Annotated in this window: 61 protein-coding genes, 1 riboswitch and 1 other annotated feature (2 of these 63 running past the window's edge); of the genes, 18 read left to right on the forward strand and 43 right to left on the reverse strand. The window is 36.0% G+C overall.

The genetic code is table 11. The features are described 5' to 3' along the window. From ACQKP0_RS07500 to spoIIM, 7 genes are all read right to left on the reverse strand, one after another. On the reverse strand, nt 1-1,289 hold the 5' portion of the coding sequence (locus ACQKP0_RS07500; RefSeq protein ID WP_427405201.1) for a pyrimidine-nucleoside phosphorylase. 13 nt of this gene lie to the left of the window's left edge; only the first 1,289 of its 1,302 coding nucleotides appear in the window; it begins with the start codon at nt 1,287-1,289; its stop codon lies beyond the left edge, outside the window. Beyond that, nucleotides 1,286-2,119, reverse strand: coding sequence for a purine-nucleoside phosphorylase (locus tag ACQKP0_RS07505; protein ID WP_427405202.1), 834 nt, complete (start codon nt 2,117-2,119; stop codon nt 1,286-1,288). Before ACQKP0_RS07505 ends, ACQKP0_RS07500 begins: the two co-directional genes overlap by 4 nt. A gap of 13 nt (nt 2,120-2,132) precedes the next feature. Then, entirely contained in the window at nt 2,133-3,329 is a 1,197-nt protein-coding gene (deoB, locus tag ACQKP0_RS07510; protein WP_427405203.1) for a phosphopentomutase, read from the reverse strand. A gap of 293 nt (nt 3,330-3,622) precedes the next feature. Further along, nucleotides 3,623-4,516, reverse strand: a complete 894-nt coding sequence (xerD, locus tag ACQKP0_RS07515; RefSeq protein ID WP_427405204.1) for a site-specific tyrosine recombinase XerD — start codon at nt 4,514-4,516, stop codon at nt 3,623-3,625. A gap of 4 nt (nt 4,517-4,520) precedes the next feature. After that, nucleotides 4,521-4,742 (reverse strand): YqzK family protein, encoded by a 222-nt coding sequence (locus ACQKP0_RS07520; RefSeq protein ID WP_427405205.1) that lies wholly within the window; start codon nt 4,740-4,742, stop codon nt 4,521-4,523. A 196-nt stretch (nt 4,743-4,938) separates the two neighbouring features. Then, nucleotides 4,939-5,403 (reverse strand): Fur family transcriptional regulator, encoded by a 465-nt coding sequence (locus tag ACQKP0_RS07525; protein ID WP_427405206.1) that lies wholly within the window; start codon nt 5,401-5,403, stop codon nt 4,939-4,941. 111 nt (nt 5,404-5,514) lie between these two features. After that, nucleotides 5,515-6,165, reverse strand: a complete 651-nt coding sequence (spoIIM, locus tag ACQKP0_RS07530) for a stage II sporulation protein M (protein WP_427405207.1) — start codon at nt 6,163-6,165, stop codon at nt 5,515-5,517. A 155-nt stretch (nt 6,166-6,320) separates the two neighbouring features. On the opposite strand from spoIIM, the gene ACQKP0_RS07535 reads away from it, so the two are divergent. After that, a complete protein-coding gene (locus ACQKP0_RS07535; protein WP_427405208.1) occupies nt 6,321-6,893 on the forward strand; it encodes a GNAT family N-acetyltransferase in 573 nt (190 codons plus the stop codon). A gap of 229 nt (nt 6,894-7,122) precedes the next feature. On the opposite strand, the gene ACQKP0_RS07540 is transcribed toward ACQKP0_RS07535, so the two are convergent. From ACQKP0_RS07540 to ACQKP0_RS07550, 3 genes are read right to left on the reverse strand one after another with little or no spacing between them, the layout of a single operon-like run. Further along, the gene (locus tag ACQKP0_RS07540; RefSeq protein ID WP_427405209.1) at nt 7,123-8,313 is read right to left on the reverse strand and encodes a class I SAM-dependent methyltransferase; all 1,191 of its coding nucleotides are present in this window, start codon (nt 8,311-8,313) and stop codon (nt 7,123-7,125) included. A 48-nt stretch (nt 8,314-8,361) separates the two neighbouring features. Continuing rightward, complete coding sequence (locus ACQKP0_RS07545; RefSeq protein WP_427405210.1) at nt 8,362-9,525, reverse strand: endonuclease Q family protein; 1,164 nt, start codon at nt 9,523-9,525, stop codon at nt 8,362-8,364. Between the two features lies 1 nt (nt 9,526). Beyond that, the gene (locus ACQKP0_RS07550) at nt 9,527-10,075 is read right to left on the reverse strand and encodes an NUDIX hydrolase (RefSeq protein WP_427405211.1); all 549 of its coding nucleotides are present in this window, start codon (nt 10,073-10,075) and stop codon (nt 9,527-9,529) included. Between the two features lie 157 nt (nt 10,076-10,232). On the opposite strand from ACQKP0_RS07550, the gene mciZ reads away from it, so the two are divergent. The 4 genes from mciZ to ACQKP0_RS07570 all read left to right on the forward strand — a co-directional run bounded on the left by mciZ (nt 10,233) and on the right by ACQKP0_RS07570 (nt 12,595). Then, complete coding sequence (gene mciZ, locus ACQKP0_RS07555) at nt 10,233-10,361, forward strand: Z-ring formation inhibitor MciZ (RefSeq protein WP_427405212.1); 129 nt, start codon at nt 10,233-10,235, stop codon at nt 10,359-10,361. 70 nt (nt 10,362-10,431) lie between these two features. Then, nucleotides 10,432-11,346, forward strand: coding sequence for an aldo/keto reductase (locus ACQKP0_RS07560; RefSeq protein WP_427405213.1), 915 nt, complete (start codon nt 10,432-10,434; stop codon nt 11,344-11,346). A gap of 483 nt (nt 11,347-11,829) precedes the next feature. Beyond that, a riboswitch (cyclic di-GMP riboswitch) is annotated at nt 11,830-11,913 on the forward strand. A gap of 28 nt (nt 11,914-11,941) precedes the next feature. Next, nucleotides 11,942-12,067 carry an anti-repressor SinI family protein gene (locus ACQKP0_RS07565; protein ID WP_427405214.1) on the forward strand — a complete coding sequence of 42 codons (126 nt, stop codon included), beginning with the start codon at nt 11,942-11,944 and terminating at the stop codon, nt 12,065-12,067. 198 nt (nt 12,068-12,265) lie between these two features. Next, nucleotides 12,266-12,595, forward strand: a complete 330-nt coding sequence (locus ACQKP0_RS07570) for a helix-turn-helix domain-containing protein (RefSeq protein ID WP_427405215.1) — start codon at nt 12,266-12,268, stop codon at nt 12,593-12,595. 128 nt (nt 12,596-12,723) lie between these two features. Here ACQKP0_RS07570 and ACQKP0_RS07575 read toward each other — a convergent pair whose 3' ends face one another. From ACQKP0_RS07575 to ACQKP0_RS07610, 8 genes are all read right to left on the reverse strand, one after another. Then, nucleotides 12,724-12,930 (reverse strand): DUF5658 family protein, encoded by a 207-nt coding sequence (locus tag ACQKP0_RS07575; protein ID WP_427405216.1) that lies wholly within the window; start codon nt 12,928-12,930, stop codon nt 12,724-12,726. Between the two features lie 17 nt (nt 12,931-12,947). Continuing rightward, on the reverse strand, nt 12,948-13,565 hold the full coding sequence (locus ACQKP0_RS07580) for a TVP38/TMEM64 family protein (protein ID WP_427405217.1): 618 nt from the start codon (nt 13,563-13,565) through the stop codon (nt 12,948-12,950). A 61-nt stretch (nt 13,566-13,626) separates the two neighbouring features. Further along, nucleotides 13,627-14,205 carry a signal peptidase I SipW gene (gene sipW, locus ACQKP0_RS07585; RefSeq protein WP_427405218.1) on the reverse strand — a complete coding sequence of 193 codons (579 nt, stop codon included), beginning with the start codon at nt 14,203-14,205 and terminating at the stop codon, nt 13,627-13,629. 2 nt (nt 14,206-14,207) lie between these two features. Then, nucleotides 14,208-14,750, reverse strand: coding sequence for a SipW-dependent-type signal peptide-containing protein (locus ACQKP0_RS07590; RefSeq protein WP_427405219.1), 543 nt, complete (start codon nt 14,748-14,750; stop codon nt 14,208-14,210). Between the two features lie 339 nt (nt 14,751-15,089). After that, nucleotides 15,090-15,338: a YqkE family protein gene (locus tag ACQKP0_RS07595; protein ID WP_427405220.1), complete on the reverse strand. Its 249-nt coding sequence runs from the start codon at nt 15,336-15,338 to the stop codon at nt 15,090-15,092. Nucleotides 15,339-15,423: 85 nt separating this feature from the next. Further along, nucleotides 15,424-16,092, reverse strand: a complete 669-nt coding sequence (locus ACQKP0_RS07600; protein ID WP_427405221.1) for a CoA transferase subunit B — start codon at nt 16,090-16,092, stop codon at nt 15,424-15,426. Nucleotides 16,093-16,114: 22 nt separating this feature from the next. Further along, nucleotides 16,115-16,804, reverse strand: coding sequence for a CoA transferase subunit A (locus tag ACQKP0_RS07605; RefSeq protein ID WP_427405222.1), 690 nt, complete (start codon nt 16,802-16,804; stop codon nt 16,115-16,117). 107 nt (nt 16,805-16,911) lie between these two features. Continuing rightward, nucleotides 16,912-18,099 (reverse strand): acetyl-CoA C-acetyltransferase, encoded by a 1,188-nt coding sequence (locus ACQKP0_RS07610; RefSeq protein ID WP_427405223.1) that lies wholly within the window; start codon nt 18,097-18,099, stop codon nt 16,912-16,914. Between the two features lie 378 nt (nt 18,100-18,477). On the opposite strand from ACQKP0_RS07610, the gene ACQKP0_RS07615 reads away from it, so the two are divergent. The 7 genes from ACQKP0_RS07615 (at nt 18,478) to ACQKP0_RS07645 (ending at nt 24,603) form a co-directional block, all read left to right on the forward strand. Further along, a complete protein-coding gene (locus tag ACQKP0_RS07615; protein ID WP_427405224.1) occupies nt 18,478-19,137 on the forward strand; it encodes a 5-bromo-4-chloroindolyl phosphate hydrolysis family protein in 660 nt (219 codons plus the stop codon). Beyond that, complete coding sequence (locus ACQKP0_RS07620) at nt 19,134-20,312, forward strand: toxic anion resistance protein (protein WP_427405225.1); 1,179 nt, start codon at nt 19,134-19,136, stop codon at nt 20,310-20,312. The genes ACQKP0_RS07615 and ACQKP0_RS07620 overlap by 4 nt, the downstream gene beginning before the upstream one ends. A gap of 142 nt (nt 20,313-20,454) precedes the next feature. Then, on the forward strand, nt 20,455-21,354 hold the full coding sequence (locus tag ACQKP0_RS07625) for a hydroxymethylglutaryl-CoA lyase (RefSeq protein ID WP_427405226.1): 900 nt from the start codon (nt 20,455-20,457) through the stop codon (nt 21,352-21,354). Between the two features lie 48 nt (nt 21,355-21,402). After that, a complete protein-coding gene (locus ACQKP0_RS07630; protein ID WP_427405227.1) occupies nt 21,403-21,534 on the forward strand; it encodes a hypothetical protein in 132 nt (43 codons plus the stop codon). Nucleotides 21,535-21,821: 287 nt separating this feature from the next. Further along, entirely contained in the window at nt 21,822-22,751 is a 930-nt protein-coding gene (locus tag ACQKP0_RS07635; protein WP_427405228.1) for an alpha/beta hydrolase, read from the forward strand. 101 nt (nt 22,752-22,852) lie between these two features. After that, the gene (locus ACQKP0_RS07640) at nt 22,853-24,268 is read left to right on the forward strand and encodes a LysM peptidoglycan-binding domain-containing protein (RefSeq protein ID WP_427405229.1); all 1,416 of its coding nucleotides are present in this window, start codon (nt 22,853-22,855) and stop codon (nt 24,266-24,268) included. Nucleotides 24,269-24,396: 128 nt separating this feature from the next. Further along, entirely contained in the window at nt 24,397-24,603 is a 207-nt protein-coding gene (locus tag ACQKP0_RS07645; protein WP_427405230.1) for a CDGSH iron-sulfur domain-containing protein, read from the forward strand. Nucleotides 24,604-24,667: 64 nt separating this feature from the next. Here the strand turns inward: ACQKP0_RS07645 and ACQKP0_RS07650 are convergent, their stop codons facing one another. Further along, nucleotides 24,668-25,003: a YolD-like family protein gene (locus tag ACQKP0_RS07650; protein ID WP_427405231.1), complete on the reverse strand. Its 336-nt coding sequence runs from the start codon at nt 25,001-25,003 to the stop codon at nt 24,668-24,670. Between the two features lie 23 nt (nt 25,004-25,026). Further along, on the reverse strand, nt 25,027-26,289 hold the full coding sequence (locus ACQKP0_RS07655; RefSeq protein ID WP_427405232.1) for a DNA polymerase thumb domain-containing protein: 1,263 nt from the start codon (nt 26,287-26,289) through the stop codon (nt 25,027-25,029). A gap of 208 nt (nt 26,290-26,497) precedes the next feature. Between ACQKP0_RS07655 and ACQKP0_RS07660 the strand changes: the two genes are divergently transcribed. Continuing rightward, entirely contained in the window at nt 26,498-26,695 is a 198-nt protein-coding gene (locus ACQKP0_RS07660) for a YqzH family protein (RefSeq protein ID WP_427405233.1), read from the forward strand. Nucleotides 26,696-26,728: 33 nt separating this feature from the next. Here the strand turns inward: ACQKP0_RS07660 and ACQKP0_RS07665 are convergent, their stop codons facing one another. From ACQKP0_RS07665 to ACQKP0_RS07680, 4 genes are all read right to left on the reverse strand, one after another. Next, nucleotides 26,729-28,045, reverse strand: coding sequence for a DUF4179 domain-containing protein (locus ACQKP0_RS07665; RefSeq protein WP_427405234.1), 1,317 nt, complete (start codon nt 28,043-28,045; stop codon nt 26,729-26,731). After that, a complete protein-coding gene (locus ACQKP0_RS07670; RefSeq protein ID WP_427405235.1) occupies nt 28,038-28,559 on the reverse strand; it encodes a sigma-70 family RNA polymerase sigma factor in 522 nt (173 codons plus the stop codon). Before ACQKP0_RS07670 ends, ACQKP0_RS07665 begins: the two co-directional genes overlap by 8 nt. A gap of 110 nt (nt 28,560-28,669) precedes the next feature. Continuing rightward, the gene (locus ACQKP0_RS07675) at nt 28,670-29,464 is read right to left on the reverse strand and encodes an SDR family NAD(P)-dependent oxidoreductase (protein ID WP_427405236.1); all 795 of its coding nucleotides are present in this window, start codon (nt 29,462-29,464) and stop codon (nt 28,670-28,672) included. Between the two features lie 66 nt (nt 29,465-29,530). Continuing rightward, nucleotides 29,531-30,496 carry an MBL fold metallo-hydrolase gene (locus ACQKP0_RS07680; RefSeq protein ID WP_427405237.1) on the reverse strand — a complete coding sequence of 322 codons (966 nt, stop codon included), beginning with the start codon at nt 30,494-30,496 and terminating at the stop codon, nt 29,531-29,533. Between the two features lie 172 nt (nt 30,497-30,668). Next, nucleotides 30,669-30,885, forward strand: a binding site (T-box leader). Nucleotides 30,886-30,942: 57 nt separating this feature from the next. Between ACQKP0_RS07680 and proC the strand changes: the two genes are divergently transcribed. Continuing rightward, nucleotides 30,943-31,764, forward strand: a complete 822-nt coding sequence (gene proC / locus ACQKP0_RS07685) for a pyrroline-5-carboxylate reductase (RefSeq protein WP_427405238.1) — start codon at nt 30,943-30,945, stop codon at nt 31,762-31,764. A 76-nt stretch (nt 31,765-31,840) separates the two neighbouring features. After that, nucleotides 31,841-32,857 (forward strand): NADPH dehydrogenase NamA, encoded by a 1,017-nt coding sequence (gene namA / locus ACQKP0_RS07690; RefSeq protein ID WP_427405239.1) that lies wholly within the window; start codon nt 31,841-31,843, stop codon nt 32,855-32,857. 100 nt (nt 32,858-32,957) lie between these two features. On the opposite strand, the gene rnz is transcribed toward namA, so the two are convergent. Then, entirely contained in the window at nt 32,958-33,878 is a 921-nt protein-coding gene (gene rnz, locus ACQKP0_RS07695) for a ribonuclease Z (protein ID WP_427405240.1), read from the reverse strand. 216 nt (nt 33,879-34,094) lie between these two features. Here rnz and zwf point away from each other — a divergent pair, with 216 nt between their 5' ends. Continuing rightward, entirely contained in the window at nt 34,095-35,594 is a 1,500-nt protein-coding gene (zwf, locus tag ACQKP0_RS07700; RefSeq protein WP_427405241.1) for a glucose-6-phosphate dehydrogenase, read from the forward strand. A 134-nt stretch (nt 35,595-35,728) separates the two neighbouring features. Further along, nucleotides 35,729-36,187 (forward strand): YueI family protein, encoded by a 459-nt coding sequence (locus ACQKP0_RS07705; RefSeq protein ID WP_427405242.1) that lies wholly within the window; start codon nt 35,729-35,731, stop codon nt 36,185-36,187. Here ACQKP0_RS07705 and ACQKP0_RS07710 read toward each other — a convergent pair. The 6 genes from ACQKP0_RS07710 to mce form a co-directional block, all read right to left on the reverse strand. Then, nucleotides 36,184-37,386: a DNA polymerase IV gene (locus tag ACQKP0_RS07710; protein ID WP_427405243.1), complete on the reverse strand. Its 1,203-nt coding sequence runs from the start codon at nt 37,384-37,386 to the stop codon at nt 36,184-36,186. The two genes, ACQKP0_RS07705 and ACQKP0_RS07710, sit on opposite strands and share 4 nt — an antisense overlap. Nucleotides 37,387-37,438: 52 nt before the next feature. Beyond that, complete coding sequence (locus ACQKP0_RS07715) at nt 37,439-37,915, reverse strand: chemotaxis protein CheW (protein ID WP_427405244.1); 477 nt, start codon at nt 37,913-37,915, stop codon at nt 37,439-37,441. Between the two features lie 64 nt (nt 37,916-37,979). Next, nucleotides 37,980-39,101 carry a tripeptidase T gene (locus ACQKP0_RS07720; RefSeq protein ID WP_427405245.1) on the reverse strand — a complete coding sequence of 374 codons (1,122 nt, stop codon included), beginning with the start codon at nt 39,099-39,101 and terminating at the stop codon, nt 37,980-37,982. A gap of 319 nt (nt 39,102-39,420) precedes the next feature. Beyond that, on the reverse strand, nt 39,421-39,948 hold the full coding sequence (locus ACQKP0_RS07725) for a hypothetical protein (RefSeq protein ID WP_427405246.1): 528 nt from the start codon (nt 39,946-39,948) through the stop codon (nt 39,421-39,423). 233 nt (nt 39,949-40,181) lie between these two features. Then, nucleotides 40,182-41,732: an acyl-CoA carboxylase subunit beta gene (locus ACQKP0_RS07730; RefSeq protein ID WP_427405247.1), complete on the reverse strand. Its 1,551-nt coding sequence runs from the start codon at nt 41,730-41,732 to the stop codon at nt 40,182-40,184. A 41-nt stretch (nt 41,733-41,773) separates the two neighbouring features. Continuing rightward, complete coding sequence (gene mce, locus ACQKP0_RS07735) at nt 41,774-42,178, reverse strand: methylmalonyl-CoA epimerase (RefSeq protein WP_427405248.1); 405 nt, start codon at nt 42,176-42,178, stop codon at nt 41,774-41,776. Nucleotides 42,179-42,354: 176 nt separating this feature from the next. On the opposite strand from mce, the gene prli42 reads away from it, so the two are divergent. Continuing rightward, nucleotides 42,355-42,447, forward strand: coding sequence for a stressosome-associated protein Prli42 (gene prli42, locus ACQKP0_RS07740; protein ID WP_427405249.1), 93 nt, complete (start codon nt 42,355-42,357; stop codon nt 42,445-42,447). Between the two features lie 181 nt (nt 42,448-42,628). Here the strand turns inward: prli42 and ACQKP0_RS07745 are convergent, their stop codons facing one another. From ACQKP0_RS07745 to yqiS, 12 genes are all read right to left on the reverse strand, one after another. Beyond that, nucleotides 42,629-43,612, reverse strand: a complete 984-nt coding sequence (locus ACQKP0_RS07745) for an aromatic acid exporter family protein (protein ID WP_427405250.1) — start codon at nt 43,610-43,612, stop codon at nt 42,629-42,631. A gap of 103 nt (nt 43,613-43,715) precedes the next feature. Continuing rightward, the gene (locus ACQKP0_RS07750; protein ID WP_427405251.1) at nt 43,716-44,153 is read right to left on the reverse strand and encodes a BrxA/BrxB family bacilliredoxin; all 438 of its coding nucleotides are present in this window, start codon (nt 44,151-44,153) and stop codon (nt 43,716-43,718) included. A gap of 464 nt (nt 44,154-44,617) precedes the next feature. Continuing rightward, nucleotides 44,618-45,727 (reverse strand): methylmalonyl Co-A mutase-associated GTPase MeaB, encoded by a 1,110-nt coding sequence (meaB, locus tag ACQKP0_RS07755; RefSeq protein ID WP_427405252.1) that lies wholly within the window; start codon nt 45,725-45,727, stop codon nt 44,618-44,620. Further along, nucleotides 45,728-47,905 carry a methylmalonyl-CoA mutase gene (gene scpA / locus ACQKP0_RS07760; protein ID WP_427405253.1) on the reverse strand — a complete coding sequence of 726 codons (2,178 nt, stop codon included), beginning with the start codon at nt 47,903-47,905 and terminating at the stop codon, nt 45,728-45,730. It abuts the gene before it with no gap. Further along, nucleotides 47,906-49,759 (reverse strand): methylmalonyl-CoA mutase family protein, encoded by a 1,854-nt coding sequence (locus ACQKP0_RS07765; protein ID WP_427405254.1) that lies wholly within the window; start codon nt 49,757-49,759, stop codon nt 47,906-47,908. Between the two features lie 241 nt (nt 49,760-50,000). Next, on the reverse strand, nt 50,001-51,308 hold the full coding sequence (locus tag ACQKP0_RS07770) for a dihydrolipoamide acetyltransferase family protein (protein WP_427405255.1): 1,308 nt from the start codon (nt 51,306-51,308) through the stop codon (nt 50,001-50,003). 30 nt (nt 51,309-51,338) lie between these two features. Beyond that, complete coding sequence (locus tag ACQKP0_RS07775) at nt 51,339-52,322, reverse strand: alpha-ketoacid dehydrogenase subunit beta (RefSeq protein WP_427405256.1); 984 nt, start codon at nt 52,320-52,322, stop codon at nt 51,339-51,341. A gap of 27 nt (nt 52,323-52,349) precedes the next feature. After that, entirely contained in the window at nt 52,350-53,348 is a 999-nt protein-coding gene (locus ACQKP0_RS07780) for a thiamine pyrophosphate-dependent dehydrogenase E1 component subunit alpha (protein ID WP_427405257.1), read from the reverse strand. Nucleotides 53,349-53,387: 39 nt separating this feature from the next. Then, entirely contained in the window at nt 53,388-54,812 is a 1,425-nt protein-coding gene (gene lpdA, locus ACQKP0_RS07785) for a dihydrolipoyl dehydrogenase (protein WP_427405258.1), read from the reverse strand. A gap of 212 nt (nt 54,813-55,024) precedes the next feature. After that, the gene (gene buk, locus ACQKP0_RS07790) at nt 55,025-56,128 is read right to left on the reverse strand and encodes a butyrate kinase (protein WP_427405259.1); all 1,104 of its coding nucleotides are present in this window, start codon (nt 56,126-56,128) and stop codon (nt 55,025-55,027) included. Between the two features lie 192 nt (nt 56,129-56,320). Then, on the reverse strand, nt 56,321-57,418 hold the full coding sequence (bcd, locus tag ACQKP0_RS07795; RefSeq protein ID WP_427405260.1) for a branched-chain amino acid dehydrogenase: 1,098 nt from the start codon (nt 57,416-57,418) through the stop codon (nt 56,321-56,323). A 1-nt stretch (nt 57,419) separates the two neighbouring features. After that, nucleotides 57,420-57,671 carry the 3' end of a phosphate butyryltransferase gene (gene yqiS, locus ACQKP0_RS07800; protein ID WP_427405261.1) on the reverse strand. The gene runs 672 nt beyond the window's last position, so the window shows 252 of its 924 coding nt (coding positions 673-924); its start codon lies off the right edge, out of view; its stop codon occupies nt 57,420-57,422.

Below are 57,671 nucleotides of genomic sequence, written 5' to 3' on the forward strand. Positions count from 1 at the left end.
TCATGAATCAAGATTGGAGATTTTACCTTTTGTTGTGAGATTTTAATATTATCGTAAAGCTTCTGCTTTACGTCTTCAATTTGTTCTTGATTAGAATAAATTGTTAATAGAGACTCACCTTTCTTTACTTGATCCCCTATTTTTTTCTTCAAAACTATTCCTACTGCTAGATCAATAATTGATTCTTTCGTAGCACGTCCAGCACCTAACATCATTGCAGCAGTTCCAATTTCATCTGCTACGATTTCTGAAATATACCCGTCTACTAAAGATTCCAATTCAATTTTATACTTTGCTTGTGGCAATTTAGAAGGGTCGTCAACTACTTCAGGATCCCCGCCTTGCGACTGTAAAAATATTTTAAAGGATTCCAAAGCTTTACCATTTGAAATTACTTCTGCAAGTTTCTCACGTGCCTCTTTTAATGAAGTTGCTTTTCCTGCTAAAAAGACCATATGGCTTCCTAGGGTTAAACATAATTCTGTTAAATCTTCCGGACCTTCGCCACGTAATGTATCAATAGCTTCTTTTACCTCTAGTGCATTCCCAATGGCAAACCCAAGCGGCTGACTCATATCTGATATAACAGCCATCGTTTTTCTACCGACATTATTCCCGATGTTCACCATCGCTCTCGCTAATTCACGTGAATCATCAATCGTTTTCATAAATGCTCCTGCACCTGTTTTCACATCAAGACATATCGCATCTGCACCTGCAGCAATTTTTTTACTCATGATTGAGCTTGCAATTAATGGAATACTATTAACAGTACCTGTTACATCCCTTAAAGCATATAGCTTTTTATCTGCAGGAGTTAAATTTCCACTCTGTCCAATGACAGCAATTTTATTTTCATTAACTAAACGAATAAATTCGTCATTTTCAATTTCTACATGAAAGCCGCTAACAGCTTCAAGTTTATCGATTGTTCCGCCTGTATGTCCTAGTCCACGTCCACTCATTTTTGCTACTGGTACACCTAATGCAGCTACTAATGGACCGAGAACTAATGTAGTTGTATCACCAACTCCGCCTGTGGAATGTTTATCAACTTTTATTCCTTCAATTGCAGATAGATCAATCGTGTCTCCCGAATTTACCATAGCCATTGTTAAGTCTGCTCGTTCACGCTCATTCATTCCTTGAAAATAAATAGCCATTGTTAGCGCGCTCATTTGATAATCAGGAATGGAATTATTCGTGTATCCTTCTATGATAAATTGTATCTCTTCTGTTGATAATTCGTGTCCATCACGTTTCTTCTCTATCAAGTCAACCATTCTCATATGTTTTCACCAACTTCAATTTTATTTACTATTGCTTTTATAAACTTTAAGAAATCGGCACGAACTTTTTCTGTTGTTTCAATAACTTCATCATGCGTTAATGGCTGGTCCAAAATCCCTGATGCCATATTTGAAATACAGGATATACCTAATACTTTTAATCCTGCATGTCTAGCTACAATAACTTCTGGAACAGTAGACATACCAACAGCATCCCCGCCAAATGCCCGAATCATTCGAACTTCTGCTGGTGTTTCATATGTAGGGCCACTATTGCCTACATATATACCTTCTTGAATTCGAATATTGAGATCTTCTGCTACTTTTCTTGCAAGGAATCGTAATTCTTTATTATACGGTTCTGACATATCCGGGAACCTTGCACCAAGCCTAGAATCATTTGGACCAATAAGTGGATTATTCCCCATATTATTAATATGATCCGAAATGATCATTAAATCTCCTGCAGTAAAATCTTCATTCACTCCACCTGCTGCATTTGTTACAACTAATACTTCAACACCTAGCTCTTTCATTACTCTAACAGGGAAAGTTACTTGATCGAATGGGTAACCTTCATAGTAGTGAAATCTCCCTTGCATTGCTACAACTTCTTTTCCGCTAAGCATTCCAAAAACGAGTTGTCCTGCATGGCCTTCAACGGTGGATACAGGAAAATTAGGAATATCTTCATAACGAATCTTTACCTCATTTTCAATTTCATCCGCTAGAACCCCTAAACCTGATCCTAAAATAAGACCGATTCTAGGTCTTTTTGTATATTTTTCTTTTAAAAATTCAGCTGCGTGCACAATTTCTTTATAATCCACCCTTGCTCCTCCTCTAACCTTGTAAATCCTTTAAAAAGCTAGTACCGTATTCAGGCATTTTTACATTAAAATTATCTGCCACTGTTGCACCAATATCCGCAAACGTTTTTCGAATTGGAAGTTCCTTGCCACCATTAAAACGTTTTGAATAAATTAATAGAGGTACATATTCACGTGTATGATCTGTACCATGGTGAATCGGATCATTTCCGTGATCTGCAGTAATAATTAATAGATCATCTTCTGTCATTTTTTCAAATACTTTTGGCAAGCGTAAATCGTATTCCTCTAACGCTTTCCCATAACCAATTGGATCTCTTCGATGACCATATAATGCATCAAAATCAACTAAATTAATAAAGCTTAAGCCTGTAAATTCTTTATCAAAGGTTTGAATGAATTTATCCATTCCATCCATATTAGATTTTGTACGGATCGCTTCTGTTACACCTTCGCCATCATAAATATCTGAAATCTTACCTAAAGCGATTACATCAAACCCGCTATCCTTCAATTCATTCATCACTGTACGATCAAATGGCTTTAGTGCATAATCATGTCTGTTTGGTGTTCTTGTAAAATGACCCGGTTCACCAATAAATGGACGTGCAATTACTCGTCCAACCATATATTTCTCATCTAAGGTTAACTCCCTGGCAATTTCACATATTTTATACAACTCTTCAAGCGGAACAATTTCTTCGTGGGCAGCAATTTGCAATACTGAATCGGCAGATGTATAAACAATTAATGCTCCTGTTTCCATATGTTCTTTTCCAAGTTCATCTAAAATAACTGTTCCACTTGCAGGTTTGTTTCCGATTATCTTTCGGCCCGATTTTTTTTCCAATTCAGAAATTAGTTCCTCTGGAAATCCTTCAGGAAACACTTGGAATGGTGTTTCGATATTCAAACCCATTATTTCCCAATGACCTGTCATTGTATCCTTCCCATTGGATGCTTCTTGCATTTTTGTATAATAAGCAAGAGGTGTGTCTGCTTTATCCACCCCTTTAATTTCTCGAATATTTGAAAGGCCGAGTTTCGCCATATTCGGCATACGAAGACCAACCATTTTTTCGGCAATATGTCCGAATGTATCTGCACCTTTATCATTAAACTTTTCAGCGTCTGGTGCTTCTCCAATACCAACTGAATCCATAACAATTAAATGAATTCGTTTATATGTATAATTACTCAATTTTTTCATTCCCTTCATGAAATTTACATTGTTTTTTATACTCCAAGCATATCATACCCTTTACAATTTAAGTTAAACAGATAGGTAATACCTTTTACCTTCAATTTCACATAGAATAATAGATTTTTTTATTTAATAAAGGTATGAGGTCTGACAACATTATTTTATCAAAGAATTAGCCTTAATCACAACTGAAAGTGGGTTACTATTTATTTACTTTTACACTAACATGAATATACTTTCTCCAATAATTAACACCGCTATCTCAATAAACATGAATAGCGGTGTTATCTATTAATCTATTAAGCACGCGGATGATGTTTGGAATATACATCTTTTAATCGTAGTTTCGTCACATGAGTATAAATTTGAGTAGTTGATATATCAGCGTGACCAAGCATTTCCTGTACAGCCCTCAAATCGGCTCCATTCTCCAATAAATGGGTTGCAAATGAATGGCGAAGTGTATGTGGAGTGAGTTCCTTTTCAATATTTGCCTTTTTCGCCAAACCTTTTAATATCTTCCAAAACCCTTGTCGAGTTAATCGATTACCATGATGATTCAAAAATAAGCTTTGTGTTTGATCATGATTCGAACAAAGCTTTGGTCTTCCCTCTTGTAAGTAAGTTTCTAAAACATTTGTTGCTGTTTTCCCAATTGGAATGATTCTTTCTTTGTTTCCCTTGCCGATACACCTTATAAATCCCATCGATAAGTGAAGATCCTCCAAATTCAAATTAATTAACTCACTCACCCGAATTCCAGTTGCATACAATAACTCAAGCATTGCTTTATCGCGTAATGGCAAAGGCCCTTTATCAGAAGGAGCTTCCAATAACGCTTCTACTTCAGTTAAACTAAGTACTTTCGGAAGACTTCTTTCAGTTTGTGGTGTTTCAATATGAACGGACGGATCATTTTCTGTAATTTTTTCCCTTAACAAAAATTGGTGAAATGACCTTATAGATGCAACATGTCTTGCTAAAGTTCTTGCTGATTTTCCCTGTTGCTTCAAATGATTTAAAAAATAGACGATATGCACGCGAGTGATCTCATTTAAAGATTCTATTTGTTCCACTTTTCCCATATAAGACAGATAGCTTTTTAAATCTCTTTCATAAGATACTATCGTATTTTTAGATAAGCCTTTTTCAACAATCATATAATGAATTAAGTCTCTTAAACGATCTAGCATTTTATTACTCCCCATTTAAATAGAACAACATTAGTCGATGGAACCAATCGGAATTGTTTTCTTCTACTGAATTTACTTTTATTGCTGTTCCTTTTGGCTCATCATATCGATGATAGTCCTCATATTCTTGATTTACCCACATAATACCATAATAAAAGAGTAATGTGCATCCAGTAAACAATATAAACACCTTAAGAGTGCTTAAAATCACTTTTATCCAAGACATTGCATTAGTCCTTCCCTTTCGTATAAAATTTCTTTTCTAATACAAGCTATGCCAGAGTAACGTTTTTTTATACCTTGTATTCCACTTTTTGAAAGGTTAATGAAGCCAGAACAATTAAGTAAACGGTTCATAAAAGCTTTGGTTTTTTTATACTTTCGAAAGAATAAAAACCTTTTCTAACTAGTAGAAAAGGTTTTTATGATTCTTCTATTTTATTTTTGTCCTTATCCTGGCAACGCCAACATATCCCATGGAATGTTAGGCGGTGATCCTTGATTTTAAAATTCCAGCGTTTTTCAACAATTGCTTCAACATCTTCAAGTAAATCTTCTTGTATTTCATCTACTGCTCCACATTCGATGCAAACTAAATGATGGTGGAAATGTGCAGCTCCCTCTTGTCTTAAATCATAGCGTGATACACCATCACCAAAATTAATCTTATCTACAACCTTAAGTTCAGTTAACAATTCTAATGTTCGGTATACGGTTGCTAGCCCGATTTCTGGCGATTTTTCTTTCACAAGGAGGTACACATCTTCTGCACTCAAATGATCTTCTTCATTTTCCAGCAATACTCGAACGGTTGCTTCACGTTGTGGAGTAAGCTTATAACTTGCAGAATGTAATTGTTTTTTTATTCTATCCACACGACTTTCCATTTGAAGTAATCCTCCCTCGCCACTATCCATTTTATTATAGCAGAAGGAGAAAAAGATGCAAAATAAAATTATTATCATATACAAAGTATAAATTTTATTATTTAATAATGATTATTTATTAATATATGTCATAACAGATTTCATTAATACTGGAGATAAGTAAGCTTCTATCCCTGCAGCTATTGAAACAACTCCGATAGCTATAACTAATGCTACAATATACTGCGCGAACATTGGAATAATTTGAAACCCCATATTTTGTCTTATAAAAATCTTTCGTATTAATTTTAACGATACTCCAACGGCCACTACCGCTACAAATATAAACATTGGGATGATGAACAGGTTTTGTGGGAGCACTGTTACAAATGAAAGTAAAAATCCTCCCCATCCCATCTGATTCACAAGAAACCCAACCGAAAATCCAACGACAACACCTTTAATAAATAATAATATGAGGATAATAGGCAATCCGATAATGGAGATTCCTAACACCCACATTAAACTAAGAAATTTAACATTATGAAAAAAACTGAGTTGAAATAGATCTGCAGGTGCAGCTACTTTCCCATCAGAGACTTGGCCAAAAAATTGATTTAAATAATGAAAAAGGTCCTCCTTTTGGTCGATTGACAAACTGTTTACAATAATCGCCCCGAAAACCACTCCCATTAAAAATAATACAATAATAAAAGAGTAAATTGAGGAGAAATCTTGTACATGACGAATGATAGGATTAGACAACAACTTTGTTTTCCGCATTTTAACTTCCTCCTATTAATCTAGGTAACATAATCTCTTATTATCATTGTTATGCAGAATTAAAAATGTTATGCCAATCTATCTACTATTTTTCTCTTGCATTTTTTCTTATTGAAGAGTTATACTTTTACAAATATTTCATAAAGGAGAATATTATGAAACCAGTATTAATAGATTTTCCTGATAGAATTGAGACGGAAAGATTATATATCCGTCCTTGTATGCCTGGAGATGGAAAAGACGTTTATGAATCAATTAATCATTCTTTAAATGATTTAAAAACATGGCTAGCTTTTGCGCACAAAGACCAAAACTTAGATGATGTTGAATCCGGAATACGAAATTCATATGCTGAATTTATTAAGAGGCAAGATTTTCGTCTTCATATTTACCGAAAAAGTGATAATAAATTTATAGGTTCTACTGGTTTGCACCGGATCAATTGGGAAACCAAGGTCTTTGAAATTGGCTATTGGATTGATAGTCGATATACTAAAAATGGCTATATTACGGAAGCAGTAGAGGGACTAACTAGTTTTGCATTCAAACAATTTAAGGCTGAAAGAATCGAAATTAGGTGTGATCCAAAGAATACAAATTCTAGAAGAGTTGCAGAGCGTCTAGGATTTACGTTAGATGGAATTCTTAGAAATAATACGATGAGTGCAGATGGAAAATCAATTCGAAGTACTTGTGTTTTTTCAATGCTTAAAAATGAGTGGGAATAAGAAAAGCGTAAGCGCCGCAGCTTTAGCGTACGGATTTCGTAGTCTTCGACTGAGATAAAGGAGACACGGCGAGGGACGAGTCGATGCCCGCTTATCGTAGGGAGAAGACGGAGAAATCCGCTAGCTGATAGGCGCTGGAGCTAGACAACGCAGACACTTTTTGAAACTTATACCCTTTAATATTTTCTTACCTTGAAATAAAAAGCTGCAGCTTCTATAAAAATAGAGGCTACAGCTTTTTTGCAACTAATGTAAACGTCTTTGGCAGACCAATATCTGATATTTTATGATTAGGTTCCTCTTCTAAAACTTCTATTAATAACTCAGATTGTCCGACTGAGGTAATCACTTCTCCTAAAGTCCACTTTCTTTGTAAAACATGTTGAAGCTCCTTTTTTTCCTCTTCTGGCATATGCTTCGTAAAGGCTACATGATTTTTTTCGATTGAAGAATCAAAATAATTACCGGTAACCTTATGCTTTTTTCCGGTCGATGTAATCAGTTTTGTTGAAATTGGATGGAACTCATGGAGAACAAAACGACCATTCGGACATAATAACTGATGGATTTTTTCCATTAATGTATGTAAATCAATGAAATAATGAAGGACACCCAGCTCCATTAAAACAATATCAAAATGCCCACGATATTTCTCGGTAGACAAGGACAAAACATCTGAAACGATATATGTAAAGTCTATATCAGATAAGCTTGCAATTTCCTTAGCAAACATTTCATTTTCTTTTGAAAAATCTACTACGGTTACGTTTGCTCCTAGTAATGACATGGCCACTGCTTTGATTCCATTCGATCCCATAAGATGAAGAACCTTCTTATCTTTTAATGGGGTAAGATATTTATAAAACGGATGCAGCCTCCACTTGGGGTTTTGCTTAATCTTTTCTGCTATTTCCTGTGGAGAACCGTAGCGATTTAGTAATGCTGCGTAATTATTTTGATTCCATGCACCCTCGTTTTGCATCGCTACCATTCTCTGCTCTTTTTCCAAATGAGCTTGTATACTCATCGTTTCATGAAATGTATGATTGTAATAAAGGTACTTATACAAGGACACACACCAAAATGGGTGATTTTCCATTATTATTTCGATTCGATACGGCTCTGTTTTAATCGTTGTATTAAAATGACATTTCACATAAACAGAGTAATTGTCTTTTTGCGCTTGGAAACTCGCCTGTGTCTCGTTTTTCTCCAATTCTGTACGTTCCAACGGCTCCAATAATTCATATAAATTATCTAGCGCATCCCATTGAATTTCAACAAACACGGTATTTTCGTGTGCTAATTCCACACCTTGTAGCCATAATGATGTAGAATCTATAAAATGGTATGGGATGTTTTCGTTTTCTAACAGTAATGAGAATTCCTTTATTAATTGAAAATAATTCCTGTCTACCATAAAATCCTCCATTTATATTGTAGGCTAAATAGATCAATCAAATATTTTTTATTGCTGATCTGATACTTTTCCGTATTGACCGCCCCCACCTGCAGATAATTGCAGTGCTCCATTTCTCGCTTTCATAATTAAATCTACTAAATCCGGTTTCACAACCTTCTCAAGCTCGTTTTTAGAAACATTGTGAAGAATATTCATTTCCGTTCCAAAATGGTCTAGAAGCTTGTCCAATGTCTTAGGACCTAATCCCGGTAAAAAGTCTAATGGTACTTGGTGAATATATGGCGGTCTAGTTGGCCCATTACTAGCAGTTGTTATTTCTTGTATTCGTTCAGCTACCCCTTTTGTAAACTGAGTAGATCCACATTTTTCACATATATCACCAAATTTTTTAGCAAAGCATTTTGCACAGGTGGATTCATAATACTTTCCAAGATATGGGTTTAATCCATAGTTTGCAACTATTTTGTTTCCATCTTTCTGTTGAAAAGCTTTTTTCAACGCTTGAAATGTCGGTGCTTCTAACTTCACTACTTGGTACTCACGAGCGATTTTTGCTAATGAATGGGCATCTGAATTGCTGACGAAAGTATATTCATGCAATTCTTCTATATGATCAGCCATTTCCGTATTAGAGCTTAAACCCAACTCAATACCATCAATAAGATTCTGATCGAATACTTCCGTTAATGACTTTTTCACTCCTTTTCCATACAAGCTTTTGAATGGAGTAAAAACATGTGCAGGAATGAACATCCCTTCCAATGATTTAATTTTTTTCTGTAGCTGCTTTGCATCCTCACGAATACGTTGTGTGCTCAATTGGTTATTTTTCACTCTTTGAGAATACCAGTTTGAAAATTCCTTTAGTCTCTTAAGTGAAGGGAAGTACCCGAGAACATGAAGGGGTCCTTGACAATATTCATCATTTACTTCAATCTCAACGCCTGGGATTAAAGTCACTGAATCTTGAAATCGAAAGCCACCGTCTTCCATTTCAATCATTTCTCCACTGTATAAAAGATCTTCAATTTCTGCGATTACTTCAGGAGAGTGACAATCGATGATGCCAATTATATCTAATCCTTTAGGTATTTTCGCTGCCTTTAATATATTTGTTAGTGTAAGTGTTTTTGATCCGGTAATTTTGACTGGTTTCCCCGTTTTCGTTCGACCAATATGAATATGGAGATCAACAAAGTAGTTTTTCATGTTATTTTTGCGCCTCTTTTAATTGTAAATATTGAATGGCATATGCCGTTTTTGCATCATAAATTTTCTGTTCCTTAACTAATTGGATAGCTTCTTCTATTGTAACCTCTAATAATTCAACAAACTCGTCTTCATCTGCACTTTTCGGGTTTTCTTTCTTTTTTATCCCTTTAGCTAAATAGAGATGGATAAGCTCATCAGCAAACCCTGGTGAAGTGTAGAAAGAGATGATATGCTCTAAGCCTTCACAATCATAGCCTGTTTCTTCCTCTAACTCTCTCCTTGCCGTTAATTCCGGTTCTTCTCCTGGCTCTAATTTTCCAGCAGGAATTTCAACAAGGGCACGATCCATTGGCTTTCGGTATTGTTCAACCAAAATGATTTTGTTTTCAGAAGTTAAAGCCAAAACAGCCACAGCTCCTGGATGCTTCACAATCTCCCTCTTTGATGTTTTCCCATCCGGTAATTCCACATCATCCACTTGTAATCGAATCACTTTACCATCAAAAATTTTTTCAGTACTTAATGTTTTTTCAGTAAATTTATGCATCTATTTTTGCTCCTTCGAGTTCTATTCTTAGGCATTATTCATACATTTTAACACAAATAGAAAAGCGGAGGCTAGGAGCCGTAGCTAGACAAAGAAAAGCGGAGACGACTGTGCAAAATTCGGACTAGCTCCGAAATTAATTTAGGAGATGATGAGAATGAAAATTTATATTCATCAAAAAGGAATGATTTTATGCGGAAAAGCCTGGGAAATTAGAGAAACGCTTAAATTCTATTCGAAAAAATATAAATATGTTAATGATTGGATTAAAGGAACAGACCAATAGCAAATGGTAGATTTGACTGAATATTTCCGTTAAAATTAGAAATATCATATAATGAAAGGTCGAAATCTTTATGAAAAAAAATCAATTAGGAACCTCAGATTTATTCGTTTCTAAATTAGGTCTTGGGTGTATGTCACTCGGTACCGACGAAATAAAGGCGAAGGAGATAATTAAAGCTGCACTTGCAGAAGGAATTAATTATTTTGATACAGCCGATCTATATGATTTTGGAGTAAATGAAGAAATAGTTGGAAAATCTTTAAAGTCTGTGCGTGATCAAGTGATTATTGCGAGTAAGGTAGGTAATCGTTGGAATAGTGAAAAAACAAGCTGGAATTGGGATCCTTCGAAAACTTATATAAAAGAAGCGGTAAAAGATAGCCTTCATCGCCTGCAAACCGATTATATTGATTTATATCAATTACACGGTGGAACTATCCAAGATACTATTGATGAAACAATCGAAGCTTTCGAAGAATTAAAGAATGAAGGCCTAATCAGATACTATGGAATTTCTTCAATCCGTCCCAATGTAATTCGTGAATACATTCAAAAATCCAATATTATTAGTGTTATGCTCCAATATAGCTTATTGGACCGTCGTGCAGAGGAAAACGTTCTTCCTCTATTAAAAGAAAATAGCATTAGTGCTGTAACAAGAGGACCATTAGCCAAAGGTATTCTTAGCGGTAAAATACTTGAGAAAGCTATGAACAAGGGCTATATGGATTATACTTTTGAAGAGTTAAATGAATTAGTCAAAAATATTCAATCAAAGCTATTAAAGAATAATCGTACAATGACTGAATTTGCAATCCAATATAATCTAAGCCATGAATCCGTTGCTTCGGTTATTGCAGGTGCAAGTTCTGTAAATCAAGTTAAAGAAAATGCAAATGCTGTCCGCGCCAATCCATTATCGGAGGAAGAACGTAATATTCTGTTAGCACTCACGAAGCAAACATACTATATTGAGCATAGATAAAAAACACAGGTTTCTTGTGTTTTTTATCTATGCTTTGTTAAACAATATTGTAGTTTCTAATACTACCTGTAGGGTATGCGTTCAGCATGTTTTATTACTTATAGAAATCGCTTTACACATACAATAAAGCTGGTTTTTTCAACTATAACCATTAACAAAACCTTATATCAAAAGACTAAAATCATAAATTATCAGAATAATCTTAAAAACTTTTCAACATTTTCATCTCTTTTTCTACAAATACTCCTTATTTCCTAATTTATTTTCAGACCATAATGTTTTGATTTGCCTATAAAACAATGAAAAAATCGATATATACCGACAAAATCAGTGGTAAATACTGTTATATATATATATTCCTACTTTTATTTGGGTTCTTTCTATCATTTATCGACATCGACAAATTATACGAGCCTAGTACTTTTGAATCTTATATACTCATTGTAAGAGTTAGACAATTAGTATATCAAAAGTATCATTATTTACAGATAAGGGCAAACCTATTGAAAAATAGGGACGCAAAGTCTCAGGTCTAAGGTTTACGACTATGATAGCTGGACTACCTGGAATACCATCTGTATTTTAGGAGGTAAACATGGAAAATCAATTCACTGTCAATGAAAAAAATTTGGATCAAGATTGGGTTGACTTAATTCTAGCCGCTTTAGATATGGGCATAAGTGTTCAAGAAATTAAAGATTTTTTTCAGAAAATAAAATAGGAACAAAAATATTGTAAATAAAAATTTTTTATAATTCCCCAATTTTCTTAATAATATACATACTATTTTACAAATTTGCTATTAACCAATAAGTATAGCAACTATCATTTCATTTTTATTACAATTATTTTTTGTTCTATATATGAAAAAAATCCTTCGTTATATGTTATAATAATACGAAGGAAGGTGAAAAAATATATGATTGGCCAGCGTATAAAAAACTTTCGTCTACAAAAGCAATTATCTTTATCAGAACTTGCAGATAGAGCTGGAGTAGCAAAATCATATTTAAGCTCGATTGAGCGAAATTTACAATCCAATCCTTCTGTTCAATTTCTTGAAAAAATTGCAGCGGTTTTAAATGTTTCAGTTAACTCACTTTTACATGACGAAATAGATGAAAACGATGCAGTTGAACTTGACTCAGAGTGGGAAAATCTTGTTAAAGAAGCGATGAATTCTGGCGTTTCAAAAGAAGAGTTTCGCGAATTTTTGGAATTTAATAAGTGGAAATTAAACAAACAATAAAAGCGTTTATGATGATACTTCATCAAAGACGCTTTTTCATTTATATTGCTAGAATCCAATGTATATGTAATAGAAAAACTAATAAATAGATCCATATTGCTATTAATGTAGTCTGCTTTATCATTTTTCTACTTTGAATTTTTCGAGTATAGATAAGTATATATATTAAAGAGGGAAAAAGATATTTTTATTCCTAAAAATAATATTGGGTGGATATTATAAAAATATCTCATTAGTGGATTTGCTTCTTCTATCCATCCGCTTCTTAATCCAATGAATGAAATAAAAGCATCAAAAACGTTTAATAATGCCAAAAGGTGAAAGGCAAAAGTCAATTCTTAGTTCCCCCATTTCACATTTGGATGTTTTTCTTTTTTAAGCGAATGGTGATCAATATTGTAATGATTAGGATATAGGCTCCATAAATAGAAAAAGAAAGGAGTTTATTATCCTCAAATAAACTACCTGCAAATGTGAAAATCATTACTCCCGGAATTTTACCTACAATTGTAGCAATAAAGAATATATACCATCTAACCATACTGACTCCACATAAAACATTAAGTATGGGAGCCGGAATGACGGGAGCTAAACGAACAAGCAAAATCCCTAGAAATGCATTTTTTTCAAAAATACTTTCGTACTCTTTAGTTTTAGGATATTTCTTAAGCATTGTTTGGACCCAACGTTGAAATCCATAGCGAGCCATGAAAAACATGAGCATTGTACCAATTAAACTTCCACACAATGAAATCAGGCTCCCCATCCAAACTCCGAATACGGAGCCAATCAAACCAGCAACTACTGCGAATGGTATAATTGGAAAGAAAACTAACAATGCAACAAATAGTAGACTTATAATAATGGCTGTACTTTCCCCAGATTCGATTAGGTGAAGCATTGTTTCTTTTTGGGTATATGCACTGATGATTAAGATAACGGTTATCATAATAGTTAATAATTGCTTCATCTAAAATACCTCTTTTATGCTTAAATAAATTCTGCTTATAAAGGGTTCCCCTTCTTTTTTATTATACCGATTTTTCTATGTTTTCTGGAGGAGTTTTCTTTTCATCAATTTGCGATATGGTTCTCCATATGGTGAAGACTGAATAACCAAGCAGCAATAATCCTGGTAAGATTAATAGTAAAACACTGCCATTTTTAGACTGTGAAAAATTAAAAAAATATCCAACATACGGAATAGTCATACCAGTATATTTCGCTAACACATTTTGCGACTGAACTGGCTTCATATCTGCCGTTTTATTATTATCCCCTTTTGTTCTATAAATGACATCCTTGCCATCCTTACTTACCTCAATAATTCTATGCGTTACAAGTCTTTTTTCATCCGCTTTAAAGGTGATGATGTCCCCTTTTTTAAATTGAGTCTTATCTTCTGCAAGCCTTACCGCAATAATCGATCCAGTCTTAATCCCAGGCTCCATTGAACCGGATAATACAGTTTTCAACTGATAGCCAAGAAACTGTGCTTCCCCTCCTGACACTTTCGATGAAATAATAACGAAAAACATGAGTACTAGTGCAAGAAATAATACGGTTGTTATGATTGAACTGATCCACTTTTTGATTAATTTACCCTTCATTATTAATCACCATCCTTTTTGGAATTTGTATCCCCATCATCATTTGGTTCAGTGGTAGGCTTGTCATCTTTTACATCTGATGAAGAGTCACTTGAATTTTGTTTTTCATTTGTATCCTCGTTTGAAATCTCTTTACCTTCTTCAATTGAGTTATTATTTGGTTGATCAAGTTGTTCCTTTTCAGGTTCTGTAGTTACTTCTTCTTTCTTATCTTCTTTTGGAGCGTCATCCTTTTCGTATGATGATTGTTCTTCATTATTTTCTCTAAGAGACTGGTCCTCCTCTATCCCTTCTTTATCATCTTTTTCCCAAGTTCCAACTGTTATCTTTCCTGTGACTTTATCAGAATCATTTAAATATGCTCCAGTATTTGAAGTTAAGTAAGATCCTGCAATAATTACTATGTACCATATAGCAACGATTTGAGCTATTAAAAGTAACCTTTTATTTTTATTCTTAAATGGACGAAGACGTGAATTTCTAATTTTTATCCCCCCAACACATATATCATTTTGTTTATTCTTTTTAGAGAACGTACAATTCAAATTTTATTCGTTTTATATTCCTCTTTCTACAAATGAATTGTACATATAATTTATCTCTGGTTTCTGCAAGCAAGACGTTACAAAAAAAGGAAATCTACTAATAAAGCACTCCGCTTCTGTTCGTTTTAAAGAATCCATAATTTGAGTATAGGACAAATAGTTTATTTTGAAAAATCACAAAAATAGGGATAATTTCATTATAAAGAACATTTTTCGTTCTTTATCTCATTTTTTCTCTATTTTTCTAACTTTCTTAAAATTCATAGCGCCTGGAAATGATTAATTAAAAAAAGGTGTTAAAGCATTTAAAATACTTTACACCTTTTTTTACACCCTGCATTATTTAAATTTCTTCCAATCCATGGAGCTTTCATTAAATAATTCTTCAAATGATTTATTTTTTTCCCGTTTTCTTCTTTCTTCTTTTTTTCTTTCTTCTTCTAATAGTTTTTTATTCTCTTCCTCATGTTGCAATTCTTGTTGTGCTTTTTTTAATTTTATGAGGATATCTTGATTTAATGTATCTTGTAAAGTTAATCTTTCATCTGATGGTTTATTCTTTTTCTGTTGTTTTTTAGATTTATTCATTGAGAGTTGCTCCTTCTAATAAAAGTAAAGAAAGGGAAATCAGCTAATATATATCACTAATTCCCCTTTAATTTTACTATATAAATTAATAAGCTTCTAGTTTCACATCTTCTGGAACTAGTAATTCTGGCTCGGTAGACGCAAGAATTTCTTCAACTGAATATCCAATCGCCACTTCTTTTAAAACAAGTCCTTGTTCGTTTACATCAATAACTGCTCTTTCAGTAATAATCCGGTTAACTACACCTTTACCTGTCAAAGGTAAACTGCACTGTTTTAATATTTTTGCTTCACCATTCTTATTTACATGATCCATAATAACGATAATTTTTTGCGCACCATGGACAAGGTCCATGGCACCACCCATCCCTTTAATCATTTTACCCGGAATCATCCAGTTAGCTAGATCCCCTTTTTCCGAAACTTCCATTCCTCCTAGAATAGCCACATTGATATGGCCGCCACGAATCATCGCAAATGATTCAGCACTATCAAAATAAGATGCCCCTGGAATTGCTGTTACGGTTTCTTTACCAGCGTTAATTAAATCAGCATCAATATTATCTTCTGTTGGATACGGACCGATTCCTAGCAGGCCATTTTCAGATTGCAAGACGACTTGCTTATTATCGGATATATAGTTGGCCACTAAGGTAGGCATACCGATCCCAAGATTAACGTAAAATCCATCTTCGATTTCCTTTTCTGCTCTTCGGGCAATTTTCTCCCGTACCGCAAACCTATTCTCTGCCATTTCATATTCTCCTTTCTATCTATTATTTCGAAATCGTTCGTCTTTCAATTCTTTTTTCTTGGTCTCCTTGAATAATCCTCTGAACATAGATGCTTGGTGTATGGATGAAATTTGCATCTAGTTCACCAATTTCATAGAGTTCTTCTACTTCAGCAATCGTTATTTTCCCAGCAGCTGCAATCATCGGGTTAAAATTACGTGCTGTTTTATTGAAAATAAGATTTCCCATTTTATCGCCTTTCCAAGCACGAATCAAACTGAAATCAGCAGTTAAGGCTTCTTCTAATACATATTCTTTGCCGTTAAACTCACGTGTTTCTTTTCCCTCTGCAATCGGTGTCCCTACTCCTGCTGGTGTATAGAAAGCAGGAATTCCTGCACCGCCAGCACGGATTTTTTCTGCTAGTGTTCCTTGTGGAGTTAGTTCTACCTCTAATTCTCCAGCGAGAACTTGTCGTTCGAATTCTTTATTTTCTCCTACATACGATCCAATCATTTTCTTAATTTGTTTATGCTGTAAAAGCGGACCAAGTCCCCAATCATCAATCCCACAGTTATTAGAGATAACAGTTAAATCTTTAACTCCTTTATCCACTAATGCCTGGATTATGTTTTCTGGAATTCCACAAAGACCGAATCCACCGACCATAAGCGTAGCACCGTCATGAATATCAGAAACTGCTTCATGAAACGATGTGTAAATTTGTTTCATTTTTTAATCTCCCCCCAAAACTTGAACTTGTTTTACGTAAGCAGCCAGCCCCTCAGGATCAAACTAGCAAATTTTTGTCTGAGACTGCCCAAGGCGCTTCCACTTCTTTATGCTAATTCAACAATTGTTGCAACACCTTGACCCCCACCAATACATAGGGTAGCTAAACCATTTTTGACTTGCCTTTTTTTCATTTCATGAATTAAAGTAACCAGAATTCTTGCACCACTTGCCCCAATTGGATGGCCAAGAGCAATCGCCCCACCATTTACATTTAAAATCTCCTTATTAAATTGAAGTTCACGATCAACAGCAAGTGATTGTGCAGCAAAGGCTTCGTTTGCTTCGATTAAATCGATATCCTCTAATGAAACTTGGGCTTTTTCTAACACTTTTTTAACTGCGGACACAGGTCCAATCCCCATTACACTTGGATCGACTCCTGCGCTTGCATTAGCTTTTATCGTAACCAGCGGTGTAATGCCTAGTTCATCGCATTTTTTTCTAGACATAACAACAACCACTGCCGCTCCATCATTGATACCGGATGCATTCCCTGCAGTAACAGAGCCATCCTTTTTAAATGCCGGTCTCAAGCCTGCTAACTTTTCTGCAGTCGTACCACTTTTTGGATATTCATCTGTATCAAAGACAATTGGATTTCCTTTTCGTTGTGGAATTTCTACTGGAACGATTTCATCTTTAAATTTTCCTTCCTCAATTGCTTTTACTGCTTTTGCCTGACTCTGTGCAGAAAACTCATCCTGTTCCTCTCTGCTTATTTGATATCGTTCACAAAGATTTTCCGCTGTAATTCCCATATGATAATCATTAAAAGCGCACCATAGTCCATCTCGAATCATGCTGTCAACAAGATTTTGATCTCCCATCTTAAAGCCTTCTCTTGCATTATTTAATAGATATGGAGCTCTGCTCATATTTTCCATTCCACCGGCTACAATGATATCAGCATCGCCTGCTAAAATAGCTTGAGTAGCTAAATGAACCGCTTTCAATCCGGACCCACATACTTTATTAATAGTCATTGAGGAAACGCTTTCAGGAACACCCGCGTTTATTGCGGCTTGTCGTGCTGGATTCTGTCCCAGCCCTGCTTGAAGTACATTTCCCATAATGATTTCGTCAACTTGTTCTGCCTTTACACCCGCTTGCTCTAATGCCTTTCTAATCACTATCGCCCCAAGCTCTGTTGCTGGGGTATTTTTTAACGCTCCATTAAAGCTCCCAATAGCAGTTCGCACTGCACTTACAATGACAACCTCATGTCTTTCCATTATTTCTCCTCCTTGTCCACTGTTAGCTGTGGTTACTGTCTATTTTCAGTACATTTTACATCATTAGTATTTTTTCGACATAAAGTATAATTCTCCTCTAATGTTTACAATTTTTCTTTTAAAAGAGTATTAACATGTCTTTCTCCAGTGACTAGTCCCTGGAGGTCAATAATCTTCCTTGTTAGAAGAACATTTTTTCCCGATTATGATCAAGGATCTTACGCTTTCTTATGATTCCAGAGAAGTATCATTCTCTACTCCTCAAGATGTATTTATTTCATTATAATACTCCTATATAATGGTATGCAGCGAAACTTTTTTTTAGATTAATCGTATGTAATAATAATGTAATAGTTCTTTAGACAGGAGTCGATTGTAATGCATCCATTCTTAGCGTTTATGCTACGTTTTTTTATCGCCTTACCTACTGCGGTTGCGACATGGCTAGTTAGCTTTTTTGTTTTCTCCCAAACCTATTGGCTATCTTCACTTATTGCAATAGGTGGTGGTGGTATTGTCTATACAGCAATCAAATGGTATACAAGCCACGTATATTTGAAAAAACACCGTCTAACACGGAAAGAATATGCTTATATTATGAAAAATTTAAATGAAGCACAAAAGAAAATTAAACGACTGCAAAAAGTATTCTTCAGTATTCGGAGTATCGGTGCTTTTAAACAAATGTTTGAAATTATCCGCCTTACGAAAAGAATCCAAGCGATTACGAAAAAAGAACCAGGGCGGTTTTATAAAGCAGAGCAGTTCTATTTCTATCATTTAGATTCCATCGTTGAGCTATCAGAAAAATATTCATTTTTAGCTGCACAGCCCGCTAAAAATGATAAATTATATTATTCCTTAAATGAAACTCGTGATACTTTAAAGGATTTAAAGATATCAATCGAGAAAGATTTATATGAAGTGCTTTCGAGTGATATTGATCATCTTGAATTTGAATTAGATGTAGCTAAACATTCACTAAAAACATTGAAAAACCCGCTTAAGAAAGATGATGAAAGGAGATCTATTAAATGAGTGAAGCAAAAGAAACATTATGGCAAGAAGATACAAGTAACGCAATGGATGACTTGCTCTCTAATCCATTTGGAGATAAAGAGCTCATCATAAATGATTCCCCCGTACAAACTCAAACAGAAAAACCAACACGCTTAATTGATGTTATACCGGAGGAAAACCGACAAAAGGCAGTACAATTAGCTGAGCAAATCGACCCTAAAAATCATCAATCCATTATTTTATATGGAACGCAGGCACAATCGAAGTTATTGAGTTTTTCCCATTCCATGCTCGATCATGTGCAAAAGAAGGATATTGGTGAAGTAGGTAACATTATTAACGATTTAATGAAAAAATTGCACGAAGTCAATCCTGATGAATTAACACCTGAGAAGAAAGGACTTTTTTCTCGTATGTTCGGAAAAATTTCCAATTCCATTCAAGAGGTTCTTTCAAAATATCAAAAAACAAGTGCACAAATTGACCGTATAAGCGTGAAGCTGGATCATTCGAAAAAAACTTTGCTTGGCGATATTCAAATGTTAGAGCAATTATATGATAAAAATAAAGACTATTTTCATGCATTAAATATTTACATTGCGGCTGGTGAATTGAAGCTTGAGGAACTACAGACAAAAACGATTCCGGAATTAAAAAATAAAGCGGCTGCTGCCAGTGATCAAATGGCTGTTCAAGATGTTAACGATATGATTCAATTTGCAGATCGTTTGGAAAAAAGACTTCACGATTTGAAATTAAGCAGACAGATAACCATTCAAAGTGCACCACAAATTCGTTTAATTCAAAATACAAACCAGGCACTTGCTGAAAAAATCCAGTCATCCATCATGACTGCTATTCCATTATGGAAAAATCAAATAGCCATTGCATTAACCTTGATTCGTCAACGCAGTGCCGTCGAAGCACAAAAGCAAGTTTCGAAAACAACGAATGATCTGCTCCTTAAAAATGCCGAAATGCTAAAACAAAATACGCTTGAAACAGCGAGAGAGAACGAACGTGGACTTGTTGATATTGAAACATTAAAGAAAACACAAGAAAATCTTGTTTCCACCTTAGAAGAAACACTTCGTATTCAGCAAGAAGGACGGGCAAAACGCTATCAAGCAGAGCAAGAACTAATGACAATGGAAAACGAATTAAAGCAAAAGCTTTTGAATTTAAAATCATAATTTCTAATCGAGAGTGTCCGATATGTGCTTAGCACTTATGAGACACTCTTGATTTTTTTGCCCCTTTCTATTAACTATACATTCATATTATTCTTGCAATTCCATCTGATTTCTTTCTACAATGGAGAGGGAGGGAGAAAATATGTTGTCATTGCCAAAGGAAGTTACAATTATTGAGGTTGGTCCACGTGATGGATTGCAAAACGAAAAGAACTTTGTACCTACAGAAGTTAAGTTACAATTTATCAAAAAATTATCCTCTGCTGGTATAGAAGAAATGGAATTAACATCATTTGTTTCACCTAAATGGGTTCCACAAATGCAAGATGCTACTGAAATTGTCAAATCAAATCCTGACATCTTGCGAAAAATTGTGTTAGCTCCTAATCGAAAAGGAGTGGATCGTGCCCTTGAAACTGGCTGCCAAGCAATTGCCGTTTTTGTCGGTGTCAGCAATAGCTTTAATAAAAGAAATATTAATAAAAGCACAAGAGAAAGTCTTGAAGAATTAAAACCGGTAATCGCTGAATTGAAGAAAAAAAATATATTTGTCCGAGCTTGTATTTCTACTGCCTTTTATTGTCCCTTCGAAGGAAAAATTTCTGAAAGTGACACAATATCATTATGTAATGAATTCGTTACTGCTGGCGTTGATGAGCTCAGTGTTGCCGATACGATTGGAATGGCTAATCCTTTAGAATCTTTTTCGCTGTTTTCAGCATTAAAAGAACAGCTTCCAAATGTTCTATTGAACGCTCACTTTCATGATACAAGAAAAATGGCGCTCGCAAATATTTATGCTGCCCTTCAAGCGGGTGTCAATCGTTTTGATACCTCTGCTGGCGGACTTGGCGGCTGTCCTTTTGCTCCGGGTGCAACGGGAAATGTTGCTACGGAAGATGTCGTATATATGTTAGAAAGAATGGGAATCAACACAGGAATTGATTTGGATAAGCTCGTAGAGGCCATAGATATCGTTTCACCAGTCCTATCTCGAAAAATAGAAAGCGGTTTTTACCAGCTATCTAAGAAAAAAGTATAATTTCCTATCGTTTTGCTCATTTTATGGTTAAAAGGAGGATCATCTAAAATGACTAAACAGCGTGAAAAAGGCTATAGCCAAAAAGGAAAACCTACGGCCGATACTACGAGAAATGTAATAGCTGCTGAAGAATTAAACAAAGCGATTCATCCAACAAAGCGGCAGAATTCTGAACAATAATTGTTTTATACTTAATGAAACTGACACAAAAGTCAGTTTCTTTTTTTATAGAGCTCTTTTCGAAAACCTGTTGCTATTAACTGTTAGTAAAAATCGGTATTTGGATTTTTACGTTTCTAATTGATGGTTTAATTTGAATAGAAGACTTAATATAAGGGAAAAGAGCACGTCTTCAAAATTAATATAAAATTAGAATATATCCGAAAAGCAACAATCTATGCAAAAACTCCCTTTTATTTAGGTATATGGTAAAATAATGAAAAACGAAAGTAACGGAGGCGGTCAAATTGAAAAAAAGACTTTCCATCCTTGGCAGTGCAGCCCTATTTGCTGCTACTGGATTAGGCTTATACATCTCACAGCGAATTATGTATATTAGAAAGAAAGACGAACAATATGTTTACGATCGTGAAGTAAGTGCAAAACGACTTGATCCCATTTCGTTTGACGCATTACCTAAAGAAGAAATTTGGATTCCTTCCCCTTTTGGTTATCAAATCAAAGCCTTATTTGTTCGTCCATTTCCCGAAGTTAAGAAATATATGATCTTTTGTCACGGAGTTACCGAAAATAAAATAAATTCCATTAAATATATGAATATTTTTTTAGAAAGAGGCTTTAATGCGATTATTTATGATCACCGTAGACATGGAGAATCAGGTGGAAAAACCACGAGTTACGGTCATTATGAAAAGCATGATTTAAAGGCTGTTGTTAATCACCTGCTCTCCCTTGAAGGTGAAGACGTCTTTTTTGGTATCCACGGAGAATCGATGGGAGCTGCAACAACACTTTTATACGCGGGAATACTGGAGGATCGAGCTAACTTTTATATCGTTGACTGCCCTTTTTCAGATTTCCGTGAACTGTTAACTTATCAATTTTCAAGGGAAATCAAACTGCCTGGCAAATGGTTTCTTCCATTGGCTGACATTTTTGTTCGAATTCGTAATCGTTATTCATTAAGAAGCGTCTCTCCTATTCATGTCATTGAAAACATTCAAAAACCGATTTTATTTGTACATAGCGAAAAGGATGATTATATCCTGCCTGAGATGACAAAGAAATTATTCGACAAGAAAAAAGGAGATAAAATGCTATATATGGCGACCAAGGGGTTCCATGCCCAATCCTTTAATGAGAATCGTGAGGAGTACGAAAAAATCGTTGATGATTTTCTTATGAAATATGTAGATAAGGAATATCAAGATGTATAAGCAGGACTCTTTTTAAAGTATAAAATTTCCCTTTCTATAAAACATCCGCAGGAGTCTATGAATATAGTATCTAGTAGGAAAAGAGTTAGGGAGAGATACAAATGAATATATATGTTGTACGAAAAGGAGATCAACTTCGATCTATTTCACAGCGTTATGGAGTAAATATCAAGCAAATTATAGCTGCCAATCAATTATCCGATCCCAATGTGCTAGTCGTTGGTCAAGCACTCGTCATTCCATCTCCTGGTCGTGAGTACATCATTCAACCAGGAGACAATCTTTGGGCAATTGCAAAATCTTTTGGAACATCTGTTCAAGCCATTGCTGGAGCAAACCAAATATCTGATCCTTCTTCCATAAATGTAGGGCAGGTAATAACAATTCCTATTCAATATCATACGGTTCATGCAGGTGAAACACTATGGTCTATTGCTCAGCGATATGGAGTAAATACTACAGCGATTGCCGACATGAACTACATTATAAACCCATCTACACTTTATGTTGGGCAGGTTTTACGAATACCAGAAAAGCTCCTCCCTTTTAAAGAAGTAAATGCTTATATAACCAAACTTAATGAAAGCGGTGCTCAAGAGGTTCATCAGCTAGGCAGATATTTAACTTATTTGTGCCCATTTACCTACTCAATAAAAGAAGACGGGACTCTAACGGAACTAAATGAATCAGCTGTTTTGAATGCAGCTAAGACAGAACATATAACTCCATTAATGACCGTTACTAATTTTGTCAATCAAGATTTTAATTCCGATCTTGCAGCAAGTATTTTACGCAACGCCCCTACTCAAGATATATTAATTAATAATCTCCTTACAGTAATGCGTACGAAAGGTTATATAGGCATTAATTTTGACTTTGAATATATTTACCCAGAAGATCGTGAAAACTACAATGCCTTCCTAGAAAAAGTAGTAACAAAGTTCCATCCTAATGGTTACTTTGTTTCAACTGCCCTTGCCCCTAAAATATCTTCTGATCAAAAAGGGATCCTATATGAAGCACATGATTATGAGGCTCAAGGTCAAATTGTCGATTTTATTGTCTTAATGACTTATGAATGGGGCTGGGCTGGCGGAAAACCATTGGCTATTGCTCCAATTAATGAAGTTAAAAAGGTGCTTGACTACGCTGTTACAGTGATTCCGAACTATAAAATTTTGATGGGTGCTCCACTATATGGACGCGATTGGAAAATTCCGTGGCAGGAAGGGACCTTTGCAAAAACTATACGCCCACAACAAGCCGTTCTTTTAGCAAGTAAGTATGGTGCAAATATCGAATACAATCAAACATACCAATCCCCGTTTTTCCGATATACGGATGAAACAGGACAGCAGCATGAAGTATGGTTTGAAGATGCTAGGAGTGTTCAAGCAAAATTTGATGTCGTTAATAACTATGGCCTGCGTGGAATCAGCTACTGGGTACTTGGCAATCCGTTTCCGCAAAATTGGCTTGTTCAAGAGAATAACTTTAAGGCATATAAACTGATTTAATAGGTTATTCAAACAGTCCGTAAAAATTAAAATAGCATTCTTTTCCAATAGAATGTATTGCATTTTTTTCCGATTCCCTATACCATCATAGTAGCTATTGTTTATTTCTAGAAAGGATGATTGTTTATATGTCTAAAGTACAAATTAAAGTAAATGATAATGGATCCTATCGAATTACAGGCGATGTCGAGCTAATCGATCCGGAAGGAAATGTTTTCGAAACAAAGCCATCTTTTTCACTATGTCGCTGTGGCCTCTCCAATAAGAAACCATTTTGTGATGGATCACATAAAGGAAACTTTGAATCCGTCGTTCGTGTAAAGGAAGAAGAATAATCTGTTTAAATGTGAAATCCCGCGTCACAGAAACTATTCGTGAAATGCGGGATTTTATTTTGCCTTAGTTTTCCATAAATCGTATATCTACAATATTTTTTAATAAAATCGTATGAATCTCCTCAAATCGATCAACCATTTGAAGCTTTCCCTCTAATGGGTTGTAGTGTTGAATAACTCCCAAAACAAGCTCATGATGATGGTTGTGGTAATGAGTAACGGTTACCGTTTTTCCATACTCAATAGCCTCTGCCGCCATTTCATCCATAAGCTCAAGCTGTTGTTCATCTAGTTGCTTCTTCTGTTCATAGGTATCTTCCTTTGCCCAACCCCGAAGCATTTTCACATGCTCCGGCAGCATTAATGAATTCCATTTAATTCTACCGCGATCACGGATCATCTTGATCCCCTCCATTTTGATGATTATGCTTTATGCCCGCCTACTAATGCAGCGCGTTTTCTTGCAGTACCTGCTTCTGTATAGGAAATCGCTCTAAGCAGTGCACCCGCTCCATATCGGTCGCGAATCAGATCCACGACAAAGCCTAGCTCATGTTGTTTCACCCGATTTGGTTCAAATAAACTAAGCTGCAAGATGTTATCGTCTACAAGATTGGAGACAGCAATTGAAATTTGCCGAACGTTTTTTCCCGTATAATGAATATGAAATAGCTTTAAACAAACCTGATACAATTTCATCGTCACATTTGTCGGTTCATCAATCGTGTGTGAACGATAGAATCCCCCACCAAAGTCGGAATCACTATAACCAATACCTAAACTAATCGTTCTTCCTGCCTTCCCATGGGAACGAGTTCGGCGCGCTACTTCTTCACACATTTCTAATATGACATGTTTAATTTCATGTTCTTCTTTGTAATCACGCAATAAAATTTGGCTTTTTCCAAAGCTGACTTGCCCTTCCATAATGGGCGCACCCATTTCAGATAGATCGACACCCCAGGCATGATAATAAAGCTGATTTCCCATAATTCCAAAGGTTGATTCCAGTTTTTCTAAATCATACCGAGCGAGCTGTCCAACTGAAAAAATCCCCATACGATTCAATCGTTTCTCAAGACGTTTCCCAATTCCCCACATTTCTCTTAGGGGTGAAATCGGCCATAGCTTCCCGGGAACATCTTCATATGTCCATTCGGCAATTCCCTTCTTCTTTGCTTCAAGATCGAGGCATAGCTTAGCCATCAGCATATTAGGACCAATGCCGATTGCACATGGAAGCTGGAACTCCCGATTAAGCTCATCCTTGATTTGAGCGGCGATGGTATGGGCATCCCCCCAAAGGTGATCTGCTTTATCTATTTTAATAAAGCTTTCATCGACACTGTACACATGAATTGCTTCCTTTGGTACATATCGGTTAAACAAACGGGTAATTTCGGTTGCAATGCGCAAATATGTTGCCATTTTAGCCTCGACAATCTCAATGCGATCATCCTTTGGGATTTCAAATAATCGTGATCCTGTTTTAATCCCAAATTCCTTTTTTAACTTTGGAGAAGCCGCAAGAACAACACTTCCTTGCTGCTCCTTATTCCCTACGACCGCCAAGTAGCACTCTAACGGGTCATATCCTTCCATTACAGCTGAGCAGCTAGCATAAAAGCTTTTCATATCTACGCATAAAATCTTATGATGTGGCAATGTGCTGTAATCAACCGTCATGCTTTTCACCCTTTTTTAAAATGAATCATTTCCTCCTAACCAAAAACGAACTAACGTTCTTATTATATGTATTATTGTATGCGAATATACGTTCCTATTCAATCATCATTTTTTGGAAACTAGTGAAAAAAGTCCTGATGAAATACAATCATTCATGCCTAAAAAAGTATAATAATAAGGAAAAAGTTTGTAACAAAAGGGAGAACCTATGGATAAAAAATTTATTTTCAAGTTAATAAATCAATGTTTCAAACAATATCATTATGAAATGCAGACCTACGAAATCAACGAAGAAGATTATGAAGCATTATATAAGGAAATTTTGGAGGAAAAACAAAAGGATCCGGATACTGGATTGCATGATTTAGTTAATGATGTAGTTTACGCCTATTTAACGCAAAATTAATCACTTAATAGTAAAAAGCCTGCAAGTGCAGGCTTATTTTATGCGGATTTTTACATCTCCATGAATATAGGCTGGATAATCAGTGAGCTTTAGTGTAATCGGTTTTCTCGATACTGAATCGTTTATAGAATAAGGAAAACCTATTGTAGTACCACTTTTCGTGGAACCGCTCCACATGTATGATGATATTTCATGTAACTTCCCTGCGGAATCCGTATAACTGTTCTCAAACATTTGGTAATAAATTTCCTCGCTTAAATAAAAACCTAAATTATTCCCATATAATGCACCGGATTTTACTTTATATAATTTCCCATCCTTTGGTGCCTTAATAATTGTTTCTTTCGCGGGATCGACCACAACATTTACTTCGTCTCTATCCAATGCCCTAATCTTATTAAAAACTAAATAAAGCTTCTTCGGTTTTTCAAAGTAATTACTTTGTAAATAATAAGTTTTTTCGTTGTCACCCCAACGAGCAACTAATCCATTTTGAATTTTCGACCATTCCTCACCATGTTCATCGACAAGGCGAAGATCTTCTATATCAAAAATTTCCTTTGAATTTTGAGCAGGGAATTTCACGTTGATTCCAACCTTTGTTGGTGAAAACGTGACATGATCAATAAAAATTTGCTGATCCTCAACAGTAACAGTTTTTTGCATTTGAATCGTTTTTTTCTTGCTAATTTTACTTCGATCAATGGAAAAAGGGATTCTCCATTCTGAGGAAAAACCTGCTAATTTCATAACTAAAGTTAGCTTTTCATCGGAAATTGAGTTAGCAAAATCAACTGTATTTTCAACTAACTTTGTTCTACCTTTTTTCACTACGGCATCTTCATGACAACAAGAATAAGATATTTCGTTTAACTCTTCTCCATTTTCTTTCTCTAGATGGATACTTTTTGATGAAATAGGCTTCGAGGGCTTTTTATTTGTTTCAAAATAATAAAACATGACCATTTGCTCTTCATCGACAATAATCGAATCCAAGACTATTTTCATTCCTTCATGCTCATCTGATTGATTAATTTTTTGAACATATTCATTCCCGACTGCAGCCAATAATCCCTTATCATCGCGTATTAACTCAACAATAGACTCCATTCCTGGAATTTTAACAATATATGAAGCGAATGTGTCCGATACCCGAATAGAACCAAGAAAAAGAATAACTATAGCAGCTGCTGCAATCAGTGTTTTTATCCAAAAAGAACTGTGCTTTTTTTGTCGGTGTGCTTTCTGTATTCCGGTAAAAATTGCTTGATCTAATCGATTTTCTGGGATGGATATATCATCAAAATCCTTTTTCACACCTTGCAGCCTCTCTTCCTCCTTTTCAAACATGCTGTTCTCCTCCTTCCTCTTCTAATTGAAGCTTTAAACGTTGAAGACCTTTATAAAGCCAAGTTTTTACCGTTCCTTCAGGGTAATTTAAAAGACTCGCTATATCAGAAATTTTCATATCATGAAAGTATTTTAAAATGATCACGTTTCGTAACTTTTCATCCAATTGACCGATCGCCTCATGAAGCTCAGTATTCAAAATATCTTCTTTCCCGCCTGCAATAACCGACATATCTTCGTATTGAATGATTCGGTTACGCTTTTTCAGTTCATCATTACAATAATTGATTAAAATCCGAATTAACCATGTTGAAAAAAACTGTGGATTTTTCAATTTTTTAATCGATTTAAAGCTGCGACAGGACGTTTCTTGAATAGCTTCAAGAGCTGCATCTTCGTTTTTCATATAAGATACAGCGATCCTATAAAGCTGAGCTTTATGCTCCGATATTAATTGATAAAAGGCATTGGTATCGCCTTTTTGAGCTTTCTTAACTAGTGAAATATGATCCATCTCCTTCCCCCTTTCATGAATTAGACCTGTTACCCTTTCGAAAAGTTTTAGTTTTTAAAAAATTCATGCAAAAAAACCTCCCCTATCCACTTTTTTTAGGGAGGTCTGTTTTACTTCTTGTAAAAAGCTTTTCTTCCGATCCTTTCAACCATTCGGGGAAATAATGAATAAATGGTACTGCCAGCATTCATCCAATAAGGCGCATTGATTTCCCTTCGCTTTGTAAACATACATTCAACAATCTTCCTGGCTAATTTTTCAGGATTCAACATGAATTTTTCAATACTTTTAACATATGTCCCTGATTTATCGGCCATTTCAAAAAAATTCGTTGCAATTGGACCAGGGTTGACCGTAGTCAAAAAGACATGATAAGGAACGAGTTCCATTCTTACACTATTGGAATAGCCAATAACTGCATGCTTGGTTGCCGCATATACGCTTGATTTTGGTGTGGCCATTTTCCCAGCTTGTGAAGCAATGTTGATAATGTGGCCTGATTTTTTATCTCTCATAAAAGGTAATACTTCTTTCGTACAGGCCATTAATCCAACCACATTAACATCAAACATTCCCTTAATATCTGTAATAGTTGCATCGTGAGCCTCTTCAAAAACTCCATATCCTGCATTATTGACTAAAACATCAATCGTTCCAAACTCTTCTCTTATTTTTTGAAAGACAGCTGGGATTTGCTCATGCTTGGACACATCAAGAAACTGGATCCCACATCGGACAGAATGTTTTTTTTCAATATCCGCCTTCATGACTTTTAATTTTTCCACATTTCGAGCAAGTAATATGACACTGGCTTTATTTTCTGCACAAGCATAGGCAATCTGTTCACCAAGCCCTCCTGATGCACCAGTTATCACAACCGTCTTATTTTGAAGTCGGTGATTCATTATCACATTCACTCCTTTGAGGTAGATCTTCAGCTAATTTACCGAATAATGTACTTTATTCCCCCATCATTTAGCAGTAAAATAAGCAATCCCATCCTCATTAAACTTTTTCTCTGCAGCATCAATGGAAAGCAAGTAGTCTAATTGGGCGGTAGTTTCCGATAATGTTAGTCCCAGCTCTTTTTGATAGACGGCAGGGAATAATTTCTGGCATATATCAAATGTTGTTAAAGGTTCGGCTTTAATCATTTCTCTCACCTGCATGGCACGATCTTGTTGTCTTTGCAATCTTCGTTCAACTAATGAATGGACATTTTTGACTTCATTCCCATGCCCAGTAAAGGCGATAGAAATGTCATAATCAAAAAGCTTTTTCAGTGAAGCATTGTATTGCAATTGCGGTTTCGGACGTTCAGCCTGACTAGATAGCGGTGGCTCTAATAATGGATTGGAAGAAATCGTTGCTAATACATGATCTCCTGCTAGTAATGCTCCATCCTTTTCACGGTAAAACGATAAATGGCTTTGAGCATGTCCGAGTGTTTCCAGAACAATCCAGTCTTCAAAGCCTTCAATTCGATCACCTTCCGCAATAACATTCGTTAAGGAACGGTTTGCAGATAATTTCAAAGGAGATTTCCATTTCCTAAGCATTGAGGTGTAATCCCCTTGTAATCCAAATTCATGAAAAAGATTAAAATAAAATTGATCATGCACTTTGAAAAAGTCTTGATCTCTACAAAGATACGGAGCACAATATCGATGACCAAAAATCTTTAAATCATCTGGCATCCACTCAAGAAGACCTACATGATCTGGATGATGGTGTGTTAAAATAACCTGCTTAATATCATCAGGTGTATATCCTAATTGTGATAATTGATATGTAAAGGATTCCCAAGCATCTTTTGTTTTTATTCCAGCATCAATTAGTGTTAAAACATCCCCCTTGATTAAATACACATTAACATCACCTACTGCAAAAGGAGTAGGTAACGATATTTTTGCAATATTATCTATGAAAGTAACCATCTTACATCCCCTCTTATCTTATATTTCTATAATGTTCAAAAAGTACGATTACATATATTGTACATAGTTTGGCTGATGCTGTCATTATATTGATATAAAAATACAGAAAATTTTTAAAAATACTCTTGACAGACAAGCACATTCTTTTGCATAATCATAATAATTTAATCAATCATTGGCATTGACCAAGGCTACTAAATAAAAAATGATGAAAGAGAGTGAAGTTCACCGGCTGAAAGACTTCACCATCCGCTTTTTTATTGAACCTACCTTGAGAGCCTATTGGAAAACCAATACGTTTCCGGCGTTAACGGCTTTTAAGATGAATGTATGGCTTTAGATTATACATTTAATAAAGGTGGTACCGCGAAATTCCTTTCGTCCTTTTCGGATGGAAGGTTTTTTTATTTTTTGGATATGATACTCAAATTAAATTGGAGGGATATATGATGAAACTTTCATTCATTGGTGCGGGCTCTATGGCAGAGGCGATGATTAGCGGAATAACACAAAAAAAATTAATTGACCAAAAGAATATTTTTGTCACCAATCGATCAGACGAACTAAAACTCTCCATATTACAAAAAAAATATGGCATTCAAACGTCCTATCATATGGAAGAGATTTTAGATCAGGCTGACATTGTCGTCCTTGCTGTTAAACCAAAGGACGCAGAAGATGCATTATTAGCGATACGCCCTTATATCCATTCAACAACCTTGTTTATTTCTGTATTAGCCGGTATATCGTTAACATATATTGAGAGCATACTTAATTGTCCAATTATCCGTGCAATGCCGAATACATCAGCAGCTATCGGTAAATCCGCAACAGCGATTTCCTACAATAATAAAGTATCTGACGAGCAACTTAATATTACGATAAACCTTTTATCATCAATTGGAAACACTACTGTTGTGGAGGAGGAGAAACTTGATGCCATAACCGGACTATCAGGCAGCGGTCCTGCATATATTTACTATATTGTCGAAGCAATGGAGCAATCCGCCCATGAAATAGGACTTGAAAAATCAGTGGCAAAAAATCTTATCATCCAAACACTTCTAGGAGCAGCTGAAATGCTAACCACTTCAGAAAAATCTCCTGCGGATTTGCGGAAAGCAGTGACAAGTCCAGGGGGCACAACCGAAGCAGGGATTCGTGTGTTAGATAATAATCAAGTAAAACAAGCTTTTATTCATTGTATTAAAGAAGCTGCCTTACAATCAAAAAGATTGGCTCAGTTAAATCAAACAAGCCAGAAATAGTTATAAGCAAGTTTCTTCCCTCACGAATATCTACTTGCTATAATTCTTAGTTAAGAAATGTTAAGGAGGGAATCTTTTGGCTGCTAAGTTATTTGAACCTTATACAATAAAAAATGTAACTATTAAAAACAGAATTGTCATGTCACCTATGTGCATGTATTCTTGTGACAACAAGGATGGAAAGGTTACCGATTGGCATCGGATACATTATACGAGCCGCGCTGTTGGGCAAGTCGGTCTAATTATTCTTGAAGCAACAGCAGTGACACCGCAAGGAAGAATTAGCCCGCAGGATTTAGGTATTTGGGGCGATGAACATATCGATGGATTATCTGAGCTCGTTCAAATGATGAAAGCGCATGGGTCTACAACTGGTATTCAAATTGCCCATGCCGGAAGAAAAGCGGTATTAGAAGGCGAAATTCTTGCACCCTCCGCAATGGCCTTTAACGAAAAAAGTAAGACACCTAAGGAAATGAGCGAAAAAGATATCAAGGATACGATTGAAGCATTTAAACTAGGTGCTAAAAGAGCGAAAAAGGCTGGATTTGATGTTATTGAACTTCATGGTGCACATGGATATCTAATTAATGAATTCCTTTCACCATTAACCAATCAAAGAACAGATAGTTACGGGGGCTCTTCGGAAAATCGATATCGTTTTTTAAAAGAGATCATTGACGAAGTAAAATCGGTATGGGATGGTCCATTATTTGTACGTGTTTCGGCAAATGATTATCACTCAGAAGGATTAACACCAAATGATTATGTACAATTTGGAAAATGGATGAAAGCTCAGGGTGTAGACCTTATCGATGTAAGCTCAGGTGCAGTTGTCCCAACTAGAATCCCTGTCTTCCCTGGCTATCAAGTTCCATTTGCTGAAAAAATTAAAACTGAAGCACAAATTGATACTGGTGCAGTAGGACTAATTACCTCTCCATTACATGCAGAAGAAATCCTGCAAAATGAACGTGCAGATTTGGTTTTCTTAGCTCGTGAGCTGTTAAGAGATCCTTACTGGCCGCGAACTGCCGTGAAAGAACTTGGAGTAGAAATAAAAGCTCCAAAACAATATGAACGGGGATGGTAAGTAAACTGCTTCTAGGTTTTCTAGAGGTTAAATTGAAAGAAATCGGCGAGAAAGCCGATTTCTTTTTATTGTTTTGTCGTTCTTAACCTCAAACCTACTCTTAATTTTTTATAGGAATTTCCATAAAATCCTGAGCAATTAGGCTATTTGGGAAAACTTTCTTCGCTTCCTCCAATAACTGATGCCATTCCTCTTTACCGTATCTTGAGCTTATGTGTGTTAAACATAAAGTTTTCACATTTGCTTTTAATGCAATTTCAGCCGCTTGCTTCGTTGTAGAGTGAAAATAATCATAGGCCATTTCCTCGTTTCCAGCAGAAAATGTTGCTTCATGAATAAGGAGATCAACATCTTTAGCAAGTTTTACGGCATTTTCACAAGACCTCGTATCCCCTAATATAGTGACAACTCGCCCCTTTTGATTTGGACCAACATAGTCCTTTCCATCTATTATGCGGCCATCTTCTAATTGAACGACTTCTCCATTTTTGATTTTAGCATAAGTGGGACCTGGAGGGATTCCATCCTTTCGAAGCTTCTCAACGTCTAAAGTTCCCGCGCGATCCTTTTCTGTAATACGATATCCAAAACTAGGTATTGCATGCTCTAATAGTCCAGTCTCAACAAGAAATTGATCATCTTCAAAAATGATTCCCTCGTCAATTTCTTTAATGATTAAAGGATATTGAAGATGTGTTTCACTGACTTTTAACGATACCTCAATAAAATCATGAATCCCTTTTGGCCCATAAACTGTCAGCTCTGTGTCCCCTCCTTGAAAGGAACGACTGCCTAGCATCCCTGGTAATCCGTATATATGATCACCATGTAAATGGGTAATAAAAACCTTTTCAATTTTCCGTGGCTTAACAGATGTATGTAAAATTTGATGCTGTGTTGCTTCTCCACAATCAAATAGCCAAATAGATTTTCTTTCTTCGAGCATTTTCAAAGCAATTGAAGTGACATTACGGAGCTTTGCAGGTATACCCGCTCCAGTTCCTAAAAATAATATATCCAAAGAGGTCTCCTCCTCTATATTACTATCTGCTTATATTACTATATCTTATCAAATATAGCCGCAGGTAGGAATTAATAATAGTTGCGATTTACCATATTAACAGATAAAATTAAATATTTGAATGGGTTATTTTTTAAAATCTTATCATTTATAAGTATGAACCGTAATTATTGGTATCCTATAGTTAGAATGTAAAAAAGGAGAGAGTGAACAAATATGAGTCCGAACGAAGCTTCTACATCATTAATTATGATATTTGGTGCAACAGGAGATTTAGCAAAAAGAAAACTTTACCCCTCCTTGTACCATCTTTTTAGGAAAGGAAAATTAGCGAAACAATTTGCGATCATCGGAACCGCTAGAAGTCCTTGGACACATGAGCAATTTAGAGAGAATGTAAAAGATTCCGTTCTTACATCCATTGGAACGAATGATCAAATTGATGATTTTGTTTCTCACTTTTATTATCAACCTCATGATGTGACCGATACAAATTCATACATAAAGTTACGAGAATTAGCTGCTGAGCTTGATTCTAAATATTCCTTAAATGGAAATCGAATTTTCTATCTTGCGATGGCTCCAGAATTCTTTGGAACCATTGCTGATCATTTAAAAGCAGACGGACTAACTGACACGTTAGGTTTTAAGCGGTTGGTAATTGAAAAACCATTTGGTCATGATTTAGAATCAGCAGAAAGTTTAAATGCACAAATTAGAAAATCTTTTGCAGAAGAAGAAATTTACCGAATTGATCACTATTTAGGAAAAGCAATGGTACAAAATATAGAAGTTATTCGATTCGCAAATGCCTTTTTTGAGCCGCTATGGAATAATAGATACATTTCTAATATTCAAATTACCTCAAGTGAAAAACTAGGGGTGGAAGAACGTGCAAGATACTATGAAAAAAGCGGTGCTCTTAGAGATATGGTACAGAACCATATGCTTCAAATGGTTGCCCTTTTGGCAATGGAGCCCCCGATTCGTTTGACAACAGATGAAATCCGCAGTGAAAAGGTGAAGGTATTTCGTGCGCTTCGACCAATAGAGGGTGAAGAAGTAGATGAATACTTTGTTCGTGGACAATATGGACAAGGAACTATCAACGCTGATGAGGTTGTTAGCTACCGTGACGAATTAAATGTAAACCCTCAATCTAACACTGAAACATTCGTAGCTGGAAAAGTTATGATTGATAACTTTAGATGGGCTGGGGTTCCATTCTATATACGTACTGGAAAGCGGATGACAACGAAATCAACCAAAATCGTTATTCAGTTTAAAGATATACCGATGAATCTGTACAATAGGAATGAACAACTGAATCCTAATCTGTTAGTTATTCATATCCAACCAGAAGAAGGGATTACTTTACATCTTAATGCTAAAAAATCTGGTCAAAATATGCAAACAAACCCTGTTAAACTGAACTTTTCAAATGACGGAACAAATGGGATTAATACACCTGAAGCTTATGAAAAACTCCTGTATGACTGCTTACAAGGAGATGCGACAAACTTTACACATTGGGACGAAGTAGCCTTATCATGGAGATTCGTTGATAAAATTTCCGAAGTTTGGGAACATCAAACACAATCACAGTTTCCAAACTATTCTGCTGGTACAATGGGACCAAAAGAGGCAGAACAGCTTGTCCAGAAAGATGGATATTTCTGGTGGAATATTACAGACCTTGATGTTGAAAATTGCTAAATAAAATATCATATGAAAAGTAACCCATAAGTGTCTGACACTTTGCACCGGGTTACTTTTTTTCAAAATGGAACATTATTTTTCCATTTGCTTATGTTGTTATAAATGAATTTTTTTAGTAAGGAGGAAATGGTATGTCAGGACAACCAAATATAGATGATTACTTACAAAAAGGAATGTATGGGGAAAAACAAGTAAAACCAGATGAAAAACGAAAATTTTTAGGTACTTTTCGTGAACGTGTCATTATTGCCTTAAAAAATAGTCAGGTTATGGAAAATAAAGTATACACAGAAATAGACCAGTTGTTAAAAGCGAACCCGTGTGCAAAACTATTATTAAACGGAGAACTAAATTATCCATCCTTATCTAAATATATACAATTAGCGAAAAGATATGGTAATCCATATTCAATCGTAACAAATAATGATTCTAATACTTCCATCGGCTTAGTACTTGCACTTGATCACGCCATCAACAAAGAAGATATTTACATTACCACATCAAGTAAGCAACAAAAAGAAAAAGCAAAAAAGAAAGGGCTCCTGTCCTCCTTAAAAGGTGCTTTAGTCAAGGGTAAACGACAGCGTTAATTTTTATTTTTTCTTTTCTTAATTCCTTTTAACACTGCATTTTCGCCGTATTTTTCACGAAGTTTGTCTATTGCTTGATAAAGTGGTTCTTTAACAGCTATTTTTTCATAAGAAAATAAGTTTAATTGTTCCACTGCACTTTGCTGCTCTACTAAATCTTGTCCTGTTACCCCAAGTAAGCGAACAGGGTTCCCATTCCAATGCTTTAAAAATAATACTTTTGCAGCACTATAGATGTCTTTTTGATGAATAATTGGATTATTAAGTTTTCGACTTCTAGTTATGGTGCTGCGATTTTTATATCTAATCGTAATGGAAACATTCTTGGTTAAGTAGTCTTTCTTCTTTAACCGTTCAGCTGTTTCCGAAGATAAAGTTTCTAATACTTTTAATAATTCTTGTTGATTAGTAGAATCTTTCGGTAGCGTAGTAGAGCATCCCACACTTTTGAAATCATTTGCCGAGTTTGGATCTACTAATCGTAAATCAATTCCATTTGCTTTTTCTTTTAGCTGCTTCCCTCTGATCCCTAACAGTTTTTCTAACTGCATATCATCTGTATGAGCGAGATCTTTAATCGTATTGATTCCAACATTCAATAGTTTTTCGGCTGTTTTCTTTCCAATCCCATGCATTTCAATCAATGGGAGCGGCCAAATTTTCATTGGAATATCACGTTTTCGTAATATAGTAATCCCCATTGGCTTTTTCATGTCTGAGGCCATTTTTGCCAAAAATTTATTTGGAGCAATCCCGATACTGCAGGGTAAATCTAATTCACTCATTAATTGCTTTTGAATCATTTTTGCGATATCCATTGGTGACCCTATTTCATAGCTTTCGGTTATATCAATATACCCTTCGTCAATGGATACAGGCTCTACAAGGTCTGAATATTGACACAAAATATTAAACATTGCTTCGGATGCTAAACGGTATCTGCTAAAGTTTGGTCTTAATATGATTAATTGTGGACATAATTTCTTTGCTTCCCAAACTGACATGGTTGTTTTTACTCCAAACTTCCTAGCTTCATAGCTGCAAGTAACAACAATCCCCTTCCGTTCCTCAGGGTTTCCAGCAACTGCAATCGGTTTCCCTTTTAATGAAGAATCATGTGACATCTCCACAGAGGCAAAAAAGCTATTCATATCAACATGTAAAATGACTCTTCCGTTTTTTGGATAGTATTGCTTCATAAGATTCACCCCATGATTATTTCCACATAAAAATGCATGCTTTCACATGCATCTATACCTCTTGTTCCTGCTCTTTCATATATTCAAGAATATCTTTTATCCCATCTAATGAGCCTATGAAAAGATTCGGATCAATCATCATTATTAACCTTGATTCTAAATTTGCTACACTGCTAAAATATCTAGTTTTTGGATAAGCGATTAATCCTATTTGTTTTAAAACCTCTTTAGGAATATTTAAAATCTCATTTACTTCTTTGACAAGCAATCCTATCGAAAGTACTTCAGTTTTTAGCACAATTAATCTTGATTGTTCATCTTGTTGTAAAACTTGTCCATACAGTACCTGTTCACAATCGATGACAGGGATAAGCTCTTCTCTTGATTTTATGATTCCTCTCACAAATTGAGGCAAATTCGGAATCTGAGTCGCGTTTTCGAATTTTTCTATTGTTATAACATAATCAACTGGAATTCCGTATTCCTCATTTCCTGCTTGAAAAATAATTGCTTTTTCATTTACCTCCACACCCTAGTCCTCCAACCTTCATTTTGGAAACTAGACCGCTTATTAGTCTAGTTTCCATTTAATATTAGTCTATTGCCACTTCTTGAATAATTGCTATTACCATATCTGTAAGCTTTACAAGTTCCTCAACAGGCATACGTTCATTTGTAGTGTGAATTTCTTCATAACCAACAGCTAAATTTACAGTAGGAATGCCAAAACCAGCAATTACGTTTGCATCACTTCCACCGCCGCTTTGCTCAAGTTTGCATTCTCTTCCAATCTTCGCAGCAGCTTTTTTTGCGATTTCTACAACTTGGTCACCATCAGCAAATTTAAATCCTGGATACATGACCTTTATATCTACATCTGCTTTTCCACCCATTTCTACTGCTGCTTGTTCAAATGCTTCTTTCATTTTAGCAACTTGTGCTTCCATTTTTTCTGGAACTAAAGAGCGGGCCTCTGCTAATATATCAACACGGTCACAAACAATATTCGTAGCTTGGCCGCCTTCAAAACGTCCAATATTTGCAGTAGTTTCCGAATCAATACGTCCAAGTGGCATTCTTGAAATAGCTTTTGCTGCTATGGAAATGGCTGAAACACCTTTCTCAGGAGCTACACCTGCGTGCGCAGTTTTACCAAGAATCACTGCATTTACTTTTGCTTGGGTTGGTGCAGCAACAACCACATTTCCTACTTTTCCATCGCTATCTAATGCAAATCCATATTTTGCTTTGATAAGAGATGGATCCAGCACTTTTGCTCCAACAAGTCCGGATTCCTCACCAACGGTAATAATAAATTGAATGGTACCGTGTTCGATGTTTTCCTCCTTTAATACACGTAGAGCTTCAAACATAGCGGCAAGTCCAGCTTTATCATCGGCACCTAATATTGTTGTACCATCTGTCACGACATATCCGTCTTTAATAGAAGGCTTGACACCATTTCCTGGTACAACTGTATCCATATGAGATGTGAAATAAATAGTATCCACATTTTGCTTTGTTCCTTTTAATGTACAGATAAGGTTACCTGCACCATGACCAGTTTGTGACATTGTATCGTCTTCAAATACTTCTACACCAAGATCTTCGAATTTTTTCTTGAGTACTTTAGAAATATTCCCTTCATTTTTTGTTTCAGAATCAATTTGAACTAATTCTAGAAACTCATTCAGTAAACGTTCTTGATTAGCCATTTAAAAGACCTCCAAAAATATATGTATTCACTTAATAAGTATATCGCTAAATTGATTTATGGACAAATACGAAAAGCGAAAAGCGCCGCAGCTCTAGCGCACGGATTTTGTAGTCTTCGACTGAGATAAAGGAAACACGGCGAGGTAGTAAGGAGCCGATATTGACTTATCGTAGGGAGAAGACGAAGAAATCCGATAGGCGCTGGAGCTAGACATAGCAGACACTTTTCATGTCTATATCATTAGTAAATTTTATACTTTCTTACCTTTTAAAAAACCCTAACATGATGATGTTAGGGCCGAAGGTACGAATCGATTTCTAAAATGTAACTCTGTTATTTTTATAGATCGTTAAATTTTCTCGGGACCTGCTGCCATTGTGAAAAAATGCAATAATTAATGGTACGATAACTAGCAATATAATTGAGGTCATAAGTATAAGAAAAGATCCAGTCCTTATTTCTTTTTCTCCCACATTATCATGTTTCTTGATGAATGTATTAATGCTATCATTTATCTCTATTTTACTAGAATCTATCATTTTGTTTTCGGCTACATCATAATAGTATATTTGAGAATTATCCCAATAATATATTTCACCTCTTACTTCCTGAAACGAAATGTAAAGGACTTTTATATTTTTTTCATATTTCTCTTCATTTTCAATGACATTCGTATTCGTTTCCATTTCATCCAGCACTTTTGCTGAGTGATTGTCATAATAGGTAAATTCTTCTTTTAATGCTTTTTCAACTTGGTCCATCATAACATTTTCCCCAAAAACAGTGATACTTCCTAACGAAGAAAAAATTAGAGCCATAAATATTAATAAGCCAATCCGTTTCAATATCATCACCCCTAAATTTTTTAATTATTCATTCGTTATTTCTAGTCAATCACTTGGAACTTCTCGCCCCGAAAAAAATCTAATATATATTTCTATTCAATATTTTCTAATTATTCCGAAAGAATGTCAATGTATTTCGGATGTTTTTTTACAATAAATTACTCAAATGAAAAATGCTGCCTTGCATATTTCTTAGGCAGCATTAATATTTAAGATAAAAAATTAACAAATCTTTATAATGGAATATTTCCATGTTTTTTATCAGGTCTTTCTTCCTTTTTATTGCGCATCATTTCTAATGCTTGAATTAATTTTATTCTTGTCTCTCGCGGATCGATTACATCATCAACCATACCGCGAGACGCAGCTACATATGGGTTAGCAAATTTTTCGCGATATTCTTCAATTTTTTGTTTTCTTGTTTCCTCAGGATTGTCACTATTCTGAATTTCTTTTGCAAAAATAATATTTGCAGCTCCCTCAGGTCCCATTACAGCTATTTCTGCATTTGGCCATGCATAAACAACATCGGCACCAATTGATTTGCTATTTAAAGCAACATAAGCACCGCCAAAGGCTTTTCTTAAAATAACCGTGATTTTCGGAACGGTTGCTTCAGAATAAGCATATAAAATTTTTGCACCATGGCGAATGATTCCACCGTGTTCCTGCTTAATTCCTGGGAAAAATCCAGTGACATCTTCGAACGTAATGATCGGTATATTGAAAGAATCACAGAAACGTATAAAACGAGCAGCTTTATCAGATGAATCAATATCTAAGCCACCAGCCATAAATTTTGGTTGATTGCACACAAGCCCTACCACTTCTCCTCGAATTCTAGCAAATCCGACTACAATATTTTTCGCAAACTCCTTTTGAATTTCGAAAAATGTTTGTTCATCTACTACTTGATCAATCACCTTCCTAATATCATAAGGACGGACGGCATCAAAAGGGATAATATCCGTTAAATCCGGACGGTAATCTTCAGCTTCGTCCCATGGTTGAAGAGGAGTTTTTTCAGCATTATTTTGTGGCAGATATGTCAAAAGTGTTCGAACCATCTCTAATACTTCATCTTCGCTTTGAGCACGAAAATGCGCATTTCCACTAATGGTATTATGTACTTTTGATCCCCCTAAATCCTCGGAAGAAATTTTTTCCCCTGTGACAGTTTCGATTACCTTTGGACCCGTTATAAACATTTGACTTGTTTCATCAACCATAAAAACAAAGTCGGTAATCGCTGGAGAGTAAACAGCTCCGCCTGCACAAGGTCCCATAATCACTGAAATTTGTGGAATCACACCTGAATAAATCGCATTTCGGTAAAAAATATGTCCGTATCCATCCAGCGATACGACACCTTCTTGAATTCGCGCTCCTCCTGAGTCATTTAACCCTATAAACGGTGCTCCATTTTTTGCAGCTAAATCCATGACATTTGCAATTTTACTAGCGTGCATTTCTCCAAGTGCCCCGCCGAAAACAGTGAAATCCTGTGAAAATAAATAAATTGGCCGACCATTCACTTTTGCGTATCCAGTTACAACTCCATCACCTGGTCCCTCCACTTGATCCAAGCCGAAATCATAGCTTCGATGTTCTATAAAAGGATTTAGTTCAACGAATGATCCTGGATCAACTAATAAATCGATCCTCTCTCTAGCTGTTAATTTCCCTTTTTGGTGTTGTTTTTCAATTTTTTCATCTCCGCCGCCTAGTTCAATTTTCCTTTTCCGATCATATAAATCGTTGATTTTTTCATAAATATCTGTCAATTCCCATCGCTCCTTGATGTTAATTTCCAATACTAAGTATCCTAATCCTTCTTTTTCTCACATAATTCATATAAAACGCCGTGTCCTGATTTTGGGTGGAGGAAAGCGACCTGTGCCCCACCTGCACCTGGTTTCGGATTATCTTGGATCATTCGAACTCCCTTATGCTTTAATTCATTTATACGAGCCTCAATATCGTTAACTCCGAATGCGACATGATGAATTCCTTGTCCACGTTTTTCAATAAATTTAGCAACTGTACTTGATTCATGTAAAGGTTCTAATAATTCTATCTTAACATTACCTGCATCAATAAATGCTACTCGAATATTTTCTGACGGAACTTCTTCGATATGCAAACATTCAAATGAAAGCGTTTCCGTATAAAAAGACAAAACTTCATCAATTGAGTGAACAGCTACACCGATGTGATCAACTTTATTCATAACTATACCTCCCCAACTTGTAACAATATATACTTATACATATAGTGTCGAAAATCCTGCTAAATGAAAATAATTAATAAAAATGCCTTAATTCATTCAATATAGTCCTTGTCTTCTCCTCCGTGTATTTATAAAATAAGATAAGAGACTCTTAAATTGAGGAGTGAAAAAATAGAATGTCTAAAAGAGCACAAAAAATAGTTGTTTATTTAATGTTATTTGCTATGCTGGCTTCAACGGTATTAGTTGGGCTTTCATGGTTACTATAAGCTTAAATTCGAAAAGCGGAAGCGCCTTGATTAGCCCCGACAAGCAAATAACCTCCACCCATAGAAGTCAGCCCTTCGACTTCAATGGGTGGAGGTTATTTGACCTCGAGGGGCTAGGCGCTGGAGCTAGACAAATATAATAAAGTCCTTTGCTAAATTAAAAAAGCAAAGGACTTTATCTTTAGTGTGCTTTCACCTGATGTTTACTATGTGAGTTCTTACTGTGCTTAAAATTACTTTTAATCGTCAAATATTGCTCTATTTCTCTCATAAATTGAAATAAGCTTGCTCTTGCCTCAAACTCTTCCCGTGTTTTCGGAAGATCCATTTGGTTTATTTGCTCCCGCATAGAGTAAAGCTTTTTCAATCTTTCTATTGCAGTATTTTTCGGCTGAATATTTTCTTTCAAATCCTCTACAAAATCTGCCATCATCATTCTTTGTTCAATCATTGAAGAAATAGAAGTAATAACCGGTAAAGAACGTTCAATGATTTCGAACTGTTTTTCACGCATTTTAAAATATGAATAGAAAAAGGATTCATTTGTCACAAAGCGATTTTCCACATCTCGTAATGCAAGGCTTTTCGCTTTCTCAATGATATCCGCTGTTTCCGTAATTTCCTTTCCATCCCAAGTATTTTTATTGGTACGTAAGTAAAGAATGATTTCTTCAAAAATCTTTCGGAAATTATCTTCAATTTTTTTCTGATACTTTATCAATTGATGGTCTAGACTTGGCATATAAAGATTGATTATTAATGCTACTCCAATACCAATTAGTATGATTGCAAATTCATTCAAAACAAGATGGCTATCAATGCTTTTGGCTGCTAGGAAGTGCAAGATGATAACACTGCTAGAGACAACCCCTTCGTTTACCTTCAGGTAGACAGTACTGGGAATAAAGATCAATAAAACAAGTCCTATTACAAAAGGATGCTGACCGAATAGGGAGAAAAATAAAGTCGACAAAATCATTGCAAGGACACAGGCAGCAAACCGACTCCAAGCCGCTCTTATTGATTTCATTTTTGTGCTTTGGATACAAAGAATAGCTAATATTCCAGCTGAAAAATAGTTTTGTAAATGGAGTAATTGAGCGATATAAATAGCAATTGGTGTGGCAATTGCCGTTTTTAACGTTCGATATCCGATACGAAACATTCAGGTTTCCTCCATTTTTATTATGTATGATTATCTTTTAACTTTATCATGCTACAAAAAAAACCGGTTATGAACCGGATTTTTTGGTATGTTTAGAATATGTTTAGATTTCTTCACAATATTGATCAAAGTATTCTTGAAGTTTATTCACAACTGACATAGGATCATGTCCTTCTATTTCATGGCGCTCTACCATAGTCAAAAGCTCTCCATCTTTTAATAATGCAAATGAAGGTGATGATGGCGGATAACCTACAAAATAACTACGTGCCTTTGCTGTAGCCTCTTTATCCTGTCCAGCAAATACAGTAACTAATTGATCCGGACGTTTGTCATGGTGAATCGCATGTGCTGCAGCAGGACGTGCAATCCCTCCAGCACAACCACAGACAGAGTTCACAAGTACTAGAGTAGTTCCTTTTTGAGAAAGGGCTTGATTAACCTCATCTTCTGTTTTTAGTTCTTTATAACCAGAAGCAACCGCTTCTTCACGAGCTTGGCGAACAACATCATTCATAAATAAATTAAAGTCCATACTCATTCTTTCGCTTCCTTTCTTACTTATTCCTACATTCCCATAATAGCAGGTTTTCTTTTGATTTTACAAATATTCTATTCGATGATGGGATAACTTTTATACTTATTTAATTTTTTGGCTTTGTTAATGTTTATTGTTGATAAAATGACCTGTATAGGAAGCGTGAAGCGATTTGTTTACGTAGTAAACTTGCTGAACGCATACTATACAGGGTTTTATTAAAAACAACAACTTTGTTTAACAAAGACAATTTATTTGAAAAAATAAAGTTTAAAAGGTTAAAGTCTTTAGGAAGCGGGTATGATATTAATACATCTAGATCCATACCCCTAAACTCCCTAGATGTTTTTTGGATAGCGACTGATTAATCGCTGTCCTTTTTTATTAGAAAAGCGGAAGCGCCTTGGTCAGCCCCGACAAGCAAATAACCTCGAGGGGCTAGGCGCTGAAGCTGGACATAGAACCACTTATTTTCTTAAATATTTTTCAAAAAGAATATCAACAGCCATTGAAACAGTAGTATCACCGTCAATCACTGATTTTTGATAGAATGAAAGCCATCTTTTTATTTCAGGGTGCTGGTAAAAGGAAAATTCAAGTCTTTCGGTAATTTGAGAAAACATCCACTCCTTTGCCTGTATATTACGTCTTTCTGCAAAAACCCCTGATTGATATGTGAGATTATTAAATTTCGTAACCATATCCCATATCTCTTCGATTCCAATTCCATGCAAAGCAGAACAAGTATGTGCTCTTGTGTCCCATCCTTTTGTAGCCGGCATTAAAAAATGAAGGATTTGGTTATATTCCCTTCGCGTCTTTTCAGCTAAAGGTTTATTATCGCCATCCGCTTTATTCACAATAATCGCATCTGCAAGCTCCATAATTCCTTTTTTCATTCCTTGCAGCTGATCACCTGCACCTGTAATCGTAAGCAGCATAAAAAAGTCGACCATGCCTCTCACGATCACCTCACTTTGACCAACTCCTACCGTTTCTACGATAATCACATCAAAGCCAGCCGCTTCACATGCCAAAATCGTTTCTCTTGTTTTCCGATGAACACCGCCAAGTGTGCCTGATGATGGTGAAGGTCTAATATATGCTTTATCATTCCTTACAAGTCGCTCCATCCGAGTTTTATCCCCTAAAATACTACCTCCACTTATCGTCGAGCTTGGATCGATAGCCAGAACCGCGACTTGGTGGCCCCGTTCACACAATAACGTGCCGAATTCTTCAATAAAAGTACTTTTACCCGCACCAGGAACCCCTGTAATTCCAATTCGAATGGATTTTCCAGAATGTGGCAATAATTGACTTAACATCTCTTGTGCTTTTTGAAAATGATGTGCAGCATTACTTTCAATCAAAGTAATCGCTTTCGATAGCATCATTCTATCTCCCTGCAGAACGCCATTTACTAAATCTTTTACAGTAAGTTCATCTTTTTTTTGCTTTTGGAACGTTTTCCGAGGTGTTTTTTGAAATCCATCATGAGATGATTTCATTCCAGGCATATAAGAAGAAGTTTCATCGTCAGAATCTAACCATTCAGGACGTTTAGTGTCTGTCATTTAATCATTCACTTCCTCATAGCCTAAGCGATGATAAATTTCTTCAATAACCTTCCCGGCTGCTACAGGAATGACAGTACCAGGTCCAAATATCGCTGCCGCCCCATTTTCCTTAAGAAATGGATAATCTTGTGCCGGAATAACACCACCAATCACTACAACAATATCTTCCCGACTAATTTTTTCCAGTTCCGAAATCAATTGTGGTAATAACGTTTTATGTCCAGCAGCTAAAGAACTCACTCCAATAACATGGACATCATTTTCAGCTGCTTGTTTTGCTGTTTCTTCAGGCGTTTGGAAAAGAGGTCCAATATCAACATCAAATCCTAAATCAGCAAAAGCAGTTGCGATAATTTTAGCTCCGCGATCATGACCATCCTGCCCCATCTTCGCGATCAATATCCTTGGTCTTCTGCCTTCATGCTCCATAAATTGTTCTGACATTTCCTTCACTTCAGCAATTTCTTCTTCATTTGAAAAATGAGAGCTGTACACTCCACTTATTGAACGGATCACCGCTTTATGTCTGCCAGATACTTTCTCAATGGCATCTGAAATTTCTCCTAATGATGCACGTGCACGGGCAGCATTTACTGCTAATTTGAGAAGGTTTCCTTCCCCTGTTTTAGCTGCATTTGTAATAGCTACGAGACTCGATTGAACTGCTTCTTTATTCCGTGAGGCTTTTAGCTCTTTTAAACGTTCAATTTGCTTTTGTCTAACAATTGTATTATCAATATTTAATATTTCTAGAGGTTCTTCTTCCTCCAAGCGATAACGATTGACACCAATAATGGTTTCTTTACCCGAATCAATATATGCTTGACGTCGTGCTGCGGCTTCTTCGATGCGCATCTTTGGAAGCCCTGTCTCTATTGCCTTCGTCATCCCGCCTAAGCTCTCAATCTCTTCGATATGCTCCCAAGCTCTATTCATTAATTCATTTGTAAGCGACTCCACATAGTAAGATCCGCCCCAAGGATCAATCACATTTGTTATCCCAGTCTCTTCCTGTAAATACAACTGGGTATTACGCGCAATCCTTGCTGAAAAATCAGTAGGCAGGGCAATCGCTTCATCTAATGCATTCGTGTGAAGTGATTGAGTATGTCCCATGGCCGCTGCATGCGCTTCAATAAGTGTTCTAGTTACATTATTAAATGGGTCCTGCTCTGTCAAACTCCACCCCGAAGTTTGTGAATGTGTCCGAAGCGCAAGTGACTTTTCATTTTTTGGCTGGAATGGTTTTATTAACTGTGCCCAGATTCTGCGTGCGGCACGCATCTTAGCAACCTCCATAAAATAATTCATGCCTATCGCCCAAAAGAACGATAACCTTGGAGCAAAGGAATCAATATCAATACCTGCCTTCAGACCTGTCCGAACATACTCTAAACCATCAGCTAACGTATAAGCTAATTCAAGATCTGCAGGTGCTCCTGCTTCCTGCATATGATAGCCTGAAATAGAAATACTGTTGAATTTCGGCATCTTTTTTGATGTATATTCAAATATATCGGCAATAATTTTCATGGACATTTCAGGTGGATATATATACGTATTACGCACCATATATTCTTTTAAAATATCATTTTGAATGGTTCCTGCGAGTTTTTCTGGAGGCACACCTTGTTCCTCAGCAGTAACAATATAAAATGCTAGAATTGGCAATACTGCACCATTCATTGTCATTGAAACTGACATTTGATCTAGTGGGATGCCCTCAAATAGTATTTTCATATCCAAGATAGAATCGATGGCTACCCCTGCTTTCCCGACATCGCCAACAACCCTTGGATGATCTGAATCATACCCTCGGTGCGTAGCTAAATCAAAGGCAACGGACAAGCCTTTTTGACCCATTGCCAAATTACGGCGATAAAATGCATTACTCTCTTCTGCAGTAGAGAAACCAGCATATTGTCGGACCGTCCATGGCCGATTTACATACATGGTTGGATATGGACCTCTTGTATATGGAACCATCCCAGGTTTATCATCTAAATGTTCAACGGATTGAATATCTTCCTTCGTATAAAGAGGTTTTACGGCAATATTTTCATTGGTTTCGAACAACAGCGTATCAAAAGAATTTGTAATATCCCAATTATTTAAATCATTTTTATTAGATTCAATGAAGGGATCAATTGCTTGAAAATTAGGTTTACTATTCATTTATTTCACCTCCCACAGTTTTAACAGGGATGTTAATTTCTCTATCAAGTTTTGATTCATATAAATTGAACCTGAGATTCCACTTACTTTCAATTCAACTAACTTTTCATCAGAAAATTTACCAGCAATATCTAAGATTCCGTACTTATTTTGCTGTTTAAACCATTCTGCTATTTTTATAGCAAACTGTTCATATGATTCTTCAGTACCGCAAATGCAATAATAAAAGTATTTCGTTTCCTCTACAAATTTTTGTATTTCATTTAAACTATTGCATTCATTGCTCCATATAGCTTTTATTCCTCCCGCAGCTAAAAAACCAGAAACAAAATCCGCTTTTTCCTTATGGCTTTTTAATTTTCCTAAGCAAATTAATCCAGCTACAGGAGCTGCCCCACTCTTTTCAAGCACCACCGCTTGTTCTCTTAATTTTTCAAAAGCTGCTGCCATTCTAGTAGGCTTAATAGCTAGTTCTGTATTGCAGATATTCTCTTGGAAGGTTCCAGGGAAATGAACATGTTCAGAAAGATTGGCATAAACATTTGATCCAATAAGTGACTGGCTTCTAGTTTCAATATCCTTCATCCTATTTTCTAATATTTCTCTTATTTCCTTTTGAAGCCAACCTGATTCTAATACGTTAAGGATGCCACCTTTTGCATCTATTTCTTTAAAAAGCTTCCAGGATTTCAAAGCAAGTTCGTTCGTTAAAGTTTCAATATAATAAGATCCCCCGGCAGGATCACACACTTTATTTATATGTGCCTCTTCTCTTAGCAGCAATTGGATATTACGAGAGATTCTTGCTGAAAACTCATTCGTTTCTTGATAGGTTTCATCGAAGGCTGCGACATGAAGATAATCGATTCCGCCAAGTATAGCTGAAAAAGCTTCATTACCAGCACGTAAAACATTCACATAAGGATCCAGAGCAGATTTAGTAAATGTAGACGTTTCAGCACTGATTGTAACTTTTTGCTCATCTTGGCATATTTCATAAGCATTCGCGATCGTAGACCATAGCTTACGAAATGCCCGCAATTTTGCGATTTCCATAAAGAAATTCCCACCAATTGAAAAATGAAATACCATTTTATTAACCGTTTTTCTAGGATCCCAATTCTCACTTTTAAAGTGTTCAATATAGCATACAGCTTCTGCTAGTGCTATCGCGATTTCTTGCACAGCATTTGCCCCACCGTTATGGTATGGAGTTGTGTCAATTAGAATGGTTTTTACTCCATTCATGTGAATATCGGCTTCTTTGACTAGCTTAGTCCAGCTTTCAAACTGATCAATTGTTATGATTTCCGCTCTTTCTATCCCTCGTGAGATGATATCTGTACCGAAAACTCCTTTTAGCTGAGCACAATTTGGCAGCTGCTTTAATTTGCTGAAGATAGCTGGAAAATATCTTTTTGTTTGTAAAAAAATTGGAATTTCCGATAAGTCCACACCTTTAATATCTAGTAAATTCACTTGTTGAACATCCTTCATTCCATCTATATCAAACGAAAGAGCTTCTTGGCCCCGTTGTAGCACATTAGATAAAATCGGATGCAAATCATCCCAATTACGGTTATAAAGTCTTTGCGCTATTTTCCAATTCATTCGAAAATCCCCTAGTTCACGGAACCCTCGTGTATTTAAGCAAGAGCCTGGAATTTGCTCAATACTAGTCATATCAAGGTCTTCTTTCGTATACAATGGCTTTAAAATGATATTTTCATACGTCTTTTTCAATAAAGAATCAATACTTTTATTTTTAAGCGACACAATAGCCGAACTTTTCCATTCCTCTACAGAAAATGCTTGAAAAGATTGCCTTTTTAATTCATTAATATTTAATACCAAATTATTTCCTCCCTCCATCTATTTGTAACCGGTTTCAATTTTTATAAAATAATATAAATTAAGAATTGCATATTATTATTTTAGTATAAATAATGTTCTCAATCTAGGTTTAATTCTTTTTTTATCATCAATACTGGATCAAGGGAATGGAATTTTATAAACAATGAGGGAAATGGAAATAAATATTTAGAGACATGTTAAAAAGATAAAACCCGCCTTTATGTAAAAGACGGGTTTATTTTTAGTAAACTGAAGTTTCTTTTGAAATATTTTCAAGAATTTGCTTCACACGTTGTAGGAATCGGCCACAAACTAATCCATCTAGAACACGGTGATCGAGTGACATACATAAATTCACCATATCACGAACAGCAATCATGCCATTATTCATAACGACAGGGCGTTTTACAATTGATTCAACTTGCAGGATAGCTGCCTGAGGATAATTGATGATCCCCATAGATTGGACCGAACCAAAGGAGCCGGTATTGTTTACCGTAAACGTACCACCTTGCATTTCATCGGCTTTAAGTGTTCCTGTTCGAACTTTATTAGCTAGCTCAAAAATTTCACGTGCGATCCCTTTAATCGATTTATCATCTGCATTTTTAATAACAGGGACAAATAAAGCATCATCTGTAGCGACTGCAATCGAAATATTAATATCTTTCTTTTGAATAATTTTATCTCCCGCCCACATCGAATTGATTTGCGGGAATTCTTTTAAGGCTTGAGCAACCGCTTTAACAAAGAAGGCAAAATAAGTAATATTAAATCCTTCACGTTTTTTGAATTCTGTTTTGATTGAATCGCGATACTCAACTAAATTTGTTACGTCTAGTTCCATCATTGTCCATGCATGTGGAGCTTCATGCTTGCTTCTAAGCATATTAGTTGCTATTGCTTTTCGAACTCCACTCACCGGTATTTCAATATCACCAGGCAGGACAGGGATGTTCGCTGCTGGTACTGTTGGTGCAGCAGGTTTTGCTGTAGCAGTTGGAGCCGGTATATTCTGAACAGTCTGCTGTGGCTGTGCGACAACCTGCTCCTCCGCTTTTGGAATATTTCCAGATTCAATAATTTTTAATAAATCTTTTCTTGTTATTCGACCATCTTTGCCTGTGCCACTAATTAGAGATAAGTCGATATCATGTTCCTGAGAAAGCTTTAAAACTGCAGGTGAATAACGAGCTTTCCCGCTATTTTCTTCTAACTTTTTCACTTGCTTACTTTGTTCTTGAGAAGGAACAGACTCGTTTTGAATTGTTTGTTCCTCTGTAACATTAGTAGTCGTTCCTTTACTACCCTCAACATCCATTGTGCAAATCACTTGACCTACTTCTAACGTATCTCCCTCTCCGGCAATTAATTCTTTTATCACACCCGTAAAAGAAGATGGAACTTCAGCATTTACTTTATCTGTCATGACCTCAGCAATCGGATCATATTTATTTACATGGTCTCCAGGGGATATTAACCATTTACTAATCGTTCCTTCTGTTACACTTTCCCCTAATTGAGGCATCGTTATTTTTTCTATTGCCATGTGGGTACCTCCTTTTGCAAAAATGATTAATTAATATTCAGCTAATTCTCTCATCGCTTTTTCTACCTTATCTGGGTTAATCATAAAGAATTTCTCCATTGTAGGTGCATATGGCATTGCAGGAACATCCGGACCTGCTAATCTCATGATAGGAGCATCGAGATCAAATAAGCAATTTTCTGCAATAATTGCAGAAACTTCACCCATAATGCTTCCTTCTTTATTATCTTCAGTAACAAGTAAAACTTTCCCAGTTTTAGATGCAGCTTCAATAATTGCTTCTTTGTCTAATGGATAAACAGTACGAAGATCTAAAATATGTGCTTCAATTCCATCTTGCGACAAGCGTTCAGCTGCTTGAAGAGCAAAGTGGACAGATAGGCCATATGTAATAACTGTGATATCATCTCCTTCACGTTTTACATCCGCTTTTCCGATAGGAAGTACATAATCATCATTAGGAACTTCACCTTTTATTAGTCGATAAGCACGTTTATGTTCAAAGAAAAGAACCGGATCTTCGTCACGAATAGCTGCTTTTAATAAGCCCTTTACATCATACGGGGTAGAAGGCATGACAATTTTTAAACCAGGCTGATTCGCAAATACCGCTTCAACTGATTGGGAGTGATATAAAGCTCCGTGAACTCCACCACCATAAGGTGCTCTGATAACAATCGGACAATTCCAATCATTATTTGAACGATACCTAATTCGTGCCGCTTCGGAAATAATTTGGTTTACAGCAGGCATGATAAAATCAGCAAATTGCATCTCTGCTATCGGTCTCATTCCATACATCGCAGCACCAATTCCAACCCCAGCAATCGCAGATTCAGCTAGTGGTGTATCAATAACTCGATCTTCACCAAATTGATCATACAGTCCTTGAGTTGCTTTAAAAACTCCGCCTTTTTTCCCAACGTCTTCCCCTAAAACAAAAACTTTAGGGTCACGCTCCATTTCTTCACGAATAGCCATTGTAACCGCATCAATATAAGATATTACTGGCATTTTTATACCCTCCTGTTCTCCTATAAACTAAAGCTCTGTTCCATATACGTATTTCAACGCTTCTTCTGGTTCTGCATATGGAGCATTTTCGGCATAATCGGTTGCTTCATTTACTTGTTTCATTATTCGATCGTTGATTTCTTTTTCAAGTTGATCGTCCATCACACCTGTTTCTTTTAAGTAAGCCCCAAAAGTGATAATCGAATCCTTCGTTCTTGCCTCTGCCACTTCATCTGGAGAACGATATGTACGATCATCATCATCAGAAGAGTGCGCTGTTAGACGATATGAAACGGCCTCAATTAGAGTTGGCCCCTCACCACGACGACCTCTGTCTGCAGCTTCCTTAACTGCTTTATAAACTTCTAACGGATCATTTCCATCTATCGTTACACCAGGCATTCCATATCCAATTGCACGATCTGATACGTTTTCACAGGCTAATTGCCTTTCAATTGGGACAGAAATCGCATATTTATTATTTTCACACATGAAGATTACTGGCAATTTATGTACACCTGCAAAGTTTGCTCCTTCATGGAAATCACCTTGATTCGATGAACCTTCCCCGAATGTAACAAAAGTAACTAAGTTTTTATTCTCCATTTTACCTGCTAGAGCGATTCCAACAGCATGGGGGACCTGTGTTGTAACAGGAGATGACCCAGTTACGATGCGATTTTTCTTTTGACCAAAATGCCCTGGCATCTGGCGACCTCCAGAATTCGGATCCTCCGCCTTTGCAAATCCTGACAGCATTAGTTCTTTTGGAGTCATTCCAAAAGTTAAAACAACACCTAGATCACGGTAGTATGGTAAAACATAGTCATTTTCACGGTCTAAAGCAAAAGCCGCTCCAACCTGTGCAGCTTCCTGCCCTTGACACGAAATAACAAAAGGAATTTTTCCGGAGCGATTTAATAACCACATCCGTTCATCTATTCTACGTGCCAACAGCATCGTTTCATACATCTCTAAAACCATTTCGTCACTTAATCCTAACTCTTTATGTCGATTTTCAGCCATAGTTCATTACCTCCCATTGAAAGATCATTTTTTTAACGTTCATGAATGAATTGCTTTCCCATCAGCTGCTAAAGCTGCTTCACCAATCGCTTCACTTAGTGATGGATGTGGATGAATGGTATGTGCAACCTCCCAAGGTGTTGCATCTAGCACACGAGCAAGACCGGCTTCAGAAATCATGTCAGTAACATGAGGTCCAATCATATGGACACCAAGAATGTCGTTGGTATCTTTATCTGCAACAATTTTCACAAAACCGTCCGATTCACCATACACTAATGCTTTACCAATTGCTTTAAAAGAAAATTTACCAATCTTAAGATTATATCCTTTTTCCTTAGCCTCGTTTTCTGTTAATCCTACACTAGCCATTTCAGGATTACTATAAATACACTTAGATATTAAGGTGTAATCTATTGGAGAAGGATTTTCACCTGCAAGATGTTCTACTGCAATAATTCCTTCGTGTGATGCAACATGTGCTAACTGAAGGCCACCAATTACATCACCAATTGCATAGATATGAGATTCTTTTGTTTGGAAATAATCATTTACCTGTATAAAGCCTTTTTCAACTTGTATATCTGTATTTTGTAATCCAATATTTTCTGTGTTAGCCATTCGTCCTACTGAAACAAGAATCTTTTCTCCAGTAAAGATTTGTTGTTCCCCTTTAATCTCTGCTGAGATGGAAACTTCTTCGTCCGCTTTGACTATTGTTTCAGGCAATACTTTTGCAGAAGTTACAATCTTAACACCTTTCTTCTTCATTATTCTCGCTATTTCTTTTGATATTTCGTGGTCTTCTGTAGGGACGATTCGATCAGCATATTCTATCACGGTTACATCCACACCAAAATCATTTAACATTGATGCCCATTCGATACCGATTACGCCTCCACCAACAATAATAATAGATTTTGGTAACTTTTGCAGTTCAAGTGCTTCATCAGAAGATAATATATATTGCCCATCGATATCTAAGCCAGGGAGGGATCTTGGACGGGAGCCAGTTGCAATAATAACGTTTTTAGGGATCAGCATTTCATTTTCATTACCATTATTCATTTCAACGGAAATCGTTCCTGGCATAGGAGAAAAAATAGATGGTCCTAAAATTCTCCCTATTCCTTCATACACATCAATCTTCCCTTGCTTCATTAAATGTTGAACTCCACGGTGTAATTGTTCAACTATCTTACTTTTTCTCTCTTGAACACGTTGAAAATTAAGCTTTATATCACCAACAACGATTCCGAATTCCTCGCTTCGTTTCGTCGTAGAATAAACCTCTGCACTACGGAGTAAAGCTTTACTAGGAATACACCCTTTATGGAGACATGTTCCACCTAGTTTTCCTTTTTCAACAATTGCTGTTTTAAGTCCTAACTGTGATGCGCGAATGGCAGCAACATAACCACCAGTTCCACCACCTAGGATGACTAAATCATATTCTTGAGCCAAAGTTTTGCCTCCTTCTTTTATTTAGGCTGTTTTCGTAAAGAATGTTGCTATTTCGTATAATGTATAAAAGCCTAATATAGTTTGGTTTCAGGGCATCTTTTCTTTGAAAAGTGCATCTACCTAAATGATTTGATATTTTGTTATAAAGATTTTCGATTCAAAAGCAACAAAGTTAAAGAAAAGAGCCTTTATTTAAGTTATATCTTTACCACTTATTTTTTGTTTGGATACTCTTTTACTTTTTCCTCACCCGTTAGAATACGGAGCGTACCTTCCGCTAAGGCTTGCAGCTCATCTTCACCAGGATGAACAATTACATCTGCAATCCAATTAATATATTCACTAATCATACTTACGAATTCTTTCCCATAAGCTAGACCGCCAGTTAAAATGATAGCATCGATCTTTCCTTTTAAAACAGCTCCGGCAGCACCAATTTCTTTAGCAATTTGATAAGCCATAGCATCATAGATAAGTTTTGCCTTTTTATCGCCCTGTTTAATCATCTTTTCTACTTCAACAGCGTTATTTGTCCCAAGATAACCGACAAGGCCACCATGACCAACTATTTTTTTCATGATTTCTTCACGATAATACATTCCAGAAAAACAAAGATCGATAAGATCACCAACCGGAACAGTACCTGCTCTCTCTGGACTAAATGGTCCTTCACCATGTAAACCGTTATTCACATCAATAACTTTTCCATTTTTATGAATACCAACAGTGATTCCACCACCCATATGAACAACGATACATTGAAGATCTTCATATTTTTTTCCTAATTGCTTTGCTACTCGCCTGGCAACCGCCTTTTGATTTAAAGCATGAAAGATGCTCTTGCGCTCAATTAAAGAAAATCCAGATATTCTTGCAATTGGTTCTAATTCATCGACAACGACTGGGTCTACAATAAAAGCTGGAATATTTAACGCATCAGCAATTTCATAGGCAATAATACCACCAAGATTAGAAGCATGCTGTCCTGCATAACCCGTACGTAAATCATTAAGCATCGGCTCATTTACCGTATATGTACCGCCTTCTATTGGACGTAGTAATCCACCTCTGCCACAAACCGCATTCAGTTTAGAGAGGTTTATCCCTTCTTCATCCAATGTCTCTAGAATTGTTTGTTTACGAAATTCATATTGATCGGTTATGGAATTTAAAGATTGCATGAATTCCATTTCGTGTCGAATTGTTTTTTCTAAAATTGATTTATCATTTACAAATACACCTATTTTAGTTGATGTCGATCCAGGATTTATCACTAGAATTCTATGTTCGTTATCTAACAAAGCTGTTACCTCCATTTACTTTCATACACGAAGGAAACAAAGAACCGTTTGAAAACAAGCTTCTCTTACCAAAGTGGAGTATATTAAGACTTCCAAATGGATTTGTGCTACTTTTATCATTCAGGTTATTGAATTGTTCTTCATGCGTAAAAACATATCAATGAACCAGCAAGGTGCTGATTCATTGATACATGATTTTATTGAAAATTAAGCACGGTAGCTTAAAATGTGTCGATTATTAAGCAAGAATTGACTTCTTGATTTTGCTACTTTTGCAATTCTCTCTTCAGCCATCCGATCAGCAGCTAAATAAGTTGGAATTCCATCACGTCTTGAAATTTCAATTACTTTCGCCACATTATTATAAATTCCTTCTACTTTCTTCATTGCACGTTCGTGATTATAACCATATAATTCATCAGCTACATTTATTACACCACCGGCATTTATTACATAGTCTGGTGCATAGACAATTCCCATTTCATGAATTTGATCACCATGACGAGTTTCTTTTAATTGGTTATTTGCAGAGCCTGCAATGACTTTTGCTGTTAATTGTGGAATTGTATCATCATTTATGATAGCTCCCAATGCACAAGGTGCAAAAATATCGCACTTCACTCCGTATATATCGTTAGGATCAACTGCTTCTGCTCCGAACTGTTCAACCGCTCTTTGAACTGCCTCTTTATTGATATCTGTAACAATTAATTTTGCTCCTTCTTCATGCAAATAGCGGCATAATTCAAAAGCAACATTTCCCACACCTTGAACTGCAACAGTTAATCCCTCAAGTGAATCAGATCCAAAAGCTTCTTTTGCTGCAGCCTTCATTCCAACATAGCAGCCGTAAGCTGTTACTGGAGAAGGATTACCAGAAGAACCGAAAGCAGGAGAAATACCTGTAACAAAATTCGTCTCTTCATGGATTAAATCCATATCTGCAACAGTTGTACCAACATCTTCCGCTGTAATATAACGGCCATTTAGTCCTTGAATAAAACGACCAAATGCACGGAACATTTCTTCACTCTTATCTTTACGTGGATCTCCGATAATAACTGTTTTTCCGCCGCCTAAATTTAAACCAGCTGCTGCGTTTTTATATGTCATTCCTCTCGCTAGGCGAAGTGCATCTTCAATAGCCGCATCCTCTGAGGCATATGTCCACATTCTTGTCCCACCTAATGCAGGTCCTAAAGTTGTATCATGGATAGCAATAATGGCTTTTAAACCAGATTGCTCGTCTTGACAGAATAATAATTGTTCATAATCATATTTTCCCATATATTCAAAAATTTTCATTTTATTTTCTCTCCATCTCTTTATTATTTACCGAACAAATAGCGAGTGCCAATGAGTATAATTTACTTTCAGCACTGTCGGCTCTTGAAGTTAGCACAATTGGTGCTTTTGCTCCAGCAAGAACTGCACCCACCTTAGCTTTTGCAAAATAGATTAATGACTTATAAAATACATTCCCTGTTTCTAAATTTGGAACTAGTAGAATATCAGCTGCACCAGCAACATCACTGCTAATCCTTTTGTGTTCTGCTGC

The sequence above is a fragment of the Heyndrickxia sp. NPDC080065 genome, assembly GCF_050281185.1.
Classification (GTDB): domain Bacteria; phylum Bacillota; class Bacilli; order Bacillales; family Bacillaceae_C; genus Heyndrickxia.

Excerpts from the sequence above, each read along its gene's own strand:
- deoB (WP_427405203.1), bottom strand. The coding sequence starts at position 3,329 with ATGAAAAAATTGAGTAATTATACATATAAACGAATTCATTTAATTGTT.
- xerD (WP_427405204.1), bottom strand. The coding sequence starts at position 4,516 with ATGCTAGATCGTTTAAGAGACTTAATTCATTATATGATTGTTGAAAAA.
- ACQKP0_RS07520 (WP_427405205.1), bottom strand. The coding sequence starts at position 4,742 with ATGTCTTGGATAAAAGTGATTTTAAGCACTCTTAAGGTGTTTATATTG.
- ACQKP0_RS07525 (WP_427405206.1), bottom strand. The coding sequence starts at position 5,403 with ATGGAAAGTCGTGTGGATAGAATAAAAAAACAATTACATTCTGCAAGT.
- spoIIM (WP_427405207.1), bottom strand. The coding sequence starts at position 6,165 with ATGCGGAAAACAAAGTTGTTGTCTAATCCTATCATTCGTCATGTACAA.
- ACQKP0_RS07535 (WP_427405208.1), top strand. The coding sequence starts at position 6,321 with ATGAAACCAGTATTAATAGATTTTCCTGATAGAATTGAGACGGAAAGA.
- ACQKP0_RS07540 (WP_427405209.1), bottom strand. The coding sequence starts at position 8,313 with ATGGTAGACAGGAATTATTTTCAATTAATAAAGGAATTCTCATTACTG.
- ACQKP0_RS07545 (WP_427405210.1), bottom strand. The coding sequence starts at position 9,525 with ATGAAAAACTACTTTGTTGATCTCCATATTCATATTGGTCGAACGAAA.
- ACQKP0_RS07550 (WP_427405211.1), bottom strand. The coding sequence starts at position 10,075 with ATGCATAAATTTACTGAAAAAACATTAAGTACTGAAAAAATTTTTGAT.
- mciZ (WP_427405212.1), top strand. The coding sequence starts at position 10,233 with ATGAAAATTTATATTCATCAAAAAGGAATGATTTTATGCGGAAAAGCC.
- ACQKP0_RS07560 (WP_427405213.1), top strand. The coding sequence starts at position 10,432 with ATGAAAAAAAATCAATTAGGAACCTCAGATTTATTCGTTTCTAAATTA.
- ACQKP0_RS07565 (WP_427405214.1), top strand. The coding sequence starts at position 11,942 with ATGGAAAATCAATTCACTGTCAATGAAAAAAATTTGGATCAAGATTGG.
- ACQKP0_RS07570 (WP_427405215.1), top strand. The coding sequence starts at position 12,266 with ATGATTGGCCAGCGTATAAAAAACTTTCGTCTACAAAAGCAATTATCT.
- ACQKP0_RS07580 (WP_427405217.1), bottom strand. The coding sequence starts at position 13,565 with ATGAAGCAATTATTAACTATTATGATAACCGTTATCTTAATCATCAGT.
- sipW (WP_427405218.1), bottom strand. The coding sequence starts at position 14,205 with ATGAAGGGTAAATTAATCAAAAAGTGGATCAGTTCAATCATAACAACC.
- ACQKP0_RS07595 (WP_427405220.1), bottom strand. The coding sequence starts at position 15,338 with ATGAATAAATCTAAAAAACAACAGAAAAAGAATAAACCATCAGATGAA.
- ACQKP0_RS07600 (WP_427405221.1), bottom strand. The coding sequence starts at position 16,092 with ATGGCAGAGAATAGGTTTGCGGTACGGGAGAAAATTGCCCGAAGAGCA.
- ACQKP0_RS07605 (WP_427405222.1), bottom strand. The coding sequence starts at position 16,804 with ATGAAACAAATTTACACATCGTTTCATGAAGCAGTTTCTGATATTCAT.
- ACQKP0_RS07610 (WP_427405223.1), bottom strand. The coding sequence starts at position 18,099 with ATGGAAAGACATGAGGTTGTCATTGTAAGTGCAGTGCGAACTGCTATT.
- ACQKP0_RS07615 (WP_427405224.1), top strand. The coding sequence starts at position 18,478 with ATGCATCCATTCTTAGCGTTTATGCTACGTTTTTTTATCGCCTTACCT.
- ACQKP0_RS07620 (WP_427405225.1), top strand. The coding sequence starts at position 19,134 with ATGAGTGAAGCAAAAGAAACATTATGGCAAGAAGATACAAGTAACGCA.
- ACQKP0_RS07625 (WP_427405226.1), top strand. The coding sequence starts at position 20,455 with ATGTTGTCATTGCCAAAGGAAGTTACAATTATTGAGGTTGGTCCACGT.
- ACQKP0_RS07630 (WP_427405227.1), top strand. The coding sequence starts at position 21,403 with ATGACTAAACAGCGTGAAAAAGGCTATAGCCAAAAAGGAAAACCTACG.
- ACQKP0_RS07640 (WP_427405229.1), top strand. The coding sequence starts at position 22,853 with ATGAATATATATGTTGTACGAAAAGGAGATCAACTTCGATCTATTTCA.
- ACQKP0_RS07645 (WP_427405230.1), top strand. The coding sequence starts at position 24,397 with ATGTCTAAAGTACAAATTAAAGTAAATGATAATGGATCCTATCGAATT.
- ACQKP0_RS07650 (WP_427405231.1), bottom strand. The coding sequence starts at position 25,003 with ATGATCCGTGATCGCGGTAGAATTAAATGGAATTCATTAATGCTGCCG.
- ACQKP0_RS07655 (WP_427405232.1), bottom strand. The coding sequence starts at position 26,289 with ATGACGGTTGATTACAGCACATTGCCACATCATAAGATTTTATGCGTA.
- ACQKP0_RS07660 (WP_427405233.1), top strand. The coding sequence starts at position 26,498 with ATGGATAAAAAATTTATTTTCAAGTTAATAAATCAATGTTTCAAACAA.
- ACQKP0_RS07665 (WP_427405234.1), bottom strand. The coding sequence starts at position 28,045 with ATGTTTGAAAAGGAGGAAGAGAGGCTGCAAGGTGTGAAAAAGGATTTT.
- ACQKP0_RS07670 (WP_427405235.1), bottom strand. The coding sequence starts at position 28,559 with ATGGATCATATTTCACTAGTTAAGAAAGCTCAAAAAGGCGATACCAAT.
- ACQKP0_RS07675 (WP_427405236.1), bottom strand. The coding sequence starts at position 29,464 with ATGAATCACCGACTTCAAAATAAGACGGTTGTGATAACTGGTGCATCA.
- ACQKP0_RS07680 (WP_427405237.1), bottom strand. The coding sequence starts at position 30,496 with ATGGTTACTTTCATAGATAATATTGCAAAAATATCGTTACCTACTCCT.
- proC (WP_427405238.1), top strand. The coding sequence starts at position 30,943 with ATGATGAAACTTTCATTCATTGGTGCGGGCTCTATGGCAGAGGCGATG.
- zwf (WP_427405241.1), top strand. The coding sequence starts at position 34,095 with ATGAGTCCGAACGAAGCTTCTACATCATTAATTATGATATTTGGTGCA.
- ACQKP0_RS07705 (WP_427405242.1), top strand. The coding sequence starts at position 35,729 with ATGTCAGGACAACCAAATATAGATGATTACTTACAAAAAGGAATGTAT.
- ACQKP0_RS07710 (WP_427405243.1), bottom strand. The coding sequence starts at position 37,386 with ATGAAGCAATACTATCCAAAAAACGGAAGAGTCATTTTACATGTTGAT.
- ACQKP0_RS07720 (WP_427405245.1), bottom strand. The coding sequence starts at position 39,101 with ATGGCTAATCAAGAACGTTTACTGAATGAGTTTCTAGAATTAGTTCAA.
- mce (WP_427405248.1), bottom strand. The coding sequence starts at position 42,178 with ATGAATAAAGTTGATCACATCGGTGTAGCTGTTCACTCAATTGATGAA.
- prli42 (WP_427405249.1), top strand. The coding sequence starts at position 42,355 with ATGTCTAAAAGAGCACAAAAAATAGTTGTTTATTTAATGTTATTTGCT.
- ACQKP0_RS07745 (WP_427405250.1), bottom strand. The coding sequence starts at position 43,612 with ATGTTTCGTATCGGATATCGAACGTTAAAAACGGCAATTGCCACACCA.
- ACQKP0_RS07750 (WP_427405251.1), bottom strand. The coding sequence starts at position 44,153 with ATGAGTATGGACTTTAATTTATTTATGAATGATGTTGTTCGCCAAGCT.
- meaB (WP_427405252.1), bottom strand. The coding sequence starts at position 45,727 with ATGACAGACACTAAACGTCCTGAATGGTTAGATTCTGACGATGAAACT.
- scpA (WP_427405253.1), bottom strand. The coding sequence starts at position 47,905 with ATGAATAGTAAACCTAATTTTCAAGCAATTGATCCCTTCATTGAATCT.
- ACQKP0_RS07770 (WP_427405255.1), bottom strand. The coding sequence starts at position 51,308 with ATGGCAATAGAAAAAATAACGATGCCTCAATTAGGGGAAAGTGTAACA.
- ACQKP0_RS07775 (WP_427405256.1), bottom strand. The coding sequence starts at position 52,322 with ATGCCAGTAATATCTTATATTGATGCGGTTACAATGGCTATTCGTGAA.
- ACQKP0_RS07780 (WP_427405257.1), bottom strand. The coding sequence starts at position 53,348 with ATGGCTGAAAATCGACATAAAGAGTTAGGATTAAGTGACGAAATGGTT.
- buk (WP_427405259.1), bottom strand. The coding sequence starts at position 56,128 with ATGGAGGTAACAGCTTTGTTAGATAACGAACATAGAATTCTAGTGATA.
- bcd (WP_427405260.1), bottom strand. The coding sequence starts at position 57,418 with ATGAAAATTTTTGAATATATGGGAAAATATGATTATGAACAATTATTA.